Annotated in this window: 49 protein-coding genes and 1 tRNA gene (1 of these 50 running past the window's edge); 28 read left to right on the top strand and 22 right to left on the bottom strand. The window is 65.2% G+C overall.

The genetic code is table 11. The features are described from left to right. Window positions 1–25 carry the final stretch of a YfhL family 4Fe-4S dicluster ferredoxin gene (locus M3I54_RS19280; RefSeq protein WP_069264882.1) on the top strand. Its footprint begins 236 nt before the window's first position, so only the last 25 of its 261 coding nucleotides appear in the window; its start codon lies beyond the left edge, outside the window; the stop codon is at window positions 23–25. Between the two features lie 68 nt (window positions 26–93). Here M3I54_RS19280 and hisC read toward each other — a convergent pair whose 3' ends face one another. From hisC to M3I54_RS19240, 8 genes are all read right to left on the bottom strand, one after another. Beyond that, window positions 94–1,161, bottom strand: a complete 1,068-nt coding sequence (gene hisC / locus M3I54_RS19275; RefSeq protein WP_254338671.1) for a histidinol-phosphate transaminase — start codon at window positions 1,159–1,161, stop codon at window positions 94–96. Window positions 1,162–1,176: 15 nt separating this feature from the next. Beyond that, window positions 1,177–1,779 carry an aminoacyl-tRNA hydrolase gene (pth, locus tag M3I54_RS19270; protein ID WP_254338669.1) on the bottom strand — a complete coding sequence of 201 codons (603 nt, stop codon included), beginning with the start codon at window positions 1,777–1,779 and terminating at the stop codon, window positions 1,177–1,179. A 149-nt stretch (window positions 1,780–1,928) separates the two neighbouring features. Then, window positions 1,929–2,537: a 50S ribosomal protein L25/general stress protein Ctc gene (locus M3I54_RS19265; protein ID WP_254338667.1), complete on the bottom strand. Its 609-nt coding sequence runs from the start codon at window positions 2,535–2,537 to the stop codon at window positions 1,929–1,931. 169 nt (window positions 2,538–2,706) lie between these two features. Further along, window positions 2,707–3,663, bottom strand: coding sequence for a ribose-phosphate pyrophosphokinase (locus M3I54_RS19260; protein ID WP_028201851.1), 957 nt, complete (start codon window positions 3,661–3,663; stop codon window positions 2,707–2,709). An 89-nt stretch (window positions 3,664–3,752) separates the two neighbouring features. After that, window positions 3,753–3,829: transfer RNA gene (locus M3I54_RS19255), tRNA-Gln, on the bottom strand. Window positions 3,830–3,879: 50 nt separating this feature from the next. Beyond that, entirely contained in the window at window positions 3,880–4,782 is a 903-nt protein-coding gene (gene ispE, locus M3I54_RS19250) for a 4-(cytidine 5'-diphospho)-2-C-methyl-D-erythritol kinase (RefSeq protein WP_254338664.1), read from the bottom strand. 80 nt (window positions 4,783–4,862) lie between these two features. Next, entirely contained in the window at window positions 4,863–5,525 is a 663-nt protein-coding gene (lolB, locus tag M3I54_RS19245; RefSeq protein ID WP_254338662.1) for a lipoprotein insertase outer membrane protein LolB, read from the bottom strand. Further along, window positions 5,525–7,360 (bottom strand): tetratricopeptide repeat protein, encoded by a 1,836-nt coding sequence (locus tag M3I54_RS19240; RefSeq protein WP_254338660.1) that lies wholly within the window; start codon window positions 7,358–7,360, stop codon window positions 5,525–5,527. The genes lolB and M3I54_RS19240 overlap by 1 nt, the downstream gene beginning before the upstream one ends. A 131-nt stretch (window positions 7,361–7,491) precedes the next feature. On the opposite strand from M3I54_RS19240, the gene mutM reads away from it, so the two are divergent. Then, window positions 7,492–8,322: a bifunctional DNA-formamidopyrimidine glycosylase/DNA-(apurinic or apyrimidinic site) lyase gene (gene mutM / locus M3I54_RS19235; protein WP_254338658.1), complete on the top strand. Its 831-nt coding sequence runs from the start codon at window positions 7,492–7,494 to the stop codon at window positions 8,320–8,322. Window positions 8,323–8,337: 15 nt separating this feature from the next. Further along, on the top strand, window positions 8,338–9,471 hold the full coding sequence (mutY, locus tag M3I54_RS19230) for an A/G-specific adenine glycosylase (RefSeq protein WP_254338656.1): 1,134 nt from the start codon (window positions 8,338–8,340) through the stop codon (window positions 9,469–9,471). 40 nt (window positions 9,472–9,511) lie between these two features. Here mutY and M3I54_RS19225 read toward each other — a convergent pair whose 3' ends face one another. From M3I54_RS19225 to kdsD, 11 genes are all read right to left on the bottom strand, one after another. Further along, complete coding sequence (locus M3I54_RS19225) at window positions 9,512–10,147, bottom strand: LON peptidase substrate-binding domain-containing protein (RefSeq protein WP_254338654.1); 636 nt, start codon at window positions 10,145–10,147, stop codon at window positions 9,512–9,514. A gap of 42 nt (window positions 10,148–10,189) precedes the next feature. Beyond that, entirely contained in the window at window positions 10,190–11,083 is an 894-nt protein-coding gene (gene rapZ / locus M3I54_RS19220) for an RNase adapter RapZ (protein ID WP_254338652.1), read from the bottom strand. Between the two features lie 138 nt (window positions 11,084–11,221). Continuing rightward, a complete protein-coding gene (hprK, locus tag M3I54_RS19215; RefSeq protein WP_028201859.1) occupies window positions 11,222–12,190 on the bottom strand; it encodes an HPr(Ser) kinase/phosphatase in 969 nt (322 codons plus the stop codon). A 170-nt stretch (window positions 12,191–12,360) separates the two neighbouring features. Next, the gene (ptsN, locus tag M3I54_RS19210) at window positions 12,361–12,816 is read right to left on the bottom strand and encodes a PTS IIA-like nitrogen regulatory protein PtsN (RefSeq protein ID WP_028201860.1); all 456 of its coding nucleotides are present in this window, start codon (window positions 12,814–12,816) and stop codon (window positions 12,361–12,363) included. 353 nt (window positions 12,817–13,169) lie between these two features. Further along, a complete protein-coding gene (hpf, locus tag M3I54_RS19205; protein WP_254338650.1) occupies window positions 13,170–13,526 on the bottom strand; it encodes a ribosome hibernation-promoting factor, HPF/YfiA family in 357 nt (118 codons plus the stop codon). A gap of 173 nt (window positions 13,527–13,699) precedes the next feature. Further along, window positions 13,700–15,217, bottom strand: coding sequence for an RNA polymerase factor sigma-54 (locus tag M3I54_RS19200; RefSeq protein ID WP_254338648.1), 1,518 nt, complete (start codon window positions 15,215–15,217; stop codon window positions 13,700–13,702). 278 nt (window positions 15,218–15,495) lie between these two features. Further along, window positions 15,496–16,278, bottom strand: a complete 783-nt coding sequence (gene lptB, locus M3I54_RS19195) for an LPS export ABC transporter ATP-binding protein (protein ID WP_254338761.1) — start codon at window positions 16,276–16,278, stop codon at window positions 15,496–15,498. A 5-nt stretch (window positions 16,279–16,283) separates the two neighbouring features. Beyond that, window positions 16,284–16,976: a lipopolysaccharide transport periplasmic protein LptA gene (gene lptA / locus M3I54_RS19190; RefSeq protein WP_254338646.1), complete on the bottom strand. Its 693-nt coding sequence runs from the start codon at window positions 16,974–16,976 to the stop codon at window positions 16,284–16,286. Window positions 16,977–17,007: 31 nt separating this feature from the next. Continuing rightward, entirely contained in the window at window positions 17,008–17,607 is a 600-nt protein-coding gene (gene lptC, locus M3I54_RS19185) for an LPS export ABC transporter periplasmic protein LptC (RefSeq protein ID WP_254338644.1), read from the bottom strand. Then, the gene (locus M3I54_RS19180; RefSeq protein WP_254338642.1) at window positions 17,604–18,158 is read right to left on the bottom strand and encodes an HAD family hydrolase; all 555 of its coding nucleotides are present in this window, start codon (window positions 18,156–18,158) and stop codon (window positions 17,604–17,606) included. Before M3I54_RS19180 ends, lptC begins: the two co-directional genes overlap by 4 nt. Next, window positions 18,158–19,144 carry an arabinose 5-phosphate isomerase KdsD gene (gene kdsD, locus M3I54_RS19175; protein ID WP_028201866.1) on the bottom strand — a complete coding sequence of 329 codons (987 nt, stop codon included), beginning with the start codon at window positions 19,142–19,144 and terminating at the stop codon, window positions 18,158–18,160. Before kdsD ends, M3I54_RS19180 begins: the two co-directional genes overlap by 1 nt. Before the next feature lie 196 nt (window positions 19,145–19,340). Between kdsD and M3I54_RS19170 the strand changes: the two genes are divergently transcribed. The 13 genes from M3I54_RS19170 (at window position 19,341) to M3I54_RS19110 (ending at window position 37,453) form a co-directional block, all read left to right on the top strand. Beyond that, window positions 19,341–21,356 carry a cation:proton antiporter gene (locus M3I54_RS19170; RefSeq protein ID WP_254338640.1) on the top strand — a complete coding sequence of 672 codons (2,016 nt, stop codon included), beginning with the start codon at window positions 19,341–19,343 and terminating at the stop codon, window positions 21,354–21,356. A gap of 119 nt (window positions 21,357–21,475) precedes the next feature. Further along, window positions 21,476–22,042 carry an adenine phosphoribosyltransferase gene (locus tag M3I54_RS19165; protein ID WP_254338638.1) on the top strand — a complete coding sequence of 189 codons (567 nt, stop codon included), beginning with the start codon at window positions 21,476–21,478 and terminating at the stop codon, window positions 22,040–22,042. 32 nt (window positions 22,043–22,074) lie between these two features. Beyond that, window positions 22,075–22,689, top strand: a complete 615-nt coding sequence (locus M3I54_RS19160; RefSeq protein ID WP_254338637.1) for a LysE family translocator — start codon at window positions 22,075–22,077, stop codon at window positions 22,687–22,689. Window positions 22,690–22,707: 18 nt separating this feature from the next. Then, window positions 22,708–23,577 (top strand): NUDIX hydrolase family protein, encoded by an 870-nt coding sequence (locus M3I54_RS19155; RefSeq protein WP_254338635.1) that lies wholly within the window; start codon window positions 22,708–22,710, stop codon window positions 23,575–23,577. A 75-nt stretch (window positions 23,578–23,652) separates the two neighbouring features. After that, window positions 23,653–24,522, top strand: a complete 870-nt coding sequence (gene purU / locus M3I54_RS19150; RefSeq protein ID WP_254338633.1) for a formyltetrahydrofolate deformylase — start codon at window positions 23,653–23,655, stop codon at window positions 24,520–24,522. 247 nt (window positions 24,523–24,769) lie between these two features. Continuing rightward, window positions 24,770–26,095, top strand: coding sequence for a nitrate/nitrite transporter (locus tag M3I54_RS19145; protein ID WP_375542166.1), 1,326 nt, complete (start codon window positions 24,770–24,772; stop codon window positions 26,093–26,095). 45 nt (window positions 26,096–26,140) lie between these two features. Further along, window positions 26,141–27,535, top strand: coding sequence for a NarK family nitrate/nitrite MFS transporter (locus M3I54_RS19140; RefSeq protein ID WP_254338631.1), 1,395 nt, complete (start codon window positions 26,141–26,143; stop codon window positions 27,533–27,535). Between the two features lie 202 nt (window positions 27,536–27,737). Next, entirely contained in the window at window positions 27,738–31,463 is a 3,726-nt protein-coding gene (locus M3I54_RS19135; RefSeq protein ID WP_254338628.1) for a nitrate reductase subunit alpha, read from the top strand. After that, window positions 31,460–33,013, top strand: coding sequence for a nitrate reductase subunit beta (narH, locus tag M3I54_RS19130; RefSeq protein WP_254338626.1), 1,554 nt, complete (start codon window positions 31,460–31,462; stop codon window positions 33,011–33,013). The genes M3I54_RS19135 and narH overlap by 4 nt, the downstream gene beginning before the upstream one ends. 16 nt (window positions 33,014–33,029) lie before the next feature. Continuing rightward, on the top strand, window positions 33,030–33,731 hold the full coding sequence (gene narJ, locus M3I54_RS19125; RefSeq protein ID WP_254338624.1) for a nitrate reductase molybdenum cofactor assembly chaperone: 702 nt from the start codon (window positions 33,030–33,032) through the stop codon (window positions 33,729–33,731). After that, the gene (gene narI / locus M3I54_RS19120; RefSeq protein ID WP_254338623.1) at window positions 33,728–34,411 is read left to right on the top strand and encodes a respiratory nitrate reductase subunit gamma; all 684 of its coding nucleotides are present in this window, start codon (window positions 33,728–33,730) and stop codon (window positions 34,409–34,411) included. Before narJ ends, narI begins: the two co-directional genes overlap by 4 nt. Before the next feature lie 273 nt (window positions 34,412–34,684). Further along, complete coding sequence (locus M3I54_RS19115) at window positions 34,685–36,676, top strand: type IV pili methyl-accepting chemotaxis transducer N-terminal domain-containing protein (RefSeq protein WP_254338621.1); 1,992 nt, start codon at window positions 34,685–34,687, stop codon at window positions 36,674–36,676. Between the two features lie 72 nt (window positions 36,677–36,748). After that, the gene (locus M3I54_RS19110) at window positions 36,749–37,453 is read left to right on the top strand and encodes a response regulator transcription factor (protein WP_254338619.1); all 705 of its coding nucleotides are present in this window, start codon (window positions 36,749–36,751) and stop codon (window positions 37,451–37,453) included. Window positions 37,454–37,482: 29 nt separating this feature from the next. Here the strand turns inward: M3I54_RS19110 and M3I54_RS19105 are convergent, their stop codons facing one another. Together M3I54_RS19105 and uvrA are read right to left on the bottom strand one after the other, a co-directional pair. After that, entirely contained in the window at window positions 37,483–38,568 is a 1,086-nt protein-coding gene (locus tag M3I54_RS19105) for an AI-2E family transporter (protein ID WP_254338617.1), read from the bottom strand. Window positions 38,569–38,674: 106 nt separating this feature from the next. Continuing rightward, window positions 38,675–41,566 carry an excinuclease ABC subunit UvrA gene (gene uvrA, locus M3I54_RS19100; RefSeq protein WP_254338615.1) on the bottom strand — a complete coding sequence of 964 codons (2,892 nt, stop codon included), beginning with the start codon at window positions 41,564–41,566 and terminating at the stop codon, window positions 38,675–38,677. A gap of 220 nt (window positions 41,567–41,786) precedes the next feature. On the opposite strand from uvrA, the gene M3I54_RS19095 reads away from it, so the two are divergent. From M3I54_RS19095 to M3I54_RS19070, 6 genes are all read left to right on the top strand, one after another. Next, complete coding sequence (locus M3I54_RS19095; protein ID WP_254338613.1) at window positions 41,787–42,962, top strand: MFS transporter; 1,176 nt, start codon at window positions 41,787–41,789, stop codon at window positions 42,960–42,962. 151 nt (window positions 42,963–43,113) lie between these two features. Beyond that, the gene (locus M3I54_RS19090) at window positions 43,114–43,668 is read left to right on the top strand and encodes a single-stranded DNA-binding protein (RefSeq protein ID WP_254338611.1); all 555 of its coding nucleotides are present in this window, start codon (window positions 43,114–43,116) and stop codon (window positions 43,666–43,668) included. Between the two features lie 279 nt (window positions 43,669–43,947). Then, entirely contained in the window at window positions 43,948–45,615 is a 1,668-nt protein-coding gene (gene hcp, locus M3I54_RS19085; protein ID WP_254338608.1) for a hydroxylamine reductase, read from the top strand. A gap of 17 nt (window positions 45,616–45,632) precedes the next feature. Then, the gene (locus tag M3I54_RS19080) at window positions 45,633–46,655 is read left to right on the top strand and encodes a 2Fe-2S iron-sulfur cluster binding domain-containing protein (protein ID WP_254338606.1); all 1,023 of its coding nucleotides are present in this window, start codon (window positions 45,633–45,635) and stop codon (window positions 46,653–46,655) included. Window positions 46,656–46,808: 153 nt separating this feature from the next. Further along, window positions 46,809–47,477, top strand: a complete 669-nt coding sequence (locus M3I54_RS19075; RefSeq protein ID WP_254338604.1) for a transcriptional regulator — start codon at window positions 46,809–46,811, stop codon at window positions 47,475–47,477. Further along, window positions 47,474–48,445, top strand: a complete 972-nt coding sequence (locus M3I54_RS19070; RefSeq protein ID WP_254338602.1) for a threo-3-hydroxy-L-aspartate ammonia-lyase — start codon at window positions 47,474–47,476, stop codon at window positions 48,443–48,445. Before M3I54_RS19075 ends, M3I54_RS19070 begins: the two co-directional genes overlap by 4 nt. Window positions 48,446–48,451: 6 nt before the next feature. Here the strand turns inward: M3I54_RS19070 and M3I54_RS19065 are convergent, their stop codons facing one another. Continuing rightward, window positions 48,452–49,327, bottom strand: a complete 876-nt coding sequence (locus M3I54_RS19065) for a LysR family transcriptional regulator (protein WP_254338600.1) — start codon at window positions 49,325–49,327, stop codon at window positions 48,452–48,454. Window positions 49,328–49,463: 136 nt separating this feature from the next. Between M3I54_RS19065 and M3I54_RS19060 the strand changes: the two genes are divergently transcribed. From M3I54_RS19060 to M3I54_RS19035, 6 genes are all read left to right on the top strand, one after another. After that, entirely contained in the window at window positions 49,464–50,786 is a 1,323-nt protein-coding gene (locus M3I54_RS19060; protein ID WP_254338598.1) for an MFS transporter, read from the top strand. Window positions 50,787–51,033: 247 nt separating this feature from the next. Further along, window positions 51,034–51,675 carry a response regulator transcription factor gene (locus tag M3I54_RS19055; RefSeq protein WP_254338596.1) on the top strand — a complete coding sequence of 214 codons (642 nt, stop codon included), beginning with the start codon at window positions 51,034–51,036 and terminating at the stop codon, window positions 51,673–51,675. 59 nt (window positions 51,676–51,734) lie between these two features. Further along, window positions 51,735–52,460: a response regulator transcription factor gene (locus M3I54_RS19050; protein WP_309249623.1), complete on the top strand. Its 726-nt coding sequence runs from the start codon at window positions 51,735–51,737 to the stop codon at window positions 52,458–52,460. Window positions 52,461–52,486: 26 nt separating this feature from the next. After that, complete coding sequence (locus M3I54_RS19045; protein WP_254338594.1) at window positions 52,487–53,170, top strand: response regulator transcription factor; 684 nt, start codon at window positions 52,487–52,489, stop codon at window positions 53,168–53,170. 239 nt (window positions 53,171–53,409) lie between these two features. After that, the gene (locus tag M3I54_RS19040) at window positions 53,410–53,952 is read left to right on the top strand and encodes an aquaporin (RefSeq protein WP_254338592.1); all 543 of its coding nucleotides are present in this window, start codon (window positions 53,410–53,412) and stop codon (window positions 53,950–53,952) included. Window positions 53,953–53,973: 21 nt separating this feature from the next. Then, window positions 53,974–57,128: ATP-binding protein (locus tag M3I54_RS19035; RefSeq protein WP_254338590.1), on the top strand; the 3,155-nt coding region annotated here is incomplete at its 3' end.

The raw sequence follows: 57,128 nt of genomic DNA, 5'->3' as shown, positions 1-57,128 counted from the left end.
GACGGCGGCGAAGAACAACGCCTGAATCGCGGAATCCTCCGGAAATAAAAAACGCGCCAACTGGCGCGTTTTTTATTTCATCTTGCCGTCTTCTCACGCGACGATGGCCTTCAACGCATCGACGAGCGTATCGCACTCGGCATCGGTGCCGATCGAGATGCGCAGATGCTGATTCACGCGCGGCGCGTTGAAATGGCGCACGAAGATCTCTTTTTCGCGCAGCTTGGCCGCAATTGCGGCCGCGTCGTGCGCAGGATGCTTCGCAAACACGAAATTCGCCGCCGAAGGCACCACCTCGAAGCCAAGCGCCGTGAGCGCGGCCGTCAGGCGCTCGCGGCTTGCGATCACGCGCGCGCTCGTGGTCCTGAGCCACTCGGCGTCTTCGTAAGCGGCTGTGGCGGCGGCTTGCGCGAGACGGTCGAGCGGGTACGAGTTGAAGCTGTCCTTCACGCGGTTGAGCGCATCGACGAGATCGGGGTGACCGAACGCGAAACCCACGCGCATGCCCGCGAGCGAGCGCGATTTCGAAGTCGTGTGCACGACCAGCAGGTTCGGATAGCGGTCGATCAGCGCGATCGCCGATTCGGCGCCGAAATCCACATACGCTTCGTCGATCACCACCACGGATTCCGTGTTCGCCGCGACAAGCCGCTCGATTTCCGCGAGCGGCAGCGCGTGACCCGTGGGCGCATTCGGATTCGGGAAGATCACGCCGCCATTCGGCTGGCGGAAGTCGTCGACCCGAATGGTGAACTGCTCGCTGAGCGGCACTGTGCGGTACTCGACCTCGTAGAGCCGCGCGTAGGTCGGGTAGAAGCTGTAGGTGATGTCGGGAAAGAGGATCGGCTTGTCGTGCTTGAGCAGTGCCTGGAACGCGTGAGCTAGCACCTCGTCCGAGCCGTTGCCGACGAACACCTGCTCCGCGCGGATGCCGTGATGCGCGGCCACGGCGGCGCGCAGACGCTTCGCGACCGGGTCGGGATAGCGGCGCAGCGACTCGCCCGTCTCGGCAAGCTCGTGGCGGATCGCCTCGAGCACACGCGGAGAGGGCGCATACGGATTCTCGTTGGTGTTGAGCTTGACCGGCTTTGCGAGCGCGGGCTGTTCGCCCGGCACGTAGGGCACGAGCCGGTTGACGATGTCACTCCAGTAACGACTCAAGACGCTCTCCTTGTTTCAACCGTTACGATGCAGCTGCATCACCGCGCGTTCGGCCTCGCCCTTCACGAACGTCGGCATTACGGCGAGCGCGCGTTCGATCGAGGCGTCGATCACGTCCTGCTCCTCGCGGCGCGGCGGCTTGAGCACGAAGTTCGCAACATCGGGCTTCGCACCGGCGCGCGCGCCTTCGGGAATCAGGTCGCGCGGATGGCCGATGCCGATGCGCAAACGCCAGTACTGCTGCGTAGACAGATGCGCGGAAATGTCCTTCAGACCGTTGTGGCCGCCGCTGCCGCCGCCAAGCTTGAGCTTGACGGCGCCGGGTGGCAGATCGAGCTCGTCGTGCGCCACGAGGATCTCATCGGGCAGGATCTTGAAGAAGGCCGCGAGTGCGACGACCGATTGCCCCGAGCGGTTCATATAGGTCTGCGGTTCGAGCAGATGCACTTCCTCGCCGTAGAGGCGCGCCTTCGCGTAGTGGCCGTGGAAGCGCCGCTCGTCGCGCAGCGTCGTGCCGGCTTCCCGCGCGAGCTGGTCCACGAGCCAGAAGCCCGCGTTGTGGCGCGTCGCCGTGTATTCGGCGCCCGGATTGCCGAGCCCGACGATCAACCTGATCATTGTGGTGTTCCGCCTGCGTAAATCGTTGAACTGACCCGCAAGTGTACGAAAAAGTGCGAAAAAAAACCCGCCGGGGCGAACCGCGGCGGGTCACGTCGTCCGTTTCAGGGAAACGGATCGAGAGGATCGGCTCATTCAAGCCGCTGCGATTACTCCGCAGCCGGTGCTTCTTCGCCTTCAGCTGCCGCCTGGGCGCCAGCCGGCACGGGTGCCGACGCGACGACCGGGTTTTCCGCTTCAACGTGCTGAACCAGCGTCACGCCTGCGGGCAGGGTGATGTCCTTGGCATGCAGCGATTGACCGGCTTCGATCTTCGCGAGGTCGACTTCGAGGAATTCCGGCAGTTGGCCCGGCAGGCACTGGACTTCGATTTCGGCCAGAACGTGCGAGATGATCGCGCCACCCGTCTTCACAGCCGGGTTGGTTTCCTGGTTCATGAAGTGCAGCGGCACCTTCGTGTGGATCTTCTTGTTCGGATCCACGCGCTGGAAGTCGACGTGCAGCACGAGCTGACGGAACGGGTGGTATTGCACGTCGCGCAGCAGCACTTGCTGCGACTTGCCGGCCACTTCGAGTTCGAGGATCGACGAGTGGAAGGCTTCCTTCTTCAGGGCGTGCCACAGCGCGTTGTGGTCGACTTCGACCAGTTGCGGCTCCGAACCAACACCGTACACGATGCCAGGGGTCTTGCCAGCATTGCGCAGGCGGCGGCTCGCACCCGTACCTTGCAGGTTACGCTCGAAAGCGATGACTTTCATTTGATTCTCCATTGCACTGCCCGCGACCAGGCAGTAAAACGGGGCCTTTTCAGCAGAACGCCTGCCTTTGGGCCCCCAGCGATGCAGCGCGAACCTTCGTCCGTTCGCGCCGATTACGTACAAAAGCGCGGCGCTCTTGCGAACACCGCGCCTTGCGCGTCAATTCTTGTCAGCTTTCCGCGAAGAGCGACATCACCGAGTCGCCGCGACGGATACGCGAGAACGTTTCGGCGAGAAGTCCTGCGCTCGTGAGCGAGCGGATCTTCGCGCACGAACGCGCTTCGGTGCCCAGCGGAATCGTGTCGGTCACGACCAGTTCGTCCAGAGCCGAAGCGGCGATACGCTCGCCTGCGCCACCCGAGAGAACCGGGTGCGTGGCGTAAGCGAACACCTTCTTCGCGCCGCGTTCCTTCAGCACTTGCGCGGCCTTGCAGAGCGTGCCGGCGGTGTCGACCATGTCGTCCATGATCACGCAGGTGCGGCCTTCGACTTCACCGATGATGTTCATCACTTCGGCGACGTTCGCCTTCGGACGACGCTTGTCGATGATGGCGAGATCGCAATTCAGTTGCTTGGCGAGCGCACGGGCGCGCACCACGCCGCCGACGTCCGGCGAAACGACCAGCAGGTTCTCGTGATTCTGCTTGCGCAGATCGCCGAGCAGCACGGGCGTTGCGTAGATGTTGTCGACGGGAATATCGAAGAAGCCCTGGATCTGGTCAGCGTGCAGATCCATCGTGATGATCCGCTCGACGCCGGCGATTTCCAGCATGTTCGCCACGACCTTCGCCGAGATGGCGACGCGCGCCGAACGGGGGCGGCGGTCTTGGCGGGCATAGCCGAAGTATGGGATAGCTGCGGTGATCCGGCCTGCGGATGCGCGCTTGAGCGCATCGACCATGATCATCAGTTCCATCAGGTTGTCGTTGGTCGGCGCGCAAGTCGACTGAAGGACGAAGACGTCCTTGCCGCGCACGTTTTCCTGGATTTCGACCTGGATTTCACCGTCGGAAAAGCGGCTAACCATAGCCTTGCCGAGGGGAATACCGAGGATCTTGACGACTTCCTGGGCAAGCGCGGGATTTGCGTTGCCAGTAAAAACCATCAGGCCGTCATGGCTGCTCATCATGCACCTGCTGCGGACTTGGGGGGGCGAGAGGAACTACTTAGGCGAACTGCCCTGGGTAACCCACAGAGCGAACTGCCTGAAATTTTTGGCAGGGGAGGAAGGACTCGAACCCTCGCATGCCGGAATCAAAATCCGGTGCCTTGACCAACTTGGCGACTCCCCTACACTCAACTTCGAGCCTGGCCGACCGGTAGGACGATCAACCACGCAAAACTATGCCGCGAAAGCGAAGAGTGGATGCGTATTCAGACTCGAGGCTACCGCGCTTCTCCAGTCCGGTTGTTCCGCAAGCAGTTTGACTTGTGCCGATTCTGCTTCGGACCGACTGGCGAATGCTGCAAAAACGCTGGCACCCGATCCGGTCATCCGCGCTGGTGCGATGCTGTTTGGGATACTCCCAAACCATTGAAGCACCTGCGCTACTTCCGCGTATTTTCCTGCGACAACCGCTTGCATATCGTTATGGCCAAAATTGTCTGGCCATCCGTTCTGCGCTGCATGCTGTGCAAGAAAGACTGCTATTGTGCAGGCCTTTGTGTCCCTTGTCAACGATTTTTCGGAAAAAATCTCAGCAGTAGGAACATGAACCCGCGGCGTCACGACCAAAAAATGACGCGGGGGCAATTGTACAGCCTCCAATGCTTCTCCAACACCCTCCGCGAACGCATTTTTCCCGAACACAAAGAAGGGCACGTCCGCGCCCAGCTCGAGTGCGAGCGCCTGCAATTCCTCGCGCTGCAGGTTGAGCTTCCAGAGACGGTTGAGCGCGAGCAGCGTCGTGGCTGCGTCGGAGCTGCCGCCGCCGAGACCCGCGCCCATCGGCAGACGCTTTTCGATATCGATCTCGACACCCTCGCTTGTGCCCGTGTGCTCCTTGAGCAGCGTCGCGGCGCGCACGGTGAGGTCGTGCTCGGCCGGTACGCCTTCCACTTCTACCGTGCGCGTGATGCGGCCGTCCCGGCGGCGCGTGAAATGCAACGTGTCGCCCCAGTCGAGCAACTGGAACACGGTCTGCAGATCGTGATAGCCATTGGGACGGCGGCTCGTGATGTGCAGGAAGAGATTGAGTTTCGCGGGCGCTAGGCAGTCGCGCAGCGAGTCCTGGGTTTCGATCATGATGCTCTTGGGATGATGCCTGGATCCTGGCCGGCGCGTGCCGGCCAGATATTGCTGATGAGAGACAGTAACCGGCCCGCTTACTGGTCGAGCACGAGCTTGATCTGGAGCGGCGGTTCTTCGCGCGTGAGATTGACACGCTTCACGCCAGTGGCCGGCGCGTCCGAGAAGGCGACGTAATCGATGGTCCAGCCGTCCTGCTCGATCTGCGAAAGCCGCTGCGGATTCTGCGGGTCGGGCGTGGTGCGCGCGTGCGAGGTGGGCGCGACCGAAGGCTGCAGCCAATAACGCAGCCCTTCCACGGGCAGTGCGAAGCCGAGCGCCTGCTGCATGAGCGTACTCACGTTGTCGGCCGTGAGCGGCTGGCGGTTAGGCAGTTCCAGCGTGGCTTGCGACGGCGCGGAAGTCACGAGCGCGAGCGTTTGGCCGAGCGGATTGAGCAGTTGCAGCGTCACCGTCGAATCGGTCTCGTGCCAGTCGAAGTTGCCGTACGCGTTGCGCTGCTGACCGTTCTGGTCGACGTACTGCACGGCGAAGCGGCCGTGGTAGGCGCGGTTCGTCTGCGTAGTGAGCGAGGTCGTGGCGTTCGAGGTGGACGGCTGGCGCGGCGGTTGTTGCGTTGCGCAGCCCGTGAGCACGAGGAGCGCAGCCGCCGCTGCGCCGAGCGACGCGCGCCGTACCAAGCGGGCGGCGCGCGCAACGGGGAGGGCCTTGGGGGAAAACGAAGTGAAAAAATCTGCCATCAGAGATCGTTGACCTGGAGGCGCTTGAGCGTCTTCAGGAGCGTGTCGTTGTCGGGTTCGAGCTTGCGGGCCTCGCGCCACGCGGCGCGTGCGCCGTCCTGGTCGCCGTTTTTCCAGAGCACTTCGCCGAGATGCGCGCCGATTTCCGCGTTCGGCTGGAGGCTGTAGGCCTTGCGCAAGAGTTTGATTGCGTCGGCGTTGTCGCCCAGGCGGAATTTCACCCAGCCCACGCTGTCCATGATGAACGCGTCGTCCGGTGCGAGCGCCGAGGCTTTTTCCACCAGTTTGTCGGCTTCCTGCAGGCGCTGATTGCGGTCCGCGAGCGAGTATCCGAGCGCGTTGTAGGCCTGCGGATTGTCGGGTTGCGTCTTGATCAGCTTGCGCAGTTGCGCTTCCATGACGTCGTAATGGCCGGTTTTTTCCGCAGCCATCGCGTAGTCATAGGTGAGGTCCGGGTCGTCCGGAAAGTCGGCGGTCGCCTTCGCAAGCCGTGCCTCGGCCTCCGGGTAGCGTTTCGCGTCGAACAGGATCGCGGCGTCGGTGCGCGCGATCAGCGCCTGGTCGCGCGGATCGTCGGCCTGAATGCTCGCGAGCTGGCGGCGCGCGTCGTCGGTCTTGCCTTCCTTGTCCAGGATCTGCGCGCGCGTGATCTGGGCCGGCACGTACTGCTGGCTGTTGGGCTGGATCTTGTCGAGCCACTTCTGCGCACCGGCGTCGTCCTTCTGCTCGACCGACAGTTGCGCAAGGTAGATATAGGCCTGACCGGGGTCGGCGGCCGGATTCTTCTCGGCAATTTGCGCGTATTGCGTCAGATACTTCTGCGCGGCGTCGAGCTTCTTTTGCTGCACGCTGATGAGCGCGAGCGCCATCAGCGGCATCAGGTCAGTCGCGTTGTCCTTGTGCAGGATCTCAAACTGCTTTTGCGCGTCATCGAGGCGGTCGGAGGCGAGATAGGTTTGCGCGAGAGCAAGCCGGCCTTCGCGCGACTTCGGATTCTGCTGGACGTACTTTTCGATCGACGCAATGCCTTCGGCGCGCTCCTCCGGCCCCATCTGCGCGAGCATCAGCGCGGCGGGCAGGTAGTCGGGCTTGAGCGCGAGCGCCTGCTCGAAGGACTTGCGCGCGCCGGGCACGTCGTCGGCGAGCAGTTGCTGGCGGCCGATCGCGAGCTGTGCCTCGGGACGGTTCATGTCGTCCTTGAGCAGCGTTTTGAGCACGTTCAGGCCGCCCACGCGATTGGGGCCGCGAGAAAGCAGAAGCTGCAGCGAGAGGATTGCCTGGCCGCGGCTGTCGGCCGGTACTTTCGCCAGTTCTTGCGCGAGCAGCGGCTGGGCGTCGTCGGGCTTGCCGGAGAGCACGAGCAGCGAAGCGTCGAGTTGCGCCGCGCGCTCGGAATCGGGCGCGTACTGCTGCCAGAGCTGGACCGCAGTCAGGGCGTCAGACGGGCTTTGCGCCGCGAGCGCGATTTCGGTCGCGCGCTGCGCCATGCGCGGGTCGTGCGTGTCGCGCGAGAGCGCGAGATACGTTTGAAAGGCGGGTGCAGGCTGGTCGCGCTGCAGCGCGATTTCCGCGGCGAGCACCTGGAAGACGATCTGGCTCGACAGCGGAACGCTCGGGAGATCCTTCTTCTCGTCGGGTGAGGCGGGACCGAACGCGTCCGGCATGGTGACGGAAGTGTCGTCCGTGTCGGGGGACGGATCCTGCGCATACGCGCTCGACGTGGTCAGCGCCCAGGCGGCGAGAACCGCGGCGCCAACAAGGCGAGGCGCAAAGGCGGCAGGCACGCGGGGCGTCGCGTGACGCTTCGCGAACAGCTTAACGAAAGACAGTTCCATGGAATTCCGTCGAATGTTTCGGTCGATTGTAACGCGCTGGCTACAATACGCGCACAACGCGCACAACGCGCACACACGTTTACGCAAGTTGCAGACCAACCCGGACCAGCATCCGAATCAGGCCGCCAGACATGCCAGAGTTGCCAGAAGTTGAGGTTACCCGAAGGGGGATCGAACCGTGGGTCGCGGGCCGCCGCGTTGAGCGTGTGGAGGTGCGCAACCCCGCATTGCGCTGGCCGGTGCCCGCCACGCTCGCGCGCACACTGCGCGGACGCACGATACGTTCCGTCGGGCGGCGCGGCAAATATTTGCTGTTCGAGGTCGACGAGGGCTGGTTCATTGTCCACCTGGGCATGACCGGCACGCTGCGCGTGCTGCGCAATCTGCCGAAGCCGCCTGCCGCGGAGAAGCACGATCACATCGACTGGTTGTTCGACGACTTCACGCTGCGCTTTCGCGACCCGCGCCGTTTCGGCGCCGTGCTCTGGCACCCGCGCGAGGCCGGCGACGTGCTCGGCCATCCGCTGCTGGCGGGGCTCGGCATCGAACCGTTCACGCCGGCCTTCGACGGCGCGCTGCTTTTTCGCGAGACACGCGGCCGCAAGGTCGCGGTCAAGCAGGCGCTGCTCGCGGGCGATATCGTGGTGGGCGTTGGCAATATCTACGCATCGGAGAGTTTGTTCCGCGCCGGCATCCGGCCGACGACCCCGGCAGGCCGCGTTTCGCTTGCGCGTTACGAACTCCTCGCGGACGCCGTGCGCGCCGTGCTCGCCTCGGCCATCGAGAAGGGCGGCAGCACGCTGCGCGACTTCGTCGGCAGCAACGGCGAAAGCGGCTATTTCCAGCTCGAATACTTCGTTTATGACCGCGCGGGCCAACCCTGCCGCGTGTGCGGCACGCCGATCAAGCAGATCGTGCAGGGCCAGCGTTCCACTTATTTCTGTCCGCGCTGCCAGCGCTGAGCGCCAGGTTTTTCCATGTACCGAACTTCGTCCACTTCCGCGCCGCTACCGGCTGGCGCTTATCCCGTTGAACTGCTCACCGGTTTCGCGCCGCGCCTGATCGCCTGGCAGCGCGAGCATGGCCGTCACGACCTGCCGTGGCAGAACACACGCGACCCGTATCGCATCTGGCTCTCGGAGATCATGCTGCAGCAGACCCAGGTCTCGACCGTGATTCCGTACTACGGGCGTTTTCTCGAGCGTTTTCCCAAGGTCGATGCGCTCGCCGCGGCGCCCGACGACGACGTGATGGCGCTCTGGGCCGGCCTCGGCTATTACTCGCGCGCGCGCAATCTGCACCGCTGCGCGCAGGTCGTGGCTCAAACCCACGGCGGCACGTTTCCGTCGACCGTCGAGGCGCTCGCGGAATTGCCCGGCATCGGCCGTTCGACGGCGGCGGCGATCGCGTCGTTCGCGTTCGGCGCGCGCGCGACGATCCTGGACGGCAACGTGAAACGCGTGCTCGCGCGCGTGTTCGGCGTGGAAGGCTTTCCTGGCGAAAAGCGCGTGGAGAATGCGATGTGGACGCTCGCCGAAACGCTCGTGCCGGGTCCCAAAGCGAGCGACGCCGACGTGAGCGCCTACACGCAAGGCTTGATGGATCTTGGCGCGACGCTGTGCGGGCGCGGCAAGCCCGACTGCGCGCGCTGCCCGTTCGCTGACGACTGCGTGGCGAAGACGACGGGACGTCAGCGCGAACTGCCCGCCGCGCGCCCGAAGAAGGCCGTGCCCACGCGGGGCACGTGCATGCTCGTGCTGCTCGACGGCGATGCAGTCATGTTGGAGAAGCGCCCGCCATCGGGTATCTGGGGCGGACTATGGAGCTTGCCCGAAGCCGCGGACGAACCCGCGCTCGCCGAGCGCGCGCGCGACTTCGGCGTGACACAAGAGCACGCGGCGTCAAGCTCCGCGCTCATGCCGCTCACGCATACGTTCACGCATTTCAAGCTCGACATCGAGCCGCGCGTGATCGAACTCAAGCGCAATGCCGCGCCGCTGGAAGCCAACGATGGCCAGACCGCATGGGTGCCGCTCGGCAATCTCGACGCGTATGGCGTGCCCGCGCCGGTGCGCAAGTTGCTCGACGGTTTGCGTGGACCGCTGATCTGAGTCAGCGTGAGAGCGGCATCAACGCGGCATCAACGCGGCATCAAAGCAACTGATGCTGCTGCATGTAGTGATGCACGATTTCGATACGCGCGCCCGCGTCGTTCAACTCCATGAGTTTCTGACGCGCGCGCAGCGCGATCGGCAGCACCTCGGCCAGACGGTTCGATACCCACGAGGGATCGTCGAAGCGGAACGGCTCCGCAAACGGCAGGCTCGCGGGGCCGCGCTCGCGGATTGTCGCGATGATGCGCTCGAGGACTTCCGCACACGCGCCGAATTGCGCGAGCTGTTTGCCGCCTTCTAGCGGGATATCTTCGGGGATCAGTTCGGCCATGCCCACGAGCAGGCCGTCGGCTTCCACGCGATGCGAGAGCAGATGAAAGCGCTGCGTGCCGTGAGCCTGGATGTGCAGCATGCCGACGGTCTCGACATCGCATTGTTCGATGAGCGCGAGGCAGCCAACGGGTTCGGGCACGGCGGTCTCGTCGTGCTGTGCGACTTCCGCGCCGCTTTTGAGCAGACACACGCCGAACGGCGTGTGCTCGCGCAGGCACTCGCTCGCCATGTCCAGGTATCGCGCTTCAAAGATCTTGAGCGGCAGCAGGCCGCCGGGGAACAGCACCGTATGCAGCGGGAACAGCGGCAAATCGGCAAGCACGGCAGGAGACGAGGACATGGCGCAACGCTTTCGGTTAAGGGCCGCGCGATGCGCAGCCGGTTAGGCGATCAGCCGTGACGACTCTCCGACATCGAGAGGCGCGTCGCGGTGACGCACGATAACGTTCGACTCGGCGGCGAAGCGCGCGGCGAGCGTTTGGGCGATGTACACCGATCGATGCTGTCCGCCCGTGCAGCCAATCGCAACGGTGAGATAGCTGCGGTTGTCGGCGCGAAAATGCGGCAGCCACTTCGCGACGAACGCGTAGACATCGTCGATCATTTCGTGGACGGCCGGTTGCGCATTCAGAAAGTCGATCACGGGCTGATCGAGCCCGGTGAGCGGCCGCAGGCGGGCGTCGTAATGCGGGTTCGGCAGCGTGCGCACGTCGAACACGAGGTCCGCGTCGAGCGGCACGCCGCGCTTGAAGCCGAACGATTCGAACGTGAGCATGAGCGAGCCGCGCTCGCCTCCGACGAACACCTTCACCCACTGGCGCAGCGCGTTGGAGCTCAGGTTGCTCGTGTCGACCTGATGGCCGAATTCGGCGAGGTTAGAGACGAGTTCGCGCTCGTGCTCGATCGCTTCTTCAAGTGACTTGAGCATGCCCACGTTCGCATCGTGCGCGGCGGAGCCCGAGAGGGGATGGCGGCGTCGCGTTTCCGAGAAGCGCTGGATGAGCGACTGCGTGCTCGCGTTGAGGAAGAGCACGCGCACGTCGTGGCGACGCGCGAGGTCGCGAATCATCTCCGGCATGTCGTCGAACGACGAACTCGAGCGCGCATCGATAGCGACGGCGAGGCGTTCGTAGCCGTCGTCGCTGAGATATTGCGCGAGTTGCGGTAGAAAGCGCGGCGGCAGGTTGTCGACGCAATAGTAGCCGACGTCTTCGAGCGCGTTGAGCGCCACTGACTTGCCGGAACCCGAAATGCCAGTGATCAGGATGATACGCATGGGAGAGTCGATGAACCCGATTGGGTCATCATAGCATCCGATTCGCGCGCCTGTATTGGCTCTCCGGGCCGCAGGCACCTGTTTCGGGGGCGCGCGCAGCGTGCTTCGCGCGCCTCGCCGGCCGCGCGGCTTCGGGCGTCAGATCAGCTTGCCGGGAAACTGGCTGTCGGGATCCTGCATGGCGAGACGCTGGCGGTCCATGAAGTCGCGCAGGGTGTCGATACCGCGCAATTGCAGGATCGTGTTGCGCACGGCGGCCTCGACCAGCACGGCGAGGTTGCGGCCCGCGGCCACCTGGATCGTGACCTTGCTGATGGGCAGGCCGAGTACGTCGACGGTCTGGCTCTCCAGCGGCAGACGCTGGAACTCGCCGTCCGGGCGGCGCACGAGTTGCACGATGAGCTTGAGCTTCATCTTCCGGCGCACGGCCGTTTCACCGAAGATCGTCTTGATGTCGAGCAGACCGAGGCCACGCACTTCGAGCAGGTTCTGCAAAAGTGGCGGGCAGCGACCCTCGACGAAATCGGGGCCGAGGCGCACGAAGTCCACGGCGTCGTCGGCCACGAGGCCATGGCCGCGGCTGATCAACTCCAGACCCAGCTCACTCTTGCCCAGACCTGAGTCGCCCGTAAGCAGCACGCCCATGCCGAGAATGTCGAGAAACACGCCGTGCAGCGTGGCGCGCGGCGCGAGTATGCGCGACATGTAGAGGCGCAGGCTGTCGATGACGGTGGCCGCCGACATTGGCGTGGTGAAGAGCGGCGTGGACGAACGCGTACAACGCAGCACCAGTTCGGGCGGCGCGGTCATGCCGTCGGCGACCACGAGGAACGGCGGTTCGAGCGCGATCAGCTCGGCCATGTGGCGCGAACGGTCTTCGTCGGTTTGGCGCTGGTAGTAGTGGATTTCGGCGTCGCCGAGCACCTGGATGCGGTTCGGGTGGATGAGGTTCAAGTGGCCGACGAGGTCCGCGCTCGCCGTGGCCGTGGCCACCGTCTCGGTTGAAAAGCCGCGTTCCCAGCCTTCGTGCCCCGTGAGCCAGCTGAGTTTCAGCGTCGTGGCGTTGTCGTCGAAGATGCTTTGAGCGTTGATGCTGGAAGTGTCCATGAGTCGGTGACTCCGCGAGATGACTCGCTTAACGGCTGACTGAATTGCTGGCTAAATAAACCGCGCGACCTGGATGATTAACGGCTGCCGCGGCCTTGCGCTTCACCCCTGCAACGAGCGTCGGGCGCGCGCCTTTCGGCCGCGCGTACCGCAAGACGCCGCACATTACATCAAGGTTGCCACTGGGTGAGCAGGCGATGCAACGTTTCGCGGTCCTCTTCGGTGTGGAGCCGCTCACGCGTTTCGCGATCCGACAACAGTTGTGCGATCTCGGACAGGATTTCAAGGTGCTGCTGCGTGGCCTGTTCGGGCACGAGCAGGAAGATCAGGAGCGAGACGGGCTGACCGTCTGGCGCTTCGAAGGCGATCGGCTCGGCGAGGCGCACGAAGGCGGCCTGCGGCTGCTTCAGGCCCTTGATGCGGCCGTGCGGGATCGCGACGCCTTCGCCGAGGCCCGTGGAGCCGAGGCGTTCGCGTGCGAAAAGATTGTCGGTAACGGTGCTGCGGGCGATGCCGTTCTGGTTTTCGAAGATCAGGCCAGCCTGTTCGAAGACGCGTTTCTTGCTGGTAACGGACAGGCCGACGACGACGTTCTCGATGGGAAGTATTTTGGCTAAACGATTCATGTTGGCAGGCGAAAACGTGGCCTGAATGCTCCACACCCCGACAGCTGCCCGCTTTGGCGGAAGCTTTGGATTCTGGCGACGAAGCCCGGTGCCGGGACCATGGGGACCTGTTGGCGCGTTAGACCCCGTAATACGACTGGACCATTATAGAACAAGCGTCCACGCCGATGGTGCGATGCGCCACGCATGAGCGCAACCCTCGTTGCCCGGTTGCACCCAGCGGTAAAACCGGCGTTGCGCGCATTCACGAAAAAGCCGCCCGGTTCGGGCGGCTTCGCTTCGAGGGGCGGAGGATGAACTATCGACTCCAGCCCCGGTTCATGGCGTGAATCGCCACATAGGACACTGTGGGATCACTGCGGCGGGATTTCGATGATGGGCGCAGGCTGGTGCTTGATCGCCTCATGTTGATGTCCCTGCACGCGGTCTTTGTGACGTACGACCTGGCGGTCCAGCTTATCGACCAGGAGATCGATGGCGGCGTACATGTCGCCGTTCGCGCTCTCCACAAATATGTCCTTGCCTTTCAGATGAAGGTTCACTTCGACCTTCTGTCTCTTATCCTTTTCCTTATGGTTGTCGACCGAGAGGACCACATTGCCATCGATTACCTGATCGAAATGTCTTAGCACCCTATCCAGTTTGGTGATCACGTATTCTCGCAACGCTGGCGTTACTTCGAGATGGTGTCCACTGATCTTCAGATTCATAGTGCTTCTCCAGGCTAATGGCCGCGTGACGCGTGAAGTGCGGCAATGCCGGTCGACTGTCTGCCAGTGCGCGGCTCCCCGAAAGGCCTGCGACGGCGGGCTAACTCGGCCGGCCATGTCCGCCAACGGGCGTAGCGGCCGGAAAACGCCTGCTCCGTGAAAGCCGGAACAGGCTAAAGAGACTTGCGCAGATTGACCGCCGGAATCTTCAGTGCCTCGCGATACTTCGCGACTGTGCGTCGCGCGACCACGAAGCCCTGTTCCGCCAGCAGTTCGGCTATGCGGCTGTCTGAAAGAGGAGATTTGGTGTTCTCGGCTCCTATGAGTTGCTTGATGAGGGCGCGGATGGCGGTGGATGATGCAGCGCCTCCGGTGTCCGTCGATACATGCGATCCGAAGAAGTACTTAAATTCAAGTGTCCCGAATGGAGTCAGCATGTATTTACCGGTTGTCACACGCGAGACAGTTGATTCGTGTAGGCCCAGCGTATCAGCAATCTCCCTCAAAACCAAGGGGCGCATGGCGATTTCGCCGTGCACGAAAAAGTTCTTCTGACGCTCGACGATAGCCTGCGCGACACGCAGGATCGTCTCGAAGCGCTGCTGGATATTCTTGATGAGCCAGCGCGCTTCCTGGAGCTGTTGGCGCAACGAACCGCTGCCCGGATCGCCGCGGTTATTGCGCAGGATATTCGCGTACAGATGGTTGATGCGCAGCTTCGGCACCACCTCAGAGTTCAGTTCCGCATGCCAGTTCTGGCCGGCCTTCTTCACGATGATGTCCGGCACCACGTAATCGGCTTCGGCCTTGCCATAGGACGCGCCCGGGAACGGTTCGAGCGAACGGATCAGCGCATGTGCCTCGCGCAGCTCGTCGTCGCCCGTCTTCAGTTGCTTGCGCAACCGCGTGAAGTCGCGCGCGGCGAGCAGTTCCAGATAGTTCGACACGATCTCGAGCGCGAGCGTGCGCGTGGGCGACGAATTGACGCGCAGCAACTGCAGCTTGAGGCACTCAGAGGCCGAGCGCGCGCCCACGCCCGCAGGGTCGAAGCTGTGCAGCAGCGCTAGCGCCGCATTGAATTCGTCGGCGTCGACTTCCAGTTCTTCGGGAATGTCGCCAAGAATTTCCTCACAGGTCGCGCTGAGGTAGCCGTCTTCGTCGAGCGATTCGATGAGGAAGGTGATGAGCGCGCGGTCGCGATGGCTCGCGTTCGTTTCGCGCAACTGCGCCATGAGATGGTCGCGCAGCGTGGTGGTCGATTCGTGGATCTGCAGCGGCGGCAGGTCGTCGTCGTCGGAGGCGTTGCCCGAGCGGCCGTAGTCGTCCAGGTTCCACTGGCTCGCGTCGCCGTTCGCGTTGCCGCCGAGGCCGTCGTATTCGTCGACGCCTCGCGGCTCGCTCTCGCTGTTCTCGCCGCTGCCGTTGGACGCCGAGGTGGAGCTGTTTGCGCCCTGCATCGGCTCGGCGCCGGAGGGCGCGGGCGGCTGCGCGATGAGCGAGCCGTCCGAGGCCACGCGCAGCGGGCTCGCGATCCAGTCGTCCTCGTTTTCGAGCAGCGGGTTCTGCGAGATCGCTGTCGCGACCTCCTGCTGCAGTTCGAGCGTCGACAGCTGCAGCAGCCGGATGGACTGTTGCAGTTGTGGCGTGAGCGCAAGATGCTGCGAGAGGCGGAGTTGGAGGCTGGCTTTCATGGCGGTGTGCGAACCATTGTAAAGAGTTTGCCACGCGGACGAAACCACGGGGGCATTCGCAAAAACGAGCGTGCGCCGCGCCGGTGCGTGCCCGGAATTTGGTGCGCAAACAGGAGCGCTCCTCGGCCTGCCGTGCACCTTTTTGGGGGCAAGGTCGATCCAGCGGAGTTACACGGGGAACGCGAAAGATGAGGCCGGAAAAACGCGAAAGCGGATCGCGCGCCCGGGTGAGCGCAGCGGGACGGCGGTGAGCGGGCGCGCGGGGTGCGCCCGGGGGCTTACATGCGGAAGTGCTCGCCGAGATAAACGCGGCGCACGTTCTCGTTCTCGATGATCTCACCGGGTGCGCCGGCCGCGAGCACGCTGCCGTCGCTGATGATGTAGGCGTGATCGCAGATGCCGAGCGTCTCGCGCACATTGTGGTCAGTGATCAGCACGCCGATGTTGCGCTGCTTGAGGAATTTCACGATCTTCTGGATTTCCAGCACGGCGATCGGGTCGACGCCCGCAAACGGCTCGTCGAGCAGGATGAAGCTCGGATCGGTTGCGAGCGCGCGAGCGATTTCAACGCGCCGGCGTTCGCCGCCCGAGAGCGACAGCGCCGGATTCTCGCGCAGATGCGCGATTTGCAGCTCGTCGAGCAGCGCTTCGGCGCGCTCGGTGATGACGTCTTTCGACAGACGTTTGCCGTTGCCGTCGACCTGCAGTTCGAGCACCGCCCGGATATTCTCCTCGACGGTGAGCTTGCGGAACACCGAAGCTTCCTGCGGCAGATACGAAAGACCGAGCGCCGCGCGCTTGTGGATCGGCAGAAGGCTGATGGACTGGCCGTCGAGGTCGATCTCGCCGGCGTCGAGCGGCACGAGACCCACGATCATGTAGAACGACGTGGTCTTGCCGGCGCCGTTGGGGCCGAGCAGTCCGACCACTTCGCCGCTCTTCACGTCGAGCGAAACGTCCTTGACGACGGTGCGTGAGCCATAGCGCTTCTTCAGGTTGCGCACGACGAGCGTGCTCGTCTTGCCGGCCAGCTGGCGGCCGTAGCTTTGGGGGGCGGTAATGGTATTCACTGTGGCGGCGCTTCCTGCAGCTTGGTGGACGGCGTGAGCGCGGCCGGGGCGCCGGCGGGCGGCTGTGCGCCGGTGGTGGTGTTGCGCGGCGAGAGCATGGCGCGAACGCGGCCGCCGGGGTTGCCGGGACCTGCGACGTCCTTTCCGGAGCGTGCCGTATAGAAGTCGTTCTGGCCGTCGTACGTGACGACGCTGCCGTGGACCTGATCCATCACCGTAGAGAGGCCCTGCAGGCGGCGCACCGTGGCGCGCGTCGTGAGCGTGGTGAGGTCCTGCTTGCCGTCGTAGTCGATGCGCTCGGCCGTGCCGTCGACGTATTCGTCGAGGCCTTCGCGCTTCTGGCGGAAGTAGGCGAGCTTCTCGGCGGGCGTGCCCGGCGCGACGGTGCCGGTCGCGAACTGGTAGCCCTGCGGGTCCTGCGTGACGACGAGCTTGTCGGCCTTGATGAGGATCGTGCCCTTGGTGGCGACCACGTGGCCCGTGAAGACGGTCTGCTGCTTCAGATCGTCATAGGTCATGTTGTCCGCTTCGATATTGAGCGGCTTGTCCTTGTCGGCGCGCTCGGCGTGGGCCGCGGGCGCGAGGCCGGCGAACAGCAGCGCGCCGGCGAGTGCCATCAGCGTCGCGAAGCGTGCGCGGCGCGCGTCGGGCGAACGGCCGTTCAGTGGACGGGGAAGCGAATCGTTCATGCAATCGTGCCTTGCGTGGACGGCCCGGCGTTCAGGACGAGCCGCCGGAGTCAGCCGGGGCGATCGCTCCACGGACGTTGCCGAAGAGCTGGATGACCCGGGAGACATTGTTGTAGTTCATGCCGCTGGTGGCCGTCATGACCGACTGGCCGCGTCGAAGTTTAACCGGCTTTTCGGTCAGGATCACATCGTCGTTCACGAGCACTTTGAAATGCTCGGAATCAGCCTGCATTTCGGGGTCGCCTGCGCCAGCCGCGCGCAGAATGCGCGCGTTGTCGTACAGATTGACGATCGAGGCGTCGGCGTTGACCGTGCCGCGCAGCCCGGTGGCCGTGACGATCGGCTTGCCGGGCTGGAATGCGCGCACGGCCGGGTTCGTGAGGTCGCTGTTCTCGTCGTCCTCGTAGTGAACCATGTGCGTGGCCGTGAGCCGGTACTGCGTAGCGCCCGACTGGTCGAGCTCGGACACAGAGAAGTTGTCCGAGAAATAGTCGGGCGTATGCGTGGGCGCACGCGGCGCCGCCTCCTTCTCGCGCGGCTGGACGGCCTGCAGCAGCCACCACGTGAAACCGGCGAGCGCGGCGACGCACACGAGCGGCACGAGCGAGGTGAGGCGGAACTTCTGGTTCATCGCGGCATCCCGGCCAGCGGTGCGCAGGCCGCGGCGAGCAGGGCGTCGTAACGGTTTTGCGCGCGCAGGATCAGGTCGGTGACTTCGCGCACGGCGCCGTGGCCGCCGACCTTGTCGGACACCCAGTGGGCGCGCGAGAGCACGTCCGGATGGGCGTTCGCGGGCGCGGCCGCGAAGCCGCACTGGAGCATCACGCCGAGGTCGGGCCAGTCATCGCCCATGTAGCCGCACGCTTCGGGCGCAATGCCCGTTTGCGAGAGCAGTTCGGCGAATGCTACGCGCTTGTCTTCCGCGCCTTGCCACAGGTGCGTGATCTTCAGTTCCTTCGCACGCACTGCGACGATCTCCGAGCGGCGCCCCGTAATGATGGCCGTGTCGATGCCGGCTTCGCGCAGGAGCTTCGCGCCGTGGCCGTCGAGCGAGTTGAACGCCTTCATCGTGTCGCCCGCGCCGGTGAAGAGCAGGCCGCCATCGGTGAGCACACCGTCGATGTCGAAAATCATGAGGCGCACGCGCGCGGCGCGCGCGGTTGCGTCGAGTGGGCTAGCCATCAGATCACCTTCTTGGAGAACAGGTCGTGCATATTGAGGGCGCCGATCAGCGTGCCCTCGGCATCGACGACCAGCATCTGATTGATGCGATGGCGCTCCATCAGTTCCACGGCTTCGACGGCAAGTTGGTCCGGACCGATGGTGCGCGGGCCTTTCGTCATGACCTGCGCGATCGGCAGGTCGCGGAAATCGCCCACGCGCTCGAGCACGCGGCGCAGGTCGCCGTCGGTGAAAATGCCTTGCACGTGGCCGTCGGCGTTGACGACCGCCGTCATGCCCATGCGTTTGGCCGTGAGCTGGAAGAGGGCGTCGCGCACGGTGACGTCGTCGCGCACCTTCGGGATTTCGTCGCCCGTGCGCATCACGTCGCGCACGTAGGTCAGCAGGCGCCGGCCGAGCGCGCCGCCCGGATGCGAGCGTGCGAAGTCGTCGGCGCCGAAGCCGCGTGCGTCGAGCACCGCGACCGCGAGTGCGTCCGAGAGCGCGAGCGCCGCCGTCGTGCTCGCGGTAGGTGCGAGGTTCAGCGGGCAGGCCTCCTTCTCCACGCCGGCGTCCAGATGCACGTCCGAGAGCTGGCCGAGCGTCGATTGCGGGCGATTGCCCGTCATGCCGATGAGCTTCGCGCCAATGCGCTTGACGAGCGGCAGGATCGCCACGAGTTCTTCCGATTCGCCGGAGTTCGACAGGCCGATGAAGACGTCGTCGGCGGTGACCATGCCGAGGTCGCCGTGGCTCGCTTCCGCCGGATGCACGAAGAACGCCGGGGTGCCCGTGGAGGCCAGGGTGGCCGCGAGCTTGCGGGCAATGTGGCCCGATTTGCCGATGCCGGAAACAACCACGCGTCCGCGGCAGCTGAGGATGAGGTCGACCGCGCCGACGAAGTTGTCGTCGAGCCGGTCGCGAAGCCCGCGCACGGCGTCCGCTTCGATGTCGAGCACGTTGCGAGCGAGCTTCAGCGCCCGGTCGCCATTGATTTTCGCTATCATCCGCGGAGTATAGCAAAGGCGTCTGCGCGCCGCGCCGGCGCCCCCAGCGCCAAACCCCGTGCGCGAGCCGCCCGGCTAGCCCAGCAGTTCTCCGTAGCCCTTCCCATGTAGCCGCCTTTGCGTCGATCATTGACCCGGCGCGGGGCAGAATTTGCATCGCCGGTAACAACGCTGACGAACGAGGACGCTTCACACGATGATCTCCCCGCTGGAAATGACGCTGTTCCTGCTGCTCGCCTCGGTGGTTGGCGTCGTGCTGTTTCGTTATCTGAATCTTCCGCCGATGCTCGGCTACCTCTCGGTGGGCATTCTCGTGGGCCCGCGCTCGCTCGGCATCGTGCCGGACACGCATGGCGCCCAGAACCTGGCCGAATTCGGCGTCGTGTTCCTGATGTTCTCCATCGGCCTCGAGTTCTCGCTCTCGAAGCTGCGCGCCATGCGCTATGCCGTGTTCGGCCTCGGGCTCTCGCAGGTGCTAGGCACGATCGTGGTGGCGCTTTTGCTCGGGCTCGTGCTGGAGCCGTGGGTCCATATCACGTGGCAGGCCTGCGTGGCGCTGGGCGGCGCGCTCGCCATGTCGTCCACGGCTATTGTCAGCAAGATGCTTTCCGAGCGGCTCGAGATCGAATCGGAGCATGGCCGCAACATTATGGGCGTGCTGCTGTTCCAGGATCTGGCCGTGGTGCCGCTTCTCATCGTGATCGCGGCGTTCGGTGGTTCTTCGGCATCGCTCGTCGAGTCGCTCGGCACCGCCGCCGTGAAGATCGTGCTCGCGCTCGGCATTTTGCTCATCGTCGGGCAGAAGTTCATGACGCGCTGGTTCACCGTGGTCGCGCGCCGCCGCTCGCAGGAGCTGTTCGTGCTCAACGTGCTGCTCGTCACGCTGGGCGCCGCGTTCATCACCGACAAGTTCGGCCTCTCGCTCGCGCTCGGCGCCTTCATCGCGGGCATGCTGATCGCCGAAACACCGTACAAGCACCAGGTGGAAGAAGACATCAAGCCGTTTCGCGACGTGCTGCTCGGCCTCTTCTTCGTGACCACGGGCATGCTGCTCAATCCGCACGTGATCTGGCAGCACCCCATCATGGTGGCGGCGTTCTTCCTCGGGCCGGTCGTGCTCAAGGCCGTGCTCATCACCGCGCTCACGCGTATTTTCGGCGCCTCGCCGGGCGTGGCCATGCGCACGGGTCTCGGCCTCGCGCAGGCCGGCGAATTCGGTTTCGTGTTGCTGAACCTCATTCTCGACAAGCACCTCGTCGATGCCACGCTGCTCCAGGCGATCCTCGCGGCCATGCTGCTGTCGATGCTCGCCGCGCCGTTCCTGATCCAGAACGCCGACCGCATCGTGCTGCGCCTCTCCTCGACGGAATGGATGCAACAGTCGCTGATGATGACGCGCATCGCCACGCAAAGCATCAAGCAAAGCGGCCATGTGATCGTGTGCGGCTACGGCCGCGCGGGGCAGAACCTCGCGCGCATGCTCGAATACGAGGGCCTTTCGTACGTCGCGCTCGACCTCGACCCCGATCGTGTGGCGGCCGCGGCGGCGGCGGGCGAGTCGGTGGTGTTCGGCGACGCGGCGCGGCGCGAGTCGCTCGTCGCGGCGGGCATCCACCGTGCGGCTGCGGTGGCGATCACGTATGCCAATACGCAATCGGCGTTTCGCGTGCTCCATCACATTCACGAGCTGGAGCCCACCTTGCCCGTGATCGTGCGCACGGTAGACGACGCCGATCTCGAACGCCTGCTCGCCGCTGGCGCGACCGAGGTGATTCCGGAGATCGTGGAAGGCAGCCTGATGCTCGCCTCGCACATGCTGGTGCTCATGGGCGTGCCGATGCGGCGCGTGGTGCGCCGCGTAGAGGAACTGCGCGACGAACGTTACAGCCTGTTGCGCGGCTACTTCCACGGCACCGACGATGTGGGCGAGGACGGTCACGAGCAGGTGCGGCTACAATCCGTACCGGTCGACGAGCGCGCCGACGCCGTGGGCCGCACGCTCGCGGAACTGGGCCTGTCCGAGCTTGGCGTGGAGGTGACGGCGATCCGCCGCCACGGCATTCGCGGCGTGGAACCGGACCCATCGACCAAACTGCGCGAGGCCGACATCGTCGTGCTGCGCGGTTTGCCCGAGCAGCTCGCGCAGGCCGAGGAGCGGCTTTCGCGGCATCGCAAGCCGGGTGGGGCGGGCGCGGGCGCGGCGGCGGCCTGACAGGCCGTCGTTGCCACCGTCGCTGCCGTCATCGAGAAATCGCGCTTGCGGGGTCCCGCCCCGTTAAAACAGTCCTGCTGTTCTTTATTGAGTCACTAGCGTCACTACCCGGAGAAACCATGTCCAACGCACCTGCGAACCCGAGCGCTGAAGCCGCCCAGTTCGTGAAGAGCCTGATCCGCACGGTGCCCGACTGGCCTCAGCCGGGAGTGCAGTTCCGCGATATCACGCCACTCATCCGCCATCCGAAGGGCCTGCGCGTGCTGATCGACCTCTTCGTCGAACGCTATGTCGATGCGAAGCTCGACTACGTGGCAGGGCTCGACGCGCGCGGTTTCATCATCGGACCGATCGTCGCGTATGAGCTGAACGTGGGCTTCATTCCAATCCGCAAGATCGGCAAGCTGCCGTACAAGACCGTTTCCGAGACCTACAAGCTCGAATACGGCGAAGCGACCGTCGAGATTCACGAGGACGCCTGCAGCAAGGGCGACCGCGTCGTGATCGTCGACGACCTGATTGCCACCGGCGGCACCATGATGGCCGGCAAGCTGCTGCTCGAACGCCTCGGCGCGAGCGTGGTGGAGGGCGCCGCGATCATCGACCTTCCGGATCTGGGCGGCTCGAAGCTGCTCACCGATGCAGGCCTGCCGCTCTTCACCGTGACCGCCTTCGGCGGCCACTGAACCCCGAACGCACCCCGCCACGAGTCGATCTCATGCCGAATTTCGCGCTCTTTCTCGCTACCTCCATCGCCATCACGTTCGCGCCCGGTCCCGACAATCTCCAGGTGCTCGCGCGCGGCATTTCGCAGGGCCGCGCCGCCGGTCTCGTGGCCGCGCTCGGTTTCGCCGCGGGCGTGACGTTCCACACCACGCTCGCGGCACTCGGCGTGGCCGCCGTGCTGCGCTCTTCGCCGCTCGCGTTCCAGATCCTCAAGCTCGCGGGTGCCGCGTATCTCGTGTGGATCGGGGTGAAGGCGCTGCGCAGCCAGGGTCTCGCCGCCGCCGGCGACAAGCCGCGCCAGCCACTCTCCGCGATCTTTCGACAGAGCGTGCTCGGCAACATCATGAATCCGAAGGTGACGCTGTTCTTCGTCGTGTTCCTGCCGCAGTTCGTCGACCCGCATGGCGCGCAGCACGTCACGCTGCAGATGCTCGAGCTTGGCCTCGTGTTCATGGCGCAGACGGTCGTGGTGTTCTCCCTCTTCGGGCTGTGCGCGGGCACGATCGGCGGCTGGTTGAAGCGCCGGCCGCGCGCGGGCGTGTGGCTCGACCGCCTCGCCGGCGTCACCTTCATCGCCATCGGCATTCGCGTCGCCTTGCGTGACTGATCTACGGAGTCCTGACCGATGACCTTGCCTTGCATTACCGACGCGCGGCGTTTCGATGCCGGCGCGCATCTGCCGTTTCATATCGGTGACGAGCGCGTGGGCTGGATACGCGTGAACGATGTGGCGCTGCTCGCACGCTGGCCCGACGTGTTCGAAATCGACGGCGATGCGCATAGCGCACGCGTGACGCTCGCCGCGCACTTCGAGAACGTCACGACGCGCAGCGCGGCGCTCGGTTCGGTGATCGGCGCACTCGCAGCGGAAGGGCACATTCCGGGCTGGCGCAACGAAACCTACGCGATCCGCAACGCCTTCGACGCGCCGCCGCTCGCCTTTATCGAACGCGCGGCCTCGCGCTTTTTCGGCACGATGACGTACGCGGTGCATCTGAACGGCGTCGTAGAATACGCGGATCCGTTGTCGCCCGGCGTGCCGCAATTGTGGATCGCGCGGCGCAGCCGCACCAAGGCCACCGACCCCGGCATGCTGGATAACATCGTGGCGGGCGGCATCGGTTGGGGCTTCGGCATCGAGGCCACGCTTGTGAAGGAATGCTGGGAAGAGGCTGGCATTGCCGGGGAGCTGGCGCGCGAGGCGCGCGCGGGCCGCACGGTGCACGTGCTGCAGTCGCTGCCGGAAGGCACGCAGGCCGAGCAGATCTTCATCTACGACCTCGTGCTCCCGGCCGATTTCGTGCCGCACAACCAGGACGGCGAAGTGGGCGAGCATCGCCTCGCGCGCATCGACGAAACCGCGCGCTGGATCGAGGAGGGCGCGATGACGGTGGACGCGAGCCTCGCGACGCTCGACTGCTTACTGCGCCACCAATGGATAGACGAAGACGCGTGCGAGGGCATTGCCGCGATCTTCGAACCGCCGACGCTGTGAAAGGGCGCCGGTTCTTTTAGCAAAGCCCAAAGCCCTTTTAGCACCACCAAAGTATTGACGGGAGTTATTAAGGTCATGTCGACCGATCACAGCTTCATCCTCAAACTGTCGTGCGCCGACCGGCCTGGCATCGTGCATGCCGTGTCGGGCTTCCTGTTCGAACGCGGCAGCAATATTCTCGACTCGGCCCAGTTCGGCGACAGCCATACGGGCGAGTTCTTCATGCGCGTGCACTTCCAGCAGGTGGGCGGCGACCCGGGCCTCGACGGCCTGCGCAGCGCGTTCGAGCCGCTCGCGCAGGAGTTCGGCATGCGCTGGGAACTGCATGACGCGAACGTGAAGCCGCGCGTCGTCATCATGGTCTCGAAGATCGGCCATTGCCTGAACGACCTGTTGTTCCGCTATCGCACCGGCCAGCTGCCTATCGAGATTCCGGCGATCATCTCGAATCACAAGGACTTCTATCAGCTCGCCGCGAGCTACAACATTCCGTTCCATCACTTCCCGCTGCTCGGCGGCACTGAGGCCGACAAGGCCGCGCAGGAAGCGCGCGTGCTCGAAGTGGTGAACCGCGAAGGCGCCGATCTCGTGGTGCTCGCGCGCTACATGCAGATCCTCTCGCCGCAGCTTTGCAAGGCGCTCGAAGGCCACGCGATCAATATCCATCATTCGTTCCTGCCGAGCTTCAAGGGCGCGAAGCCGTACTACCAGGCGTTCGATCGTGGCGTGAAGCTGATTGGCGCAACGGCACACTATGTGACGTCCGATCTCGACGAAGGTCCGATCATCGAGCAGGAAGTCGAGCGCGTGGATCACAACATGACGCCGGACCAGCTCACCGCGATTGGCCGCGACGTCGAGTGCGTGACGCTCGCGCGCGCGGTGAAGTGGCACGTGGAGCATCGCATCGTGCTCAACGGGCACAAGACGGTGGTCTTCCGCTGATTTTGCGTTGATCCTCTGCGACACCATGCCGTAGCGTGTTTCATGACACGCTACGGCTTTTCGACATATTCTTGTTGCTCGCTGGCGCATTTGCATGCCTGCGGGTTTTCTTCCGCGCCGTCACATTCCCCCGGTACTACTCCTTAAGACCTAGCGGCGCATCGTCGCCCACTCCCTGCGGAGAATAGCCCGCACCTTTCGGTTTTCCTACGCTTGTCACGTGAACAAAACGACAAGAGGGAAATCCATGAAAGCCGGTCTATCCCCGCAGGCGGATCCTGTCGCCGATAGTCGTGCCTGGCGCGCGCTGGGTTCGAGCACCTTCGCGTTCACGATCTGCTTTGCCGTCTGGATGATGTTCGCGATCCTCGGCATTCCGCTCAAAAAACAGCTTCACCTCACCGATACCGAATTCGGCCTGATTGCCGCGATGCCCGTGCTCACCGGCTCGCTCGCCCGCGTACCGCTCGGCATCTGGACCGATCGCGTTGGCGGGCGCATCGTCTTCTTCATCACCATGCTCGTGACCGTCGTGCCGATCTGGCTCGTCTCGTACGCGACGCAACTGTGGCAATTCCTCGTGCTCGGCCTGTTCGTGGGGTTAGCTGGCGCATCGTTCTCGGTCGGCACGCCCTATGTCGCGCGCTGGTTCCCGAAGTCGCGCCAGGGTCTCGCCATGGGCATCTTCGGCGCGGGCAACTCGGGCGCCGCGCTCAACAAGTTCGTCGCGCCGGTGCTGATCGTCGCGGCCGGCACGTGGACGATCGTGCCGAAGGTCTACGCCGTCGCGATGCTCGTGACCGCGCTGCTGTTCTGGATGTTCTCCGCGAGCAACCCGGCGCACCGCGCGCCCGGCACGGCGAGCGTTGCGACCCAGATGCGGCTGCTCGCCGACCCGCGCGTGCTGCGCTACGCGCAGTACTACTCGGTGGTGTTCGGCGGCTATGTCGGCCTGTCGCTTTGGATGCCGCAGTACTACGTGAACCAGTACGGCTTCGGCATCGAGCAGGCCGCGTTTCTCGCTGCGTGCTTCTCGCTGCCCGGCGGCGTGCTGCGTGCGCTAGGCGGCTGGCTCTCCGACCGCTATGGCGCCTATCGCACGACGTGGGCCGTGATGTGGGTCGCGCTCGCGTGCTTCTTCCTGCTGAGCTATCCGCCGACCGACTTCGTGATCCATAGCGCGCATGGCCCGCTCGGTCTGCAAATCAGTACGGGACCGGTGTTCTACACGGTGCTGATGTTCGTCGTCGGCATTGCGATGGCGGTGGGCAAGGCCTCGGTCTTCAAGTTCATCGGCGACGAGTACACCGACAACATCGGCGCCGTCTCCGGCGTCGTGGGGCTGGCGGGCGGTCTCGCGGGCTTCGTGCTGCCGATCCTGTTCGGCCTGCTCGTCGACCTGACGGGCGTGCGCACCACCTGCTTCATGCTGATGTTCGGCGCCACTGTGGTGAGCCTGCTGTTCATGCACTTCTCGTTCCGCCCCGAAGCGCTCGCCCACGGCAGCGCGAAGCTCGCGCGCAAGGTTAGCGCCGCGACGCTGGCGCCGAAGGAAACCACGTACTCCGAATGATCCAACCTGCGCCGCGCGTGCGGCGCCTACTGTACGAGCACAATCATGTCCAAATATCTCCTGACCCAATGGGAGCCCGAGAACACCCGGTTCTGGCAGGCTTCCGGCGAGCAGATCGCCACCCGTAACCTGTGGATTTCGATTCCCGCGCTGATGCTGGCGTTCGTGGTGTGGTCGCTGTGGAGCGTCACGGTCGTCAATCTCGACAAGGGCGGCTTTCACTTCACGAAGAACGAACTCTTCTGGCTCACGGCGCTGCCCGCGCTTTCGGGCGCCACGCTGCGCATCTTCTATTCGTTTCTCGTGCCGATATTCGGCGGCCGCCGCTTCACGGCGATCTCCACGGCGAGCCTCCTGATCCCGGCCTTCGGCATGGGCTTCGCGCTGCGCGATCCGTCCACCTCCTATTCGACGCTGCTCGTGCTCGCGCTGCTGTGTGGTCTTGGCGGCGCGAACTTCAGCTCGTCGATGGCGAACATCAGCTTCTTCTTTCCGAAGGCGCGCAAGGGTTTTGCCACCGGCCTCAACGCGGGCATCGGCAACCTCGGTGTCTCGCTCGTGCAGTTCGTCACGCCGATCGTCATCTCGACGGCCGTGTTCGCTGGCCTGCTCGGCGACGGGCAGACCTACGTGAAGGACGGCGTCGAGCACAGCATCTGGCTGCAGAACGCAGGCTTCGTGTGGATTCCACTCATCGTCGTGTCTTCGTTCGCCGCGTGGTTCGGCATGAACGACATCGCCGATGCGAAGGCCTCGTTCAGCGAGCAGGCCGTGATCTTCCGCCGCGCGCACAACTGGATCATGTGCTTTCTCTATGTCGGCACGTTCGGCTCGTTCATTGGCTTCTCGGCCGGCCTCGCGCTTCTCACCAAGGCGGAGTTTCCCGCCATCAACCCGACTGCATGGGCCTTCCTCGGGCCGCTCGCCGGCGCGCTCACGCGCCCCGTTGGCGGCTGGATCTCGGACAAGCTCGGCGGCGCGCGCGTCACGCTCTGGACCTTCCTCGCGATGATCGTCGCGGTGACCGGCGTGATCGTGTTCCTGCCAGGCGGCGCGCTGGGCGGCGCACAGGGCAGCTTCGCCGGCTTCCTCGCGATGTTCGTCGTGCTGTTCGCGCTCACCGGCATCGGCAATGGCTCGACCTTCCGCATGATTCCCGTGATTTTCCTCACGCAGCATCAACGCGCCGCGAAGGGCAAGGGCGATGACGGACAACGCAGCGCGCTCGCCGAAGCGGGCAAGGAATCGGCGGCGGTGCTCGGCTTCGCGGGCGCGATGGGCGCGTACGGCGGCTTCTTCATTCCGAAGAGCTTTGGCACGTCGCTCGACATGACCGGTTCACCGGTCGGCGCGCTCGTGTGCTTCATCGGCTTCTATGTGGTGTGCGCGGCGGTGACGTGGCTCTTCTATGCACGCCGCAACGCGTCCATGCCTTGCTGATTCGGACTAGTCCTTTGGGAGTAGCGCGGCGCAAGGGGACTCATCCCATTGCGCGGCCCGAACTCTCCCCTTGATGAATGGGCAGGCACGCGCCCGCTCGCCATACTCAGAACGATACAGCTGCCCGTCGCCACGCATTGCAATGCAAGCGGGCGGCGACAGGCGCGATCGATCGATTCCAGCAGCAGTCCCGGAGAGCCTGATGAGTTATTTTCTGGACCGGTTGAAGTTCATGTCGCGCGTGAAGTCGACGTTTTCGAAAGGCCACGGCGCGGTGGTGAACGAGGACCGCAAGTGGGAAGACGGCTATCGCAGCCGCTGGCAGCACGACAAAATCGTACGCTCGACCCACGGCGTGAACTGCACGGGCTCGTGCTCGTGGAAGGTTTACGTGAAGAACGGCCTGATCACGTGGGAAACGCAACAGACCGACTATCCACGCACGCGCGCTGACCTGCCCAATCACGAACCGCGCGGCTGCCCGCGTGGCGCATCGTATAGCTGGTACGTGTATTCGGCGCAGCGCGTGAAGTACCCGATGATCCGCGGGCGCCTGATCGAGATGTGGCGCGAGGCGCGCAAGACGCTCGACCCGGTCAAGGCATGGGCTTCGATCGTCGAGGACCCGAAGAAGGCGGCTCACTACAAGCGTGCGCGCGGCCAGGGCGGCTTCGTGCGCGCGGGCTGGGACACGGCCACCGAGATGATCGCGGCGGCCAACGCCTACACCATCGGCAAGTACGGTCCCGATCGCGTGGTGGGTTTCTCGCCCATTCCGGCAATGTCGATGGTCTCGTACGCCGCGGGCGCGCGTTACCTGAGCCTGATCGGCGGCGCGTGCCTCTCGTTCTACGACTGGTATTGCGATTTGCCGCCCTCCTCGCCGCAGGTGTGGGGCGAGCAGACCGACGTGCCCGAATCGGCCGACTGGTACAACTCCACGTATCTCATGGTGTGGGGCTCGAACGTGCCGCAAACGCGCACGCCCGACGCTCACTTCTACACCGAGGTCCGCTACAAGGGCACGAAGACGGTGGCCGTGTCGTCCGACTTCGGCGAGATGGTGAAGTTCGGCGATATCTGGCTCGCGCCGAAGCAGGGCACCGACGCGGCGCTCGCGCTCGCGATGGGCCACGTGGTGCTCAAGGAGTTTCACGCAACGGCTAAGTCCGCGTACTTCCGCGATTACGTGAAGCAGTACACCGACATGCCGATGCTCGTCACGCTCGCCGAGCGCGATGGCTCGCTCGTGCCGGACCAGTTCCTGCGCGCGTCGCAACTCGCCGCGAATCTCGACGAAGCGAACAACCCGCAGTGGAAGACGCTCGCCATCGATGCGACCACGGGCGACATCGTTGCGCCGAACGGCTCGATCGGCTTCCGCTGGGGCGAAGGCGAGCACGACGGCGGCAAGAAGGTGGGTCGCTGGAACCTCGAAATGAAGGACGGCGGCAGCGGCCGCGAAATCGATCCGCGCCTTTCGCTCGTCGATCGGCATGACGAAGTGGTCGAGGTGGGCTTCCCGTACTTCGGCGGCGAACATGGCGCGCTGCTCGCGCGTCGTGTGCCCGTGAAGCGCGTGGCGCTGGCGGACGGCACGAGCGTACTGGTCGCCACCGTCTACGACTTGCAGATGGCCAACTACGGCGTCGATCAGGGCCTTGGCGGCTCGAACGTCGCGTCCTCGTATGACGACGACGTGCCCTGCACGCCCGCATGGCAGGAGAAGCACACCACGGTGCCGCGCAAGCTCGTGATCCAGGTGGCGCGCGAGTTCGCCGACAACGCCGACCGCACGCGCGGCAAGAGCATGGTGATCGTGGGCGCGGCGCTCAATCACTGGTACCACAACGACATGATCTACCGCGGCATCATCAATCTGCTGCTGATGTGCGGTTGTATCGGCCAAAGCGGCGGCGGCTGGGCGCACTACGTGGGCCAGGAAAAGCTGCGTCCGCAATTCGGCTGGGCGCCGCTCGCGTTCGCGCTCGACTGGTCGCGCCCGCCGCGCCAGATGAACGGCACGTCGTTCTTCTACAACCACACGAGCCAGTGGCGTCACGAGAAGGTGAGCGTGGACGAGATTCTGGGCCCGGGCGCGGACCGCGAACGCTACAAGAATCTGTCGATGCTCGACCTCAACGCGAAGTCCGAGCGCATGGGCTGGCTGCCTTCGGCGCCGCAACTGGGCGCCAATCCGCTCGACGTGGTGGACGCCGCGCAGCGCGCGGGCGTGCCGCCGGTGCAATACACCGTCGATCAGCTGAAGTCGGGCGCATTGAATTTCGCCTGCGACGACCCCGACAATCCCGCGAATTTCCCGCGCAACATGTTCGTGTGGCGCTCGAACATCATGGGCAGCTCGGGCAAGGGTCACGAGTATTTCCTCAAGTACCTGCTCGGCACGCAGAACGCGCTGTTCGGCGACGAAGCCGACGCGATCAAGCCTTCCGAAGTGAACGTGCGCGAGGCGGCCGAAGGCAAGCTCGACCTGCTTACGGTGCTCGACTTCCGCATGAGCACGACGTGCCTGTACGGCGATATCGTGCTGCCTTCGGCCACGTGGTACGAGAAGGACGACCTCAACACGTCGGACATGCACCCGTTTATCCATCCGCTTTCGGAGGCGGTGCAGCCGCTGTGGGAGAGCAAGACCGACTGGGAGATCTACAAGGCCATCGCGAAGAAGTTTTCGGAGATCGGCGGCACGCATCTGGGCAAGCGCACGGACCTCGTGTGCACGCCGCTCATGCACGACACGCCGGGCGAACTCGGCCAGGCGTTCGAGCCGAAGGACTGGCGTCTTGGCGAATGCGATCTCATCCCGGGCAAGACCGCGCCTTCGATGACGCTCGTGGAGCGCGACTATCGCGAGATCTACGACAAGTTCACCTCCGTTGGGCCGCTCCTCGAAAAGCTGGGCAACGGCGGCAAGGGCATCAACTGGAACACCGTGCACGAGGTGGGCGAGTTCGCACAGCTCACGGGCATCCAGCAGAACCGCGGCGCGGCCGAGGGACGCCCGCGTCTGGAAACGGCCATCGACGCCGCGGAGATGATCCTCACCTTCGCGCCGGAAACCAACGGCCACGTCGCGGTGAAGGCGTGGGACGCGCTCTCGAAGATCACGGGCCGCGATCACACGCATCTGGCCGAAGGCCGCGAGCACGACAAGATCCGCTTTCGCGACGTGCAGGCGCAGCCGCGCAAGATCATCTCCGCGCCGACGTGGTCGGGGCTCGAATCGGAAGAGGTGAGCTACAACGCGGGCTATACGAACGTGCACGAACTGATTCCATGGCGCACGCTCACGGGCCGTCAGCAGTTCTATCAGGATCACCGCTGGATGCTCGACTTCGGCGAGGGCCTGTGCAACTACAAGCCCGCCATCGACACGAAGACGACCTCGCCGATGCTCGGCGCGAAACCCAACGGCGAGCACGAACTCGTGCTGAACTGGATCACGCCGCACCAGAAGTGGGGCATCCACTCCACGTACACGGACAACCTGCGCATGCTCACGCTTTCGCGTGGCGGCCCGCACGTCTGGGTCTCGGAAGTCGAGGCGAAGGAAGCGGGGCTCGTCGACAACGACTGGGTCGAAGTGTTCAACGTGAACGGCACGCTCACTGCGCGCGTCGTGGTGAGCCAGCGCGTGCCGCGCGGCATGTGCCTCATGTATCACGCGCAGGAAAAGATCATCAACGTTCCGGGCGCGGAAACGAGCGGCATGCGCGGCGGCATTCACAACTCGGTCACGCGCACGGTGCTCAAGCCCACGCACATGATCGGCGGCTACGCGCAACTGGCGTATGGCTTCAACTATTACGGCACCGTCGGCAGCAATCGCGATGAGTACGTGATCGTGCGCAAGATGAAGAAGGTCGAGTGGCTGGAAGGCCCGATGAAGGAAGGAGCCGCATCATGAAAATCCGCGCCCAGGTGGCGATGGTCCTGAACCTCGACAAGTGCATCGGCTGCCATACGTGCTCCGTCACGTGCAAGAACGTGTGGACTTCGCGCGATGGCGTCGAGTACGCGTGGTTCAACAACGTCGAGACGAAGCCCGGCATCGGCTATCCGAAGGAGTGGGAGAACCAGGAGAAGTGGAACGGCGGCTGGGTCCGCAACCCCAACGGCAAAATCGAGCCGCGCCAGGGCCCGAAGCTCAAGGTGCTGGCCAACCTGTTCGCCAACCCGAACCTGCCCGGTATCGACGACTACTACGAGCCGTTCACGTTCGACTACGAGCATTTGCAGAAGGCGCGCCTCTCGCAGACGCCGCCCACTGCGCGTCCCGTGTCGGTCCTTACCGGCAAGAAGATGGACAAGATCCATTGGGGTCCCAACTGGGAAGACGACCTGGGCGGCGAGTTCTCGTCGCGCAGCCGCGACAAGCTGTTCGAGAACGTGCAGAAGGAGATGTACTCGACCTTCGAGAACACCTTCATGATGTATCTGCCGCGCCTGTGCGAGCACTGCCTGAATCCGGCATGCGTGGCGTCGTGCCCCTCGGGCTCGGTGTACAAGCGCGAAGACGACGGCATCGTACTCGTCGACCAGGACAAGTGCCGCGGCTGGCGCATGTGCATCTCGGGTTGCCCGTACAAAAAGATGTACTTCAACTGGAAGAGCGGCAAGGCCGAGAAGTGCATCTTCTGCTATCCGCGCATCGAGGCGGGGCAGCCTACCGTCTGCTCTGAGACATGCGTGGGCCGTATCCGTTATCTGGGCGTCATGCTTTACGACGCGGATCGCATCAGCGACGCGGCATCGGTTGAATCGACGCAGGATCTGTATCAGTCGCAGCTCGACGTGTTCCTCGATCCGCACGATCCCGCCATCCAGGCCGAGGCGCGCCGCCAGGGCGTGCCGCAGAGCTGGCTCGACGCCGCCGTGCGCTCTCCCGTGTACCGCATGGCGGTCGAGTGGAAGATCGCGTTCCCGCTGCACCCCGAGTACCGCACGCTGCCGATGGTCTGGTACGTGCCGCCGCTTTCGCCGATCCAGTCGGCCGCGGATGCGGGCCATATCGGCATGGACGGCGTGATTCCCGACGTGGCGAGTCTGCGCATTCCCATGCGCTATCTCGCCAACCTGCTGACCGCCGGCGACGAGAAGCCCGTGATTTCGGCGCTCAACCGCATGCTGGCGATGCGCGCCTACAAGCGCAGCCAGGCCGTGGACGGCGTGAACGACGACGCGGTTCTCGAGCGCGCGGGCCTCACGCCCGAGCAGGTCGAGGACATGTACCGCACCATGGCGATCGCGAACTACGAGGACCGCTTCGTCGTGCCGTCGTCGCACAAGGAAATGGTCGAGGACTCGTTCAACGAGAAGGGCAGTTGCGGCTTCTCGTTCGGCAACGGGTGTTCGGGCGGCGTTTCCGAGGGCTCGCTGTTCGGCTCGAAGGTCGAAGGCAGCGCCGTGTATGTCGATATGCCGAAGTCGCGTCGCAAGACGCCGTCTGAAGCTTGAGCGGGAGGCCACCATCATGTCGATTTATCCGGTTCTCTGCGCGCTGCTCGATTATCCCGAGCAGCCCTTGGTCGACGCGCTCGACGAGATCGAAACCGCGCTCGAAGCCCTGCCGAACGGCGCATTCGCGGTGCGCGAACTGGCGCCGCTCATCCTGGCGCTGCGCGAGCGCTCGCTTGTCGAGTCGCAGGAAGCGTACGTGGCCACCTTCGACCGCAATCCGCGCCACTCGCTGCATCTGTTCGAGCACGTGCACGGCGAGAGCCGCGCGCGCGGCCAGGCGATGGTCGATCTGCTCGATGAATACCGCAACCATGGCCTCGACGTCGCGACGAGCGAACTGCCCGACTACGTGCCGCTCTTTCTCGAAGTGCTCGGCCTGATTGGCGAGGACGAGGCGAGTGCGCTGCTTGGCGAGGCAATTCACGTACTCGCGGCGCTTGGCAATCAGCTCGAGAAGAGTGAAAGCCCCTACGCGGGCATCTTCACGGTGCTGTGCGAGCTGAGCGATGTCGAGCCGCTGCCGCTCGTGGGCGCGCCCGTGCGCGACATGGACGAGGCGCTCGAACGCTTCGGCACCGGCGCGGACGGCGTAGAGCCGCTCATGCACACGTTCGGCGCGAGCAACTCGCCGCAGGTCGTTCAGTTCCACCCGCGAGCGCAGTTTGCCGTGGCCACCGCGACAACTTCGGCCGCCTGTGCAAAGGAATCGCCATGAACACGTTCAGTCAGTTTTTGTTCGGCATCTATCCGTATATTGCCGCCGCCATCTTCCTGTTCGGCAGCCTCGCGCGCTTCGAGCGCGAGCAGTACACGTGGAAGGCGGACAGTTCGCAGTTGCTCTATCGCGGGCATTTGCGGCTTGGCAACATTCTCTTTCACGTCGGCGTGCTCGGGCTTTTCTTCGGGCACCTGTTCGGTCTGCTCACGCCCGTTGCCGTGTGGGACTGGCTCGGCGTGCCGCACGCGGTCAAGCAGCTCGTGGCGATGGTCGCGGGCGGCGTGATGGGCTCGATGTGTCTGGTGGGCCTCGCGATCCTGCTGCACAGGCGGCTTTCGAACGCGCGTGTTTCAGCCGTGACGCGTGTGGGCGACAAGGTGCTGCTGTTGTGGCTGCTCGTCACGCTGCTGCTCGGGCTGAGCACCATCGGCGAATCGGCGAGCCACATGGACGGCGCGATGATGGTGCGGCTCATGACCTGGGCGCAGCACATCGTCACGTTCCGCGGCGACGCCGCGAGCTACGTGGCAGACGCGCCGCTCATCTTCCGCATGCACCTCTTCATGGGCATGACGCTGTTCGTGATCTTCCCGTTCACGCGGCTCGTGCACGTGTGGAGCGGGTTCGCCTCGATCACCTATCTCTCGCGTGCCTGGCAGCTCGTGCGCAGCCGCTAGCGGCCAATGTTTGCCTCTGGACGGCCGTGGGGATGGTCGTTCTTCGCGGGGAGCGAGGCACACTCGCATTCCCCGCTTTTTTTCACGATGCGCACAGGCCATGGGGCGGCGCGGCATGGTTCGCCGGTTCTCGCCCGCGAGGCAGGTGATCTGGCGCATAGTGTCGCAGTTGGCCGTGCAGACCGTGACATAGCGCGCGATCGGCTGCGCTCCGTCAGATAATGGAGGGTAAAGGCGCCGCCGTTTCGGCGCAGCCGATTCCCGGTCCCGGCCATGACTTCGTCTTCCGATTCCGCAACCGCATCTACCGGATGTTCTGGCGCGCAGGCAGCGCCGTTCCCGAAGCGGCTCTCCACGCGCATCGTTGTGCTTTCCACGGTTGCGCTCGCGCTCGTGCTCGCGATGATCAGCGGCACGCTCTGGCTCTCCTGGCAGCTCGAGGGCGGCGGCGCCGCGATCAACGACGCGGGCAGCCTGCGCATGCGCGCGAACGCGGTGGCGATCGCACTGTGGGAAGCCCGCACCGGCAGGCCTTCGCAAGTCGACGCCCAGATGCACCAGCTCGACGAGACGCTGCGCGAATTGCGCGACGGCGATCCGGCGCGGCCGCTCTTTCTTCCCGCCGATGCGGGCATCCACGCGCAGTTCGAACGCGTCGCGACCGCCTGGAAGCAGACGCTCACGCCGGCTGCGCTGCGCGACCTCGCTGCCAGCGGGGGCGAGCCCTCGACGTACATCGGCCTGCTGCCCGGCTTCGTCGACGACGCGAACCGCCTTGTCAGCCTGATCGAGCGCGAGAACGCGCGCAAGACCGCGTGGCTGCGTATTTCGCAGGTCGCGCTCGCTGCGCTTTCGTGCGTAGGAACGATGGCGATCGTCTATCTCCTCTACCAGTGGTTCGTGGCGCCGGTGCAGCGCTTGCAGGACGGGCTCGCGCGCATCGAGGCGCGGGAGTTCGACACGCGGTTGCCGGTCGAAACGTACGACGAATTCGGTCATCTCACGCAAGGGTTCAACCGCATGGTCGCGGAGTTGCAGGCGCTGTACCAGGACCTTGCCGAGCGCGTGGACGCCAAGACGGCGCAACTGGCGGCGCAAAACCGCGAACTCGCCACGCTCTACGAGATGGCGGCGTTCCTCAACACGCCGGGTCCGGCGGAAAGCGTGTGCCACGATTTCCTCACGCGCGTGATGCGCGAATTCGACGCCGACGGCGGCACGGTGCGGGTCGTTTCGCCTGACGACGGCAATCTGCATCTGCTCGTCTCAGAAGGCATGCCCGAATCGATCACGCGCGCGGAGCAGTGCATGCCGGCGGCGGACTGTGCGTGCGGCGGCGCAACGGCCGAGGCGCCGGTCGTATTCGGCCTGATGGCGCAGCCAGGTGCGCGCGCGGCCGGCGGCGAAAGCGGCCAAAGCGGCGCTTTCACGCAGCGCTGCCTGAAGGCGGGCTTCGTGAGCGTCGCGGTGTCGGCCATCGTCGCGCAGAACGAGACGCTCGGCACGTTCTCGCTGCACTTCCGGCGCGAGCGGGAAATTCCGCCTTCGGGCGTCCAGCTGCTTCAGACGCTCGGCCGCCACCTCGGCGTCGCGCTCATGAACCGGCGGCTCGTGGCGCTCGGGCGCCAGCTCGCCGTGTCCGAGGAGCGCAATCTCGTCGCTCAGGGGTTGCACGACAGCATCGCGCAAGGCCTGAGCTTCCTGAAGATGCAAGTGCACCTGCTCGATGGGGCGGCGGAGCAGGGCGACCTCGACGAGATTCGCGAGATCGTGCCGCTTCTCGCGGGCGGCGTGGAGGAAAGCTACGACGACGTGCGCGAACTGCTGCTGAACTTCCGCACGAAGCTCGGCCCAGGCAAGCTGCGGCTCGCCGTGGAGGACACCGTGGCGCGCTTTCGCCGCCAGTCGGATGCCGAGCTGACGCTCGACTATCGCGACGAAGACGGGCCGCCGCTGCCGCCCGACCAGCAGTTGCAGGTACTTTTCGTGCTGCAGGAGGCGCTCTCGAATGCGCGCAAGCATGCCCAGGCGCTGCACGTACAAGTGAGCGTCGTGAATGCCCGCGACTTCCGCCTCACGATCGAAGACGACGGCGTGGGCTACGATCCCGCCGATATCGCCTCGCGCGGTGAATCGCACGTGGGTTTTCACATCATGCATGAGCGAGCGAGGCGTCTTGCCGCCGTGCTCACGCTGCAGAGCGCGCCGGGTCGCGGCGCGCGCGTCGAACTGGTGCTGCCCGCCGCGAGCCGCAAGGCCGCGTAAATGTGGCCAATGAACCTGGCCGATGGCGTTACGATCAGAATCAGAAGCCATCGCGACAAGACAACGATCCCCATGACCATACGTATCCTGCTCATCGACGACCACACGCTCTTTCGCTCGGGCGTGAGCGCGCTCCTGCAGCGCCAGCCTGACCTGGAAGTGGTCGGCGAGGCGTCGGACGGCGTGGAAGGTGTCAAGCGCGCGAAGCAGCACTTGCCCGACGTCATCCTGCTCGACCTGAACATGCCGGGCCTGTCGGGGCTCGAAACGCTGCAACTGCTGGTGGAAGACCTGCCGGACACGGCGGTCGTGATGCTCACCGTCTCCGAGGAAGCCGACGAACTCACCGCCGCGATGCGCGCGGGCGCGCGTGGCTTCCTGCTCAAGAGCATCGACGCCGACGCGCTAGTGGCGGCGATCCGCAAGGCCGCGAGCGGCCAGCCGGTCATTACCGAGCACATGACGGCGAAGCTCGTGGAGCAGATGCGCAAGCCTGCGCATTCGACCGGCGCGACCGGCACAACTGGCGCAGCGGGCGGCGCGCGCGCGAGCGCGGAGACGCTCACGGCGCGCGAGCGCGACATCGTGCGCGAACTGGCGCGCGGCGCGAGCAACAAGGAGATTGCGCGCACGCTCGACCTGGCGGAGAGCACGGTGAAGATTCACGTGCGCAACATTCTGCGCAAGCTCAATCTCACGAGCCGCGTGCAGGTGGCGATCTACGCCATGGGGCACGACGGCATGGCCGACGTGCCCGGCGAGCCGCGCGGGCGCTGAAGGCCGCGCGCGGGCTCGGGGAGAACGGCTCAGACGAGGCGCAGATAGATCAGTTCGCGCTTGATATACGCGTAGAAAATAGGCGCGGCGATCACGCCTTGAATGCCGAACGCGGCTTCCATCACGAGCATCGCGACGAGCAGCTCCCACGTGCGTGCCTCGATCTGGCCGCCCACGATGCGCGCGTTCAGGAAGTATTCGAGCTTGTGGATCAGGATGAGGAACGCGAGCGCCGTGACCGCCGCGGGCAGGCTCACGGTGAGCGCGATGGCGACGATCAGCGTGTTCGAGATCAAATTGCCGATCACAGGCAGGAGGCCCACCACGAAGGTCACCACGACCAGCATCTTCGCGAGCGGCAGCGGCGCGTGAAACACCGGCAGCGCGAGCAGCAGGAAGAGGCCGGTGAACACCGTGTTGATGGCCGAAATCTTCACCTGCGCGAACACGATGCGGCGGAACGCGTCGGCGAAACGCGACACGCGCGCGACGAATGCCGTGGAAAGCGGCAGCCGCGCGGCGTTCTTCTGCGCGCCAATGGCGATGATCGCGCCGATGATCATGCCGATCACGATATGCCCGAAGATGCGCGCGGCGTTCTTACCGCCCTGGCCGAGCTGGGTCGCGTGCTCGTGCATGAGGGCGAGCGCCTTGAGCTTCATCTGGGCGACGTCCACGGGCAAATAGGCGGCGATGGACTCGGGAATGCGCCCGCGCGCCTGGTCGACGAACGTCATCATCTGCGCCATGACCTTCTGCACGCTTGGAACGTCGTTTTCGAACTGCTCGATCACGCCCACGGTGAGCCCCGTGAGCACGCCCACGATCACGATGGAAACCAGCACCACGGAGAGCCAGCGTGCGCGGCTGCTCGACATGCGCCGCTCGATGAGCGGCGAAATGGTATGAACGAGCTGGAAGACGAGCATGCCCGCGAGGACCGCGCCGAGCAGGTTCAGGTGCAGTACCGCCAGCATGCCGGCGAGCGCGGCCACATAGCTGCCGATTTCCACTGCCGAAAGCTTCGGCAGGCTCATGTCGCTCGTGAGCCTGACCGGCCGTGGCCGCAGGTCGCGCACTTGTTTATCTTCGGTCGCTTCGTTGCGCTTGACCATATTGGGTGTATTCCGTCTCCAAACTACGGGGGCGCAAGCGCCCCGACCCGTTGTTGCTGCAGCTATTTCTACTGCTAAGTTTCCGGCCCGGTGCCCGCCTGGCGGGTCATTTTCCCGAGGCCGTGTCCAGCGCGGCAATCTGGCGCTTGAGCAGCGGCGCGAGATAGCGGCCCGTGAAGCTTGCCTTCGACTTCGACACCTGTTCGGGCGTCCCCTGGGCCACGATCTGCCCGCCGCCCGCGCCGCCTTCCGGTCCCATGTCCACGACCCAGTCGGCGGTTTTGATTACATCGAGATTATGCTCGATGATGACCACCGTGTTGCCCTGATCGCGTAGCCGGTGAATCACTTCCAGCAAAAGCGCGATGTCGTGGAAGTGCAGACCCGTGGTCGGCTCGTCGAGTATATACAGCGTGCGGCCCGTGTCCCGCTTGGAAAGCTCGAGCGAAAGCTTCACGCGCTGCGCCTCGCCGCCCGAGAGCGTGGTGGCCGACTGGCCGAGGCGAATATAGCCCAGGCCGACATCCAGCAGCGTCTTGAGCTTGCGCGCCACCACCGGCACCGCCTTGAAGAACTCGTAGGCGGCTTCCACCGTCATGTCGAGCACTTCGCTGATGTTCCGGCCCTTGTATTGAATCTCCAGCGTCTCGCGGTTGTAGCGCTTGCCGTGGCAGACGTCGCAGGGCACGTACACGTCGGGCAGGAAGTGCATTTCCACCTTGAGCACGCCGTCGCCCTGGCAGCTCTCGCAGCGCCCGCCCTTCACGTTGAACGAGAAGCGGCCCGATTCGTAGCCGCGTTCCTTGGCGGCCGGCACGCCCGCGAACAGTTCGCGGATGGGCGTGAAGAGGCCCGTGTAGGTGGCCGGGTTCGAGCGCGGCGTGCGCCCGATCGGCGACTGGTCGACGTTGATGACCTTGTCGAAGTGATCCAAACCCTCGATCGCCTCGAACGGCGCTGGTTCCGCCGACGATCCGTACAGATGCTGCGACACGGCGTGATAAAGCGTGTCGTTGATGAGCGTGGACTTGCCCGAGCCCGAGACGCCCGTCACACAGGTCAAAAGACCGACGGGCAGGTCGAGCGTGACGTGCTTGAGGTTGTTGCCGGAGGCCTCGACGATGCGCAGGCGGCGCTCGCCGGGATCGATGCGCTCGTCGGGATAGTCGATGCGGCGCGCGCCCGAGAGGTACTGGCCTGTCATCGAGGCCGGATCGTGCTCGACTTCCGCCGGCGTGCCTTGCGAAATCACCATGCCGCCGTGCTCGCCCGCGCCCGGACCCATGTCGACCACGTAGTCGGCCATACGGATCATGTCCTCGTCGTGCTCGACGACGATCACCGAATTGCCGAGGTCGCGCAGATGCTTGAGCGTGGAAATGAGGCGGTCGTTGTCACGCTGGTGCAGGCCGATGGACGGCTCGTCGAGCACGTACATCACGCCCGTCAAGCCCGAGCCGATCTGCGAGGCGAGGCGGATGCGCTGCGCCTCGCCGCCGGAAAGCGTCTCGGCGCTGCGGTCGAGCGAGAGATAGTCGAGCCCGACGTTGTTGAGGAACATGAGGCGCGCGACGATTTCCTTGACCACCTTGTCGGCGATCTCCCGCTTCGCACCTTCGAGGTGCAGCGTCTGGAAGTAGCCGAGCGTGTCGCGCAGCGGCCAGCCGCTCACTTCGTAAATGGCGCGCGCCTCTTCGCCCGCGCCGATGCGCACGAAGCGCGCTTCGCGGCGCAGGCGCGTGCCTTCGCAGTGCGGGCAGGCCTGGTTGTTCTGGTACTTCGAAAGCTCCTCGCGCACGGCGGCCGAGTCGGTCTCGCGATAGCGGCGCTCCAGGTTCGGGATGATCCCTTCGAATACGTGCTCGCGCACCGACGTACGGCCGCGCTCGTTGATGTATGAGAACGGAATCTCCTGCTTGCCCGAGCCGTAGAGCAGGATCTTGCGCACTTTCTCCGGCAGGTCTTCGAAGGCGGTGTCGATGTCGAAGTCGTAGAACGCCGCGAGGCTCTGCAGCATCTGGAAGTAGAACTGGTTGCGCCGGTCCCAGCCTTTGACCGCGCCCGCCGCGAGCGAAAGCGACGGGTGCGCCACCACGCGCTTCGGATCGAAGAACGTGATCTGGCCCAAACCGTCGCACTCGGGGCACGCGCCCATCGGATTGTTGAACGAGAAGAGGCGCGGCTCCAGCTCCGGCAGCGAATACGAGCAGATCGGGCAGGCGAACTTCGAGCTGAAGAGGTGCTCCCTGTTCGTGTCCATTTCGAGCGCGATGGCGCGCCCGTCGGCCAGGCGCAGCGCGGTTTCGAACGATTCCGCGAGGCGCTGCTTCATGTCGGGGCGCACCTTCAGCCGGTCCACCACCACGTCGATGGTGTGGCGCTCGCTCTTCTTGAGCTTGGGCAGCGACTCCACCTCGTAGATCTTCGCTTCCCCTTCGTTGGCCGTGCCGCCGCCCGAGCGCACCCGAAAGCGCACGAAACCCTGCGCCTGCATGTCATCGAAAAGCTCGGCGTGCTCACCCTTGCGGTCCACGATCACGGGCGCGAGGATCATCAGCTTCGTTTCTTCGGGCAGGGCGAGCGCGGCGTCCACCATCTGCGAGACGCTTTGCGACTCCAGCGGAATCTCGTGGTCCGGACAGTAGGGCGTGCCGATGCGTGCGTAAAGCAGCCGCAGGTAGTCGTGGATCTCGGTGACGGTGCCGACCGTGGAGCGCGGGTTGTGCGACGTGGCCTTCTGCTCGATGGAAATAGCTGGCGACAGACCCTCGATCAGGTCGACGTCGGGCTTCTCCATGAGCTGCAGGAACTGGCGCGCATAGGCCGAGAGGCTTTCCACGTATCGGCGCTGGCCTTCCGCGTAAAGCGTGTCGAACGCCAGCGAGGACTTGCCCGAGCCCGAAAGCCCGGTGATCACCACGAGCTTGTGGCGCGGCAGGTCCAGATTGACGTTCTTCAGGTTGTGGGTTCGGGCCCCACGGATACGGATCTGTTCCATGAACCTGCGGGAGAGAGGGAAACCAAACCTGCTACTATAACGACTTTTCCAGACCGCCGTTACGGCTTGCTGACGGTCTTTGAAAGGGCCCGGAGCGGCAAGTGCAAGGGCCTCGAAAGAGGCGCGTCAGGGAGCGTCCCGGTCAACAAACGTGCGGGCACTTGCAGTCCAAACACATAACGCTCCGATGTCCTCCAATTCACCCGCTACATCCTCACGCATGAGCGCGCCCGAGTTGCGCGCGACCATCTCGCTTGCGGCGATCTTCGCGCTGCGCATGCTCGGTCTCTTCATGATCATGCCCGTGTTTTCGGTTTACGCGAAAACCATTCCCGGCGGCGACAACCTTCTGCTGGTCGGCATCGCGCTCGGCGCGTACGGCGTCACGCAGTCGCTTCTCTATATTTTCTACGGCTGGGTTTCCGATAGGGTGGGCAGAAAGCCCGTCATCGCGACCGGTCTCGTCATCTTCGCGATCGGCAGCTTTGTCGCGGCGGGCGCGCACGACATGACGTGGATCATCGTCGGGCGGGTCATCCAGGGCATGGGCGCGGTATCGTCGGCCGTGCTGGCGTTCATCGCCGACCTGACCGCCGAGGAGCACCGTACCAAGGCCATGGCGATGGTGGGCGGCTCGATCGGCATGTCGTTCGCCGTGGCCATCGTCGGCGCGCCCATCGTATTCCACTGGGTTGGCATGAGCGGCCTGTTCGCGCTGGTTGGCGTGTTCTCGATTCTCGCGGTGGGCGTGGTGATCTGGGTCGTACCCGACGCGCCCAGCAAGCCCGTGCACGTGCGCGCTCCGTTTGCCGAGGTGCTGCACAACGTGGAGCTGCTGCGCCTGAACTTCGGCGTGCTCGTGCTGCACGCCACGCAAACGGCGCTCTTTCTCGTCGTGCCGCGCCTGCTCGTGGACGCGGGCCTGCCGGTCGCGTCGCACTGGATGATCTATCTGCCCGTCATGGGCCTCGCGTTCGTCATGATGGTGCCCGCTATCATCGTCGCGGAGAAGCGGGGCAAGATGAAGGCCGTGCTCGTTTCTGCGATCGGTCTTATTCTGATCGGCCAGCTTTTGCTTGGCTCGCTCGCGCATACACTTGTCATCGTGTCGGCCGTGCTGTTCGTGTACTTCCTGGGCTTCAACATCCTGGAAGCTTCGCAGCCTTCGCTCGTGTCGAAGCTCGCGCCGGGCAACCGCAAGGGCGCGGCCACGGGCGTGTACAACACCACGCAGTCGATCGGGCTCGCGCTCGGCGGCGTGGTGGGCGGATGGATGCTCAAGCACGAAGGCGCGAGCGCCGTGTTTTACACGTGCTCGGGGCTCGTCTTGTGCTGGCTTATAATCGCGGCCAATATGAAGGCGCCGCCCAAGCGGGCAGAAGCCAAGCGGGCTTGACCCAGGCGGGCCTGAGTTAGAACCAGCGGTTCACAGCAACGCAATTCGCGGAGGCGGTCCGCGACCGGCGAAGGCGCATGAGACACATCAGGCGCTCGCCGGCACGCACCGCGCGGCCGCTCCTCGCAACGGAATCAAACAGGAGAAATTCATGGCATCCGTGAACAAGGTGATCCTCGTCGGCAACCTCGGCGCCGAACCGGAAGTGCGCTATCTGCCGAGCGGCGACGCCGTGGCGAACATTCGCCTCGCCACGACCGACCGCTACAAGGACAAGGCGTCCGGCGAGTTCAAGGAAATGACCGAATGGCACCGCGTGTCGTTCTTCGGGCGCCTGGCCGAGATCGTCTCGGAGTACCTGAAGAAGGGCTCGTCGGTGTATATCGAAGGCCGCATCCGCACGCGCAAGTGGCAAGCGCAGGACGGCACCGACCGTTACTCGACGGAAATCGTCGCCGACCAGATGCAAATGCTGGGTGGCCGCAGCGGCGGCGCCTCGATGGGCAGCGACATGGGCGACGACGGCGGCTATAGCAGCCGTGAGCAGTCCGCACCGCGCGGCGGCGGCCGTACCGCAGGTGGCAACAGCGGCGGCGGCGCGCCGCGTTCGAGCGGCGGCGGTGCTGGCGGCGGCGCAGCTGGCGGCCGTTCGAACGCGCCGGCTGGCGGCGGCTTCGACGAGATGGACGACGATATTCCTTTTTAAAGCGTCCGAACGCATCTGCAGGACCTGAAGCCCCGGCTCGATCGCAAGGTCGAGCCGGGGCTTTTCATTTGCGCGTGCGGACCGGGCGAACTGAGCGAGTCGAACGCCGATTCGCTGCGACGTTTTCGCACACACAGTCGCTTCTCCGCCTCAAGCGACACGTTTTCTGATTTTTGTCACGGCAAGACTCCCGCCGGCGCGTCACCATTTAAAAGATGCATTGCTTTTGCATCTTACTAGACTGCTCGCGCCGTCACCCCACAAGGAAAGGAGAAAGCCGTGTTTTGCTATCAATGTGAACAGACCGACCGCACCCAGGCTACACCGGGGTGCGCCTCGGCCAAGGGCAACTGCGGCAAGGACGCCACCACTGCGGATCTGCAGGACCTGCTGATCTACGCGGCCAAGGGCATCGCACAGTATGGCGCGCTCGCGCGCGGCCTCGGCAGCGCCGATCGCGAAGCCGACCGCTTCATGCTCTACGCGCTGTTCACAACGCTCACCAATGTCAACTTCAACGCCGGCCGTTTCGTGGCGATGCTGCGCGAGGCCGCGCAACATCGCGATCGCGTGAAGTCGACCTGTGAGGCGCTCGCGCTCGCGCAAGGCGTCGCCGCTCCGCAGCCGGGCGGCGCAGCGCTCTGGCAACCGGGCAACGATCTCGCCGAACTGCAGGCGCAGGCCGCGCTCGTCGGCATCAAGGCCGGGCTCCCGAAGGTGGGCGAGGATGTCGTGGGCTTGCGCGCCCTCGTGCTCTACGGTCTCAAAGGTGTGTGTGCGTACGCCCATCACGCGCGCGTGCTCGGTTACGAGAGCGAAGAAGTCTACGCGGGCGTGGAGGCGGCGCTTGTGTTTCTCGCGAGCGAACCCACGCAGGCCGGCGATCTTCTTGAACATGCGCTCGCGCTCGGCAACCTGAACCTCAAGGTGATGGAACTGCTCGATGCGGCGAACACGGGCCGCTTCGGCATGCCCGAACCCACTGCAGTGCGCGTGACGCCGGCTGCGGGCAAAGCAATCCTGGTTTCGGGCCACGACCTTGGCGATCTGGAGGCGCTGCTCGAAGCAACCCAGGGCACCGGCGTGCAGATCTTCACGCACGGCGAGATGCTGCCCGCGCATGCTTACCCGAAGCTCAAGGCTTATCCGCATCTGGCAGGCAACTACGGCGGCGCATGGCAGGACCAGCAATCGGACTTCGCTAATTTCCCCGGCCCGATCCTGATGACATCGAACTGCCTGATCGAGCCGCTGCCGCAGTACCGTCAGCGCATCTTCACGACGGGGCCGGTAGGCTGGGCCGGCGTGCGCCATCTCGAGCATCACGCGTTCGCGCCGGTCATGCAGGCCGCGCTCGCGCTACCGGGCTTCCGCGAAACGGCGCCGGAGCAAACCATCACCATCGGCTTTGCGCGCAACACCGTGCTCGGCGTGGCCGACAAGGTGATCGACGCGGTGAAGGCCGGCCAGATCCGCCACTTTTTCCTGATCGGCGGCTGCGACGGCGCCGCGCCCGGCCGCAACTACTACACCGAGTTCGCGCAGGGTGCGCCCGACGACACCGTCGTAATGACGCTCGGCTGCAACAAGTACCGCTTCAACCGTCACGAGTTCGGCGACATCGGCGGTATTCCGCGCCTGCTCGATCTGGGCCAGTGCAACGACAGCTACTCGGCGATCCAGATCGCCATCGCGCTCTCGAAGGCCTTCGACTGCGGTGTGAACGATCTGCCGCTCACGCTCGTGGTGTCGTGGTTCGAGCAGAAGGCCGCCGCGGTGCTGCTCACGCTGCTCGCGCTCGGCCTGCGCAACATCCATCTCGGACCGACGTTGCCCGCGTTCCTCACGCCGAACGTCCTCGACATTCTCGTCAAGCAGTTCGGCATCTCGCCGATCGGCGAGGCGCAAGCGGACCTCGCCGCGGCGCTCGCACGCAAGGCCGCTTGAGCGCGGGTGAAAACGTCATGAGTTATCAAATCGAGCTCACCACGCGCGACGGCCAGGCGTTCGGCTTCGCCTGCGAGCCGGGGCAGGACGTGCTGAGCGCGGCGGCGGCGGCGGATATCACGCTGCCCTCGCAGTGCCGGCGCGGCAGCTGCGGCGCGTGCCACGCCACCGTAACCGAAGGTGCGTACACGCTCGGCGATCACAGCGCGGACGCGTTGCCGTCCGGCGACCCGCAGGCGGTTCTGCTGTGCCGCACGAGACCTTCGGCCGACTTGCGCGTCGCCGCGCCGTACGACCATACGAAGGTGCTGCGACAGCCGGTTGCCGTGCGCACGGCGCGCATCGCCGCGCTGGAAACGATCGCCGACGACACGCGCCGTCTCGAACTGCTTCTCGATGCCGACGACACCAGCGGCAGCGCCGCCGAGTTCGAAGCGGGCCAGTTCGCGGAGCTGGAGTTGCCGGAGGGCGGCCTGAAGCGCCCGTTCTCGCTTTCCAACACGAGCAACTGGGATGGGCGCCTCGAATTCCTGATCCGGCTGCGGCCGCAAGGCGCGTTTTCGGCGTATCTGCGCGAGCGGGCGCAGCCGGGCGACGTGCTCACCGTTCACGGCCCGCAAGGCGGCTTCGGTTTGATCGCCGACAGTCTGCGTCCGCGCTGGTTCGTGGCGGGCGGCACGGGTCTCGCTCCCGTGCTCTCAATGCTGCGCCGCATGGCCGAATTCGGGGAAATGAACGACGCACGGCTCTTCTACGGCGTGAATCGCGAGAGCGAGCTTTTCCTGCTCGACGAACTGGACGCGCTTCGGGCGGCGCTGCCGCAACTGCACGTCGAGCTTTGCGTGCTCGAAGCGGGTGATGGCTGGCAAGGCTCGCACCGCACCCCCGTCGATGCGCTCGCCGGCGCGCTCGGAGAGGGGCGCGCGGCGCCCGATCTCTACGTTTGCGGTCCACCCGCGATGGTGAGCGCCGCGCAGGCGGTGGCGGCGCGCGCGCGCGTGCCGTCCACGCAGTTCGTTAGTGAGCGCTTCACGGTCTGAGTGGCAATGCAGTATGCAGGTTTTCTTCGTGTCTGATTGACCTCGCCTTCGGGCGGGGTTTTTTTTCGCGCATCGGTGGCCATGCACGGCAACTCCGAGCGATCAATTCCAGTGATTGACATTCAGTCATTAACTGTCAAAATGTCCAATATCATGATGCCCACCCGCAAACCCCGTTCCGGCCATTCCACTGACGAAAACGCGCTGCTCCTGCGCGAAGGCGAGAAGATCGTCGCGGCGCTCGGCCAGACACTCGCCCCGCTCGTCGAGGTGGTGCTGCACGACCTCACGCGGCCCGAGCACTCCGTCGTGGCGATCGCGAACAATTTGTCAGGACGACACGTCGGCGACGCCGCCACCGAAATGGGTCTCGCGCGCATCATCGACTCCGGCTTTCCCGAAGTCGTGGCCAACTATCCGAACCGCTTTCCCGACGGGCGTCCGGCCAAAAGCACATCTATCGGCCTCAAAAACAGCGCGGGCGAGTACGTCGTGGCGCTCTGCCTGAACATGGATGTGTCGCTGATCGGCGCGGTGACGGCGGGCCTCGGCCAGCTGATCCAGACCAGCGCGGCTGCGCCTGTCGCCGAAACGCTCGCGCCGCGCGCCGTGGGCTGCGTGCGCGAGGCGCTGGAACGCTTCGCCGCCACGCGCAACACCACGCCCATCGGCATGACGCTCGCGCAGCGCCGTGAGGCCGTGCGCGAACTCGCGGCAAACGGAATGCTGAACTTGCGTCATGCGCTCGCCGACGTGGCCACCACGCTCGGCGTTGCGCGCTCGACCGTCTACACCTACCTGCCAGCCGAAGAACGACCATGAGCACTCTGCCTATTACCTTCGAAGACGTCGTCGCCGCCCACGAACGCCTGCGTGGCGTCGCGCACCGCACGCCGGTTCTGACTTCGCGCACCGCGAACGAACGCACGGGCGCGCAGCTTTTCTTCAAATGCGAGAACTTGCAGCGCATGGGCGCGTTCAAGTTCCGCGGCGCCTATAACGCGATCGCGCAGTTCACGCCGCAGCAGAAGGCGGGCGGCGTGATCACGTTTTCGTCGGGCAACCACGCGCAGGCGATCGCGCTGTCGGCGCGTCTGCTCGGCGTGAAGGCCGTGATCGTCATGCCGCACGACGCGCCCGCCGTGAAGGTGGAGGCCACGCGCGGCTATGGCGGTGAGGTCGTCTTTTACGATCGCTATACCGAAGACCGCGAGGCGCTCGGCAAACGGCTCGCGGCCGAGCGCGGCCTCACGCTCATCCCGCCGTACGACCACGCGCACGTGATGGCCGGGCAGGGCACCGCCGCAAAGGAGTTGTTCGAGGAAACGGGCGAGCTCGACCTGCTGCTCACGCCGCTTGGCGGCGGCGGGCTGCTCTCGGGCTGTGCGACCGCCGCGCATGCGCTCTCGCCCGCGTGCACAGTGATCGGCGTCGAGCCCGAGGCCGGCAACGACGGTCAGCGCAGCCTGCGCACGGGTGAGATCGTCCACATCGACACGCCGAAGACCCTTGCCGACGGCGCGCAAACCCAGCATCTCGGCAACCTGACCTTCGCGGTGATTCGCGAGCGCGTGAGCGAGATCGTCACGGTGAGCGACGCGGAACTCGTCGATACGATGAAGTTCTTCGCGAGCCGCATGAAGCTCGTGGTCGAACCCACCGGCTGCCTCGCGGCGGCGGCGGTGCTGCACGGCAAGGTGGACGTGCGCGGCAAGCGCGTGGGCGTGCTCATCTCCGGGGGCAACGTCGATCTGCTGCGCTTTGCAGAGCTGGTTCAGGCCGCAGGCTAAAGCGCCTCAACCGAGCAGTTCCGCGAGCGCCGCGCGCGCGTTCGTCACGTGCGCGGATTCGCCAGGCCGGCCCGGCAGCAAATGAAATTCGGCAGCAGGCAGTGCGGGCAAGCCGAATGAAGCCGGGCAGGGCATCAGTCCTTCGCCGATCGCCGACTCGTTCAGACACGAGATCCCCAACCCCGCCTTGAGCGCGAGCTGCAGCCCGGCCACACCCGAAGCCGAATGCGAAATCAGGTAAGGCATGCGCGCTTCGTCGAGCAGCCTCACTACGCGGCGCTGCAACTGGCAGGTCGCCGGCAGCAGCACGAGCGGCCAGGGCGGCGTGAGCGCGGGCCGCTCGCGCAGCGTTTGCGCTGCGCCCACCCACACCAGTTTTTCGCGCCGTATCGACGTGCTCTTGTGCGTGCCGCGGCCTTCCTCCATCAGCCGCAGCGACAAGCCGATGTCGTAGGCGTTCTCGTCGGCGCTGCTGTCGATCACGGCGCTCGGCAGCACGGTCACATGCAGACGCAGGCGCGGATGCTGGTTCGCGAAGCGCCGGATGATCTCGGCGACGTCGTGCGGCCGGTAATAGTCCGTGATCGCAATGCGCACTTCGCCGTCGAGCGTGCGGCCGAGCATGTCGTCGAAGGCGGCGTCGCAAAGCGCGACGATGCGGCGCGCGTGGTCGAGCAGTTTCGCGCCCGCGGGCGTGGCGGCCATGCCCTGCTTGCTGCGCACGAAAAGCGGCTGGCCTACGCGCTCCTCGAGCTTCTTGAGCTGCTCGCTCACCGATGACTGCGAGAGGAACACCCGCTCCGCACCCGCGGAAACACTGCCCGCTTCTGTGACGGCGATAAACGTGCGCAACTGCGCGAGATCGAAACCGCGTGCGTTCATGGTTCAGCTTGATCCGGTGCGTTTCATGCAATCTCATGATTCGGAAATTCCGAATCGTGAGATTGGAATTTCCCGCTTTTCCGATGGATGTTGCGCCTCTACGATGCCCTCAGTCAACCGTTTTCTGGAGGTCATCATGGGACGCAGTACAACGCGCGGGGCGGCACACCGCTGGAAAGTGCTCGCGGTGGGCGTGGCGGCCAACGCCAGTTTTGCTGCAGCGCTCGGCGGCATTCCCGCAACCGGGGTATTGATCCGCTCGGATTACCGCATCGGCACGGGCGAACTGGGTGTCGTGCTCGGCATGCTGGGACTTGGCATCGTGCTGAGCGAGCTTCCCTGGGGACTCCTGACGGATCGCTGGGGCGACCGGCGCGTGCTGCTCACGGGGCTTTCCACGACAGCGCTCGCACTCGTCGCGATGGCGCTCTGGGGCGCACCGTCGGGCGTGCACGCGCCCAGCGCGACGACGCTCGCGATTGGCCTGCTCGCGCTCGGCCTGCTTGGCGGAAGCGTGAACGGCTCGAGCGGGCGCGCGGTGATGGCGTGGTTCGCCACCCACGAGCGCGGCCTTGCGATGAGCATCCGGCAAACCGCCGTGCCAGCCGGCGGCGGGCTTGGCGCGCTCGTGCTGCCCGCGCTCGCCGAGCATGCGGGATTCGCGGCCGTGTACGGCGCGCTCGCTGTGATGTGTATGGTCTCCACCGTGCTCACGATCGTCTGGTTGCACGAGCCCGCGCACGAACAAGACGCCGCGCATGCGCCGCTCGTTTCTCACGAAGCGGGCGCGCAGGCACAACGCGCAGTCTCACCGCTGCGCAGCGTCACCGTGTGGCGCATGGTGACGGGCATAGGCGTGCTGTGCATTCCCCAAGTGGCGGTGCTCTCGTTCGCCAGCATTTTCCTGCATGACGTCGGCCATGCGGGTACGGCGGCAGTCAGCGCGACGCTTGCGGCGGTGCAGGGCGGCGCGGCGTTCATGCGGGTGTATGGCGGGCGTTGGACAGATCGGCACGGCGACCGGCGCATCTGGTTGCGCGGCTGCGCGGCGCTCACCGTCGCGCTGTTCGTTGTGCTTGCCGCGTTGACGGCTTTTGCGTCGCCAGCGCATCGCGCAAGCGCAGCGTTCGTCACGCTGCTTGCCGCGGTGATCGTGCTTGGCGGTATCGCCGCTTCCGCCTGGCATGGCGTTGCCTTCACCGAACTCGCGACGCTCGCGGGCAACGGTCGTGTGGGAACCGCGCTCGCCATGGGCAACACCGGCGCATTCGTTGCGTTCTTCGTCGCGCCTTCGGCGATCCCGCTGCTGTTGTCGTGGTTTGGGTGGCCTGCGGTCTGGGCGGCGGCCGCGCTTTGCGCCGCGCTGGCATGGCCCGCATTCGCGGCGCCGCGCGAGCGCAGCGACGCCGGGCGCACTGGCGAGAGTCGACAACGCGCTCGCGCGCGTGCCGCCGCTTGACAAGGCCATGTATGGGATTTGTCTCAAGAAATTGGGATCGAGGTGCGGAACGATTCTGCAAAGTCACCGTGATCATGCATAACTCGTGCGCGAGCGCGATATAAGCAATATCTAACGTTTCGGAAATCTCCGATTTCGACGGCGGCCTTTCAATGGTCAGATGAACGAACTTGCGGATGGTGTTGGTTGCCGATGCGCTCACGCTGCGCATCGCACCCACGCAAATTCACCTCGAAGGAGATTCAATGTGAAGTTACGTGTCGTCCTCGCCGACGATCATCCATTCGTTCTGCTTGGCATTCGCTCGGCGCTCCTATCGGGAGACGATATCGAGGTCGTGGGGGAAGCGTGCGGTGCGCGCGAGTTATTGCAGACGCTCGAAACCGTCCCGTGCGACGTGGTGGTCACTGACCTCAACATGCCGCCTGATTCCGGCGAAGCCGAGGACGGTCTGCGCCTCGTGCGGCATTTGCGCCGCGACTGGCCACATATCCCCGTGGTCGTGCTGACCAGCGTTGCGAACCCCGTCCTCCTGCGCGCGGTGGCGCACACGGGCGTGGTCGCCATGTTGCGAAAAACCGAGCCGATGGACGAACTCGCAGCCATCGTGCGCGGCGCCGCACAGGATCTCGCCCAATTCAGCCCCGCCACCGAGCGCGAACGCGAGGCCGCCGCCTGCCCATCCGACATGTGTGTGCCGAGTTTGACGCCGCGCGAATCCGAGGTGATCCGAAACTTCGCGAGCGGCAGTTCGATCACGGAAATTGCGCGCGCCCTCGGCCGCGACGTGCGCACGGTGAGCAGCCAGAAGCGTCACGCCATGGAGAAGCTCGGCGTGAGCAACGACGCGGGACTCTTCGCCTTTGTCAGGGCGTACGGACTTTTATGAACGTGCTTGCCTCATCGCTGTCGGATCATGCCGCTGCGGCTACCGCTTCCCAGCGCGCCATGCGTGACCACGACGAACCGCGCGCCTCCCTCGCAGCGCGCAGCATGACGGATACGGCCGACCTCGCGGCACCTGTGCGCGTGATCATCGCCGACGATCATCCGCTCGTGGTGTATGCGCTGGACAGCATGCTCGCCAACTATCCCAACATGCAGGTCGTCGCGCGTGGGCGCAGTGTGCACGAGCTGTTCGAAGTCGCGGCGCAGCATGCGTTCGATCTCGTTCTGATGGACCTCTACATGGCGTTGCCCGGCGAACTGGACGGACCCGAGGCCATCCGCGCCTTTCGCGCCGGGTTCCCGCAAAAGGCGGTGGTCGTGCTCACCATGGAAAGCGAGGCCTCGGTGCTGCGCAAGATCATCGAGATGGAGGTGGATGCGGTGCTCAGCAAGCGTGACCGCATCGACCTGATCCCTGTTGCGATCACGTCGGCGATGGCGCGCGAACAATACGTCGGGCCGGTCGTGCGCGACCTGCTCACGGAAGCGGCGCGCGGCGAGCGGCGCGAAGAGGTGCACCGCATTCTCACGCGGCGTGAATTCGAGGTGATCATGCACTATGCAACGGGACTCGGCGTGACGGAAATCGCAGGTCTGCTTGGGCGCAGCGTCAAGACGATCAGCGCGCAAAAGTGCGCGGCGATGAAGAAGCTCGCGCTCAGCAACGATATCGAGCTCTATCGCTTAGCGGTCGAATGCGGCGTGACGCAGGGCGAGCAAACCTGAGCGGTTCTTCGCAGGCAAGGTCTCCCATGGACGCTATCCGGGTCGTTCGAGAAAACGCGCTTCGCACGGGCAAGCCGCTGCGCGTGATCGTTGCCGACGACCACGCGTGCGTCCGGCTCGGCGTGGCCAGCCTGCTGCACGCAACGGGGCGGGGTCTCGTCGTCGGCGAAGCCGGCAACACGCTTGCGCTTGCCACGCAGCTCGATACGACTGACTGCGACGTCGTCATTTCCGATCTCTGCATGCCGGGGTTAGACGGCGAGTATGGCTCCCTCACCCTGCTGCGGCGCCTCGCGCAAACACGAGGCACGCCTGCGGTCGTCGTCCTGAGTATGGTGTCGATGCCGCGCGTTCTGACAGGCCTGATGCATCACGGCCTGAACGTCATCGTCGACAAGCGCGACGTCGCGCACGATCTCCTGCTCGCCGTTGACGCCGCGCGCGCGCGAACGCCGTTTCTCTCGGACCACGCACGCGAAACGCTCGCGCGCGCCGGCGCCGCGTGCGCCCCCTGCCTGGGTGTGCCGAGCGCGCGCGAATGGGAGCTTTTCCAGCTTTACGCGCAGGGTATGTCGGTGTGTCAGATTGCACAGCGGTTTCAGCGCAGCGGCAAAACAATCAGTGCACAAAAGCGCAGCACGATGCGCAAGCTGGGGCTCGTCACGGAGCGCGATCTGAGCGACTTCGCCAGGCAGATAGGGCTGGCCTGATTCATCCCCAGGTGGTGCACGTCCCCAATTTTTTCCCGCGTTCGCAGGAATTTCTCTCGCCTCGTCTTCCGCAATGCGCCCAGCGTTTTAAGAGTTCTCCTATCTGATTGCGGGGATCGTCTCTCCATAATCCCTAGTTCGACGCATGGCCCGTCAGATGTTGCCGTTCCGGGAGTGCGATCGAAGGAGGGCCTGGTCGGATCAGGGCCGAGATGTAGTCCGGACACGGAGATCAAACAATGAAGCTCGGTAGGCGTTTAGCGGTCGAGGGTGCAGGCACCGCGTGGCTCGTGTTCGCGGGTTGCGCAGCCACGAGGCTCAACGCGAGCCCGTCTGCCCAGGGCTTCAACGTTGTCGAAATGGCCGCGGCATTCGGGCTCGCGCTCCCGGTGGCGAACTACGCCGCCGCTCGCGCGGCGAGCGCCCACTTCAACCCGGCCGTCACGATTGGCTACACGGTTTCCGGGCGCTTTCCGGTGCGCGATACCGGGCCCTACCTCGCGGCGCAAACCATCGGGGCCATTCTCGGCGCGGCCTCGCTCGTACGCGCGGCCGGCGGGCGCCCGGGTTTTTCCGTCGCGGTGTCCGACCTCGGCAGCAGCGGCTATGACGATCATTCGCCGACCGACTACGCCCTCGCTGCCGTGTGCCTCCTGGAACTGGCTCAGCTCTGGCTCTTCTGGGCGGCGCCGTTGTTAGGGGGCGCCGCGGCTGGCATGGCGTACCGCCTCGTGAGCCGCCGCTCGCGCATTGTCTCCACGCTATCTCGCAACGGCGTTTGAAAGCCAGTCTGCCGCGCGCCGATGAAGTCGATTCACCGCATCTTCTGTCCTCGCGCGCGCCCGGCTGCATCGCGGCGGGCGCGCGGACTTGCGTGCCGACTCGCGTGCGTGTTCGCGTATCTCGGCGCGCTCGCCGCGGCATGGGTGCTCGCGTTTTCCGCGGCGGCGGCGAGCGCCGCGACCTCGGTAAGCGATGGCGTGTTCGGCTCCGGCGTGGCGCACACGGAAGCGTTCGAGCACTATCGGCTCGTCATGGTTGGCCGCCGCGACGAGCCGATGGCGCGCTCGCTTGCCGACTTTGCGCGCCGCCGCATTGTGCTGGCACCGCACGCGCCGGAAATGCAGGAACTGCCGGGTACCCAGGTCGTGCGCGCCGCAAGCCTCGACGCGGGGCTCGCAATGGTCGGTCGCCACGAGGCTGATGTGCTGGTGGGCAACGCGGCCGCGCTCGACGAGCCGCTCAGCGGCACCTATCTCGACACATTGAAGGTGCTGGGTGCGGTAGGTGTCGACGATTCGACGGCATTTGCGATGTCGCCCGTCGAACAGCAGCAGATCCGCAATCGCTGGATCGCTGCCGTCTCCACCCGGTCCGGTGGCTGGAGCATGAACGCGCTGCGGCTCCTGCCGCTCCTGATCGTGTTCGGCGTGCTGCTGCTCGTCACGCTGCGCGCCTACGTGCTGCTCCAGCGCGAAATGCACAGGCGGCGGCGCGCGGAGCAGGTGCTCGCGCGCCAGGTGGAACTGCAGGACACGATGATGGAGATGATCCCGTATCCGCTCTGCGCACGGGATCTCGAAGACCGCTACCTCGCGATCAATCGCGCCTACGAAGAATCGACGGGCCTGGCGCGCGCCCGGGTTCTCGGGCGCACGGGTTCGGCCGTGATGGCATGGGGGCCCGAAAACAGCCGCCGCATGGACGATCTCTACCGGCTCACGATCGTCGAGGGGGAGAGCCAGCGTGTCGAACTGATCTTCGAGAACGCGCTCGGGGAGGCTCGTCATGGCATTTTCTGGACGCACCTGTGCCGCTGCCCGCAGGGCGCGCCGTTCTGCGTGCTCGGCACGATGATCGATGTCACCGACATTCGCCGCGCCGAGTTGCGCGAACGCGAATCGGAGCGGCTTCTCTCGGAGGTGACGGGTTCGCTGCCCGCGATCGTGTTCCAGTTGCGCCGCGCGCCCGATGGCCGCTACTGGTTTCCGTACATTGGCGGCGACACGCAGCGGCTCCTCGGCGACACCGTCGAGGATCTTCGCCGCGCTCATTCGGTCGATCTCTCGCGGGTGGGGCGACATGATCGCGCGCGCCTTGCCTTGCAGCTCGAACGCTCCGCGCGCCGGTTCATTCCCGTGCACGCCGAGTTCCGCTTTCAGGGCGCGGCCGGATTCGTGTGGGTGCGCGCGGAGTTCGCGCCGCGCCGCGCCGAAGATGGCGCGATCGTCTGGAGTGGCTATGCGCTGGATGCGAACGTCGAGCACGCGCGCGCAGACGAACTCGAGCACGCACGCGATACCGCAGAGGCGGCCTCTCGCGCAAAGGACGATTTTCTCGCCATGATGAGCCACGAGATCCGCACGCCGATGAACGGCGTGCTGGGTCTCGTCGAGGTGCTCGAGCGCACGCCGCTCAACCCCGACCAGGCGCAAATGGTCGACATGGTGCACGAATCTGCGGGGGCGCTGCTGCAGATACTCGACGATCTGCTCGACTACTCGAAGATCCAGGCCGGCCATCTCGTGATTGACACGCAGCCGTTCGACGTGCGCGAACTCGTCGACAAGGCCGTCGGGCTGCTGGCCGCGCGTGCGCACGAGAAGGGGCTGAAGGTGCGCGTGGATGTGGAGCAGGACGTCGCGGCGCTCTTGCGCGGCGACAGCGTGCGGCTACGGCAGATCCTCTTCAATCTGCTCGGCAATGCGATCAAGTTCACGCTGGTGGGCGAGGTGAGCGTGCACGTTCGCGCACGCGATGTCGGCGGCCGCGGCGGCGCGCGTGTCTGCCAGCGGCTGTCGATCTCGGTGGCCGACACGGGAATCGGCATTGCGCCCGAAGCGCAGGCGCAGCTCTTCGAGCCGTTCGTGCAGGCCGAGACCTCGACCACCCGACGCTTCCGCGGCACGGGGCTCGGCCTCACGATCTGCCGCAAGCTCGCGGCGCTGATGGGCGGCACGCTCGAACTGAAGAGCGAAGTGGATCGCGGCACCTGCCTTACGCTGCAGATCGAATTGCCCGTGGAGGTGCGTAGCGGCACGGCCGCCGGGCTGCGCGGCAAGCGCGCGCTCGTGGCGTGCGAGGACGCGAGCGTCGCCGCCGCATTGATGCATTTTGGCGTGGCGCTCGGCATGAAAATGCGCCGCGTCGCGCCAGCGGACCTCGCCCGCGCCGCGAGCGCGGACAAGGCCGACCTGGTATTCGTGTCGGAAGCGCAGGTCGAGCGGTTGGGCAAACTCGGCGCGCCTGTGCTTTGCCTGACGGAGAACCCGAAGCCAAGCGGTTATCGCGTTGCCGAGAGCGGCGTGCGCGTGAGCGTCAACCCGTTGTCCTGGCGTGGCTTGAGCGCAGTTTGTGCGTTGGCGCTGGCGGGGCTGCCGGTCAAGGCTGCCAGCCCGCCGCGTGCCGTCACCGATGTCGAGACGACACCCCCGGCGCCCGATCGCGAGCGGGAACGCGCTGCCGGCCGCCTCATCCTCGTGGCGGAGGACCATCCGGTGAATCAGGAGCTAATCCGCCATCAACTAGCGTTGATCGGGTTCGCGTGCGACGTCGTCGACGACGGTGCGAAGGCGCTCGAAGCGTTGGCCGAATGCGAATACGGCTGCCTGATAACCGACCATATGCCGAACGTGTCGGGCTACGATCTCGCGCGGCGCGTACGCGAAATCGAGCAGAAGGCGCGCGGCGTGCGGCGCTTGCCGATACTCGGCATCACGGCCAATACGGCGCCCGAGAACATGAGTCGATGCAGCGAAGCGGGCATGGACGATTGCCTCATCAAGCCCACGCGCGTGGCCACGCTGCGCGAGTATCTCGCGCGCTGGTTCGGCGTGGAGGGCATGCGGCGCACCCTGCAGGACGAAGCCCGGCGCGAGGCGGGCGCGAACGGACAAGCGGCGGGGCAAGCCGCGTCGGGGGCTTCAAGGGCTTCGAAGGTTGCGGGGGCATCGGGCGG

The organism is Paraburkholderia sp. CNPSo 3274 (assembly GCF_024206475.1).
GTDB lineage: Bacteria > Pseudomonadota > Gammaproteobacteria > Burkholderiales > Burkholderiaceae > Paraburkholderia.
This window is presented reverse-complemented; position numbering and strand designations above follow the sequence as displayed.

What these genes read in the sequence shown, in the direction of transcription:
- narI (WP_254338623.1), top strand. Translation starts at nt 33,728, where the DNA reads ATGAACACGTTCAGTCAGTTTTTGTTCGGCATCTATCCGTATATTGCC.
- M3I54_RS19095 (WP_254338613.1), top strand. Translation starts at nt 41,787, where the DNA reads ATGAGCGCGCCCGAGTTGCGCGCGACCATCTCGCTTGCGGCGATCTTC.
- kdsD (WP_028201866.1), bottom strand. Translation starts at nt 19,144, where the DNA reads ATGATAGCGAAAATCAATGGCGACCGGGCGCTGAAGCTCGCTCGCAAC.
- mutY (WP_254338656.1), top strand. Translation starts at nt 8,338, where the DNA reads ATGTACCGAACTTCGTCCACTTCCGCGCCGCTACCGGCTGGCGCTTAT.
- M3I54_RS19070 (WP_254338602.1), top strand. Translation starts at nt 47,474, where the DNA reads ATGAGCACTCTGCCTATTACCTTCGAAGACGTCGTCGCCGCCCACGAA.
- M3I54_RS19200 (WP_254338648.1), bottom strand. Translation starts at nt 15,217, where the DNA reads ATGAAAGCCAGCCTCCAACTCCGCCTCTCGCAGCATCTTGCGCTCACG.
- M3I54_RS19105 (WP_254338617.1), bottom strand. Translation starts at nt 38,568, where the DNA reads ATGGTCAAGCGCAACGAAGCGACCGAAGATAAACAAGTGCGCGACCTG.
- rapZ (WP_254338652.1), bottom strand. Translation starts at nt 11,083, where the DNA reads ATGCGTATCATCCTGATCACTGGCATTTCGGGTTCCGGCAAGTCAGTG.
- M3I54_RS19170 (WP_254338640.1), top strand. Translation starts at nt 19,341, where the DNA reads ATGATCTCCCCGCTGGAAATGACGCTGTTCCTGCTGCTCGCCTCGGTG.
- M3I54_RS19060 (WP_254338598.1), top strand. Translation starts at nt 49,464, where the DNA reads ATGGGACGCAGTACAACGCGCGGGGCGGCACACCGCTGGAAAGTGCTC.
- M3I54_RS19110 (WP_254338619.1), top strand. Translation starts at nt 36,749, where the DNA reads ATGACCATACGTATCCTGCTCATCGACGACCACACGCTCTTTCGCTCG.
- M3I54_RS19090 (WP_254338611.1), top strand. Translation starts at nt 43,114, where the DNA reads ATGGCATCCGTGAACAAGGTGATCCTCGTCGGCAACCTCGGCGCCGAA.
- M3I54_RS19040 (WP_254338592.1), top strand. Translation starts at nt 53,410, where the DNA reads ATGAAGCTCGGTAGGCGTTTAGCGGTCGAGGGTGCAGGCACCGCGTGG.
- M3I54_RS19135 (WP_254338628.1), top strand. Translation starts at nt 27,738, where the DNA reads ATGAGTTATTTTCTGGACCGGTTGAAGTTCATGTCGCGCGTGAAGTCG.
- M3I54_RS19145 (WP_375542166.1), top strand. Translation starts at nt 24,770, where the DNA reads ATGAAAGCCGGTCTATCCCCGCAGGCGGATCCTGTCGCCGATAGTCGT.
- M3I54_RS19050 (WP_309249623.1), top strand. Translation starts at nt 51,735, where the DNA reads ATGCGTGACCACGACGAACCGCGCGCCTCCCTCGCAGCGCGCAGCATG.
- lptA (WP_254338646.1), bottom strand. Translation starts at nt 16,976, where the DNA reads ATGAACGATTCGCTTCCCCGTCCACTGAACGGCCGTTCGCCCGACGCG.
- lolB (WP_254338662.1), bottom strand. Translation starts at nt 5,525, where the DNA reads ATGGCAGATTTTTTCACTTCGTTTTCCCCCAAGGCCCTCCCCGTTGCG.
- purU (WP_254338633.1), top strand. Translation starts at nt 23,653, where the DNA reads ATGTCGACCGATCACAGCTTCATCCTCAAACTGTCGTGCGCCGACCGG.
- pth (WP_254338669.1), bottom strand. Translation starts at nt 1,779, where the DNA reads ATGATCAGGTTGATCGTCGGGCTCGGCAATCCGGGCGCCGAATACACG.
- lptC (WP_254338644.1), bottom strand. Translation starts at nt 17,607, where the DNA reads ATGAACCAGAAGTTCCGCCTCACCTCGCTCGTGCCGCTCGTGTGCGTC.
- M3I54_RS19140 (WP_254338631.1), top strand. Translation starts at nt 26,141, where the DNA reads ATGTCCAAATATCTCCTGACCCAATGGGAGCCCGAGAACACCCGGTTC.
- ptsN (WP_028201860.1), bottom strand. Translation starts at nt 12,816, where the DNA reads ATGAATCGTTTAGCCAAAATACTTCCCATCGAGAACGTCGTCGTCGGC.
- hprK (WP_028201859.1), bottom strand. Translation starts at nt 12,190, where the DNA reads ATGGACACTTCCAGCATCAACGCTCAAAGCATCTTCGACGACAACGCC.
- mutM (WP_254338658.1), top strand. Translation starts at nt 7,492, where the DNA reads ATGCCAGAGTTGCCAGAAGTTGAGGTTACCCGAAGGGGGATCGAACCG.
- hpf (WP_254338650.1), bottom strand. Translation starts at nt 13,526, where the DNA reads ATGAATCTGAAGATCAGTGGACACCATCTCGAAGTAACGCCAGCGTTG.
- M3I54_RS19180 (WP_254338642.1), bottom strand. Translation starts at nt 18,158, where the DNA reads ATGGCTAGCCCACTCGACGCAACCGCGCGCGCCGCGCGCGTGCGCCTC.
- M3I54_RS19075 (WP_254338604.1), top strand. Translation starts at nt 46,809, where the DNA reads ATGATGCCCACCCGCAAACCCCGTTCCGGCCATTCCACTGACGAAAAC.
- ispE (WP_254338664.1), bottom strand. Translation starts at nt 4,782, where the DNA reads ATGATCGAAACCCAGGACTCGCTGCGCGACTGCCTAGCGCCCGCGAAA.
- M3I54_RS19225 (WP_254338654.1), bottom strand. Translation starts at nt 10,147, where the DNA reads ATGTCCTCGTCTCCTGCCGTGCTTGCCGATTTGCCGCTGTTCCCGCTG.
- M3I54_RS19160 (WP_254338637.1), top strand. Translation starts at nt 22,075, where the DNA reads ATGCCGAATTTCGCGCTCTTTCTCGCTACCTCCATCGCCATCACGTTC.
- narJ (WP_254338624.1), top strand. Translation starts at nt 33,030, where the DNA reads ATGTCGATTTATCCGGTTCTCTGCGCGCTGCTCGATTATCCCGAGCAG.
- M3I54_RS19165 (WP_254338638.1), top strand. Translation starts at nt 21,476, where the DNA reads ATGTCCAACGCACCTGCGAACCCGAGCGCTGAAGCCGCCCAGTTCGTG.
- M3I54_RS19155 (WP_254338635.1), top strand. Translation starts at nt 22,708, where the DNA reads ATGACCTTGCCTTGCATTACCGACGCGCGGCGTTTCGATGCCGGCGCG.
- M3I54_RS19065 (WP_254338600.1), bottom strand. Translation starts at nt 49,327, where the DNA reads ATGAACGCACGCGGTTTCGATCTCGCGCAGTTGCGCACGTTTATCGCC.
- M3I54_RS19080 (WP_254338606.1), top strand. Translation starts at nt 45,633, where the DNA reads ATGAGTTATCAAATCGAGCTCACCACGCGCGACGGCCAGGCGTTCGGC.
- M3I54_RS19265 (WP_254338667.1), bottom strand. Translation starts at nt 2,537, where the DNA reads ATGAAAGTCATCGCTTTCGAGCGTAACCTGCAAGGTACGGGTGCGAGC.
- M3I54_RS19045 (WP_254338594.1), top strand. Translation starts at nt 52,487, where the DNA reads ATGGACGCTATCCGGGTCGTTCGAGAAAACGCGCTTCGCACGGGCAAG.
- M3I54_RS19240 (WP_254338660.1), bottom strand. Translation starts at nt 7,360, where the DNA reads ATGGAACTGTCTTTCGTTAAGCTGTTCGCGAAGCGTCACGCGACGCCC.
- M3I54_RS19260 (WP_028201851.1), bottom strand. Translation starts at nt 3,663, where the DNA reads ATGAGCAGCCATGACGGCCTGATGGTTTTTACTGGCAACGCAAATCCC.
- narH (WP_254338626.1), top strand. Translation starts at nt 31,460, where the DNA reads ATGAAAATCCGCGCCCAGGTGGCGATGGTCCTGAACCTCGACAAGTGC.
- M3I54_RS19115 (WP_254338621.1), top strand. Translation starts at nt 34,685, where the DNA reads ATGACTTCGTCTTCCGATTCCGCAACCGCATCTACCGGATGTTCTGGC.
- uvrA (WP_254338615.1), bottom strand. Translation starts at nt 41,566, where the DNA reads ATGGAACAGATCCGTATCCGTGGGGCCCGAACCCACAACCTGAAGAAC.